This is a genomic window from Paraburkholderia sp. GAS448 (genome assembly GCF_050435685.1).
In the GTDB taxonomy this organism is placed as follows: domain Bacteria; phylum Pseudomonadota; class Gammaproteobacteria; order Burkholderiales; family Burkholderiaceae; genus Paraburkholderia.
Genome location: NZ_JBNDKT010000024.1, coordinates 1 through 56,116, shown reverse-complemented (window position 1 = coordinate 56,116; position 56,116 = coordinate 1). Strand labels below are relative to the sequence as shown.

The following is a 56,116-nucleotide window of genomic DNA, read 5'->3' as shown; positions in this document are numbered from 1 at the left end:
GCACTTCATGAACGTGCTGGACGTGGCCCGACTCTTCCCCTTTGAACCACAGGCGCTGGCGCGAGCGCGAGAAGTACACGGCGCGGCCCAGTTCGATGGTTTTGGCAAGCGCTTCGCGGTTCATCCACGCGAACATCAGCACGTCGTTGGTGGCGGCTTCCTGGGCGATCACCGGCACAAGGCCATTCGCGTCCCATTTCACCTGGTCGAGCCAGTTTTCTGCGGCGGAATTCACGTCAACCTCACCGAAATGCCCTGCTCCGCCATGAAGCGCTTCGCTTCGCCCACCGTGTGTTCACCGTAGTGGAAGATGCTGGCGGCGAGTACCGCGTCGGCATGGCCGTCCTTGATGCCGTCCGCGAGATGCTGCAGCGAGCCGACACCACCCGAGGCGATGACCGGCACCGGCACCGCATCGGACACCGCGCGCGTCAGCGCCAGGTCGAAGCCGCTCTTGGTGCCGTCACGATCCATGCTGGTGAGCAGGATTTCGCCCGCGCCGAGTTCCGCCATCCTGCACGCCCATTCGACGGCATCGAGGCCCGTGGCCTTGCGCCCGCCATGCGTGAACACTTCCCAGCGCGGCGTTTGGCCGTCGGCAGACACGCGCTTCGCGTCGATCGCGACGACGATGCATTGCGAGCCGTATTTATCGGTAGCGTCGCGCACGAGTTGCGGATTCGCTACCGCCGACGAATTCATGCTGATCTTGTCCGCGCCCGCGTTCAGGAGACGCCGTACGTCTTCGACGGCGCGCACGCCGCCGCCAACGGTCAGCGGAATGAATACCTGTGACGCCACCGCCTCGATGATCGGCAGGATCAGATCGCGCTGGTCGGACGTGGCGGTGATGTCGAGAAAGGTGAGCTCGTCGGCGCCCTGGTCGTCGTAGCGGCGCGCGATTTCGACCGGGTCGCCCGCGTCGCGCAGTTCGACGAAGTTGACGCCTTTGACTACGCGTCCTGCCGTGACGTCGAGACAGGGGATGATGCGTTTAGCTAGAGCCATGATCTTGCAAATTCTTGCCAATGCCGCTGGTGAAGCCGCTCCCAGGGAACGGCTGGATGCCCGGGAGCCGGACGGGTGGCGGCGCCTGTTACAGACGCTCTGGTTTTTGCACAGGCCTGAACTTCGGGCCGCCTCAGTCCATTTCGGCCCGGCTCAAACCGCCGATGCCTGAGAAGGCTGTGGTTCACGCCAGACCCGGCGCGACGCTCAGGCGTCGTCCGATTCGCGCAGCCGGTCCGCGAGGGTCTGGGCCGCCGCGAAATCGAGATCACCGGAGTAGATCGCGCGACCACAGATCACGCCCTCGATGCCCTCATCCTCGACTTCGCACAGCGATTCGATGTCGGCGAGGTTCGACAGCCCGCCGCTCGCGATCACCGGGATCTTCACCGCACGCGCAAGGCGCACGGTGGCGTCGATGTTGATCCCCTGAAGCATGCCGTCGCGGCCGATATCGGTATAAATGATCGCTTCGCAGCCGTAATCCTCGAACTTGCGCGCGAGATCCGCCACTTCGTGGCCGGTCAGCTTGCTCCAGCCGTCCGTGGCGACCTTGCCGTCTTTCGCGTCGAGCCCGACGATGATGTGGCCGCCGAACGCCGTGCAGGCGTCCTGCAGGAAGCCGGGGTTCTTCACCGCCGCCGTCCCGATGATCACGTAGGACAGGCCGTCGTCCAGATAGCGTTCGATCGTGTTCAGGTCGCGGATACCCCCGCCCAGCTGGACGGGAATCTCGCCGCCGACCTCGTCGATGATGGCGCGGATTGCGTCTTCATTCCGGGGTTTGCCGGCGAACGCGCCGTTCAGGTCGACGAGATGCAGGCGCCGCGCGCCGCGCTCGACCCAATGTCGGGCCATTGCCGCCGGCTCCTCGGAAAAAATCGTCGCCTGGTCCATATCGCCTTGTTTGAGGCGTACACACTGACCGTCTTTCAGGTCGATGGCCGGAATCAGCAGCATAGCAATCGGGTGGTGTCTGGGAAGAAAATGGAAAGACGGCATCGGGACGAGGCAGGAAGCCTCGACCGGCGCCGTTTCGCTAGTTTAGTACAACTCTTTCGGCGCCCTTGCTGGCATCAACCGGGTTCGGATTCATGCCACGACCGTCCATGCCCGATCGGACATGTTCGACAGAAGGGAAGCGAGTGGCGCTCACGGGTTCCAGTGCACGAAGTTACGATACACGCGCAATCCTGTGTCGGCGCTCTTTTCCGGGTGGAACTGGGTCGCAAAGATGTTATCCCGCGCCACCGCCGAGGTAAAGGGTACGCCATAAACGGTTTCACCCGACGTATGGGCCACATTCTCCGGCACGACGTAGTAGCTGTGTACGAAGTAGAAGAACGCGCCGTCCGGCACGCCGTCCCACAGCGGATGGGGCTGAGCCTGACGCACCCGGTTCCAGCCCATCTGCGGCACCTTGAAGCGCGAACCGTCGTCCTGCAACTGGCCGCCGAGTTCGAAGCGCACCACCTTGCCCGGCAACAGACCGAGCCCGCGGGTGTCGCCTTCGGCGCTCCAGTCGAACAGCATCTGCTCGCCGACGCACACACCCATCAGCGGCTTTGTGCGCGACGCTTCGATGACCGCTTCCTGCAACCCCGACTCGCCGAGGCAGCGCATGCAGTCGGGCATCGCACCCTGGCCGGGCAGCACGACGCGGTCCGCGGCACGGATCGCTTCCGGACGGTCGACGATCGCCACCTCCGCCTCCGGCGCGGCTTTCCTCAACGCCTGCGCCACCGAGCGCAGGTTGCCCATGCCGTAATCCACAATCGCAATTGAAGTTTTCATCTCAAGTTAGGCAGCAACGCCTTCAATCCGTCGACGATGAATTCCACCGCCAGCGCCGACAACATCAAACCCATAAGCCGCGTACCGATATTGATACCTGTGCGACCGATCCAGCGGGCAATCGGTTCGGCAAGCCGCAGCGAAAAAAAACAGATCACCGCGAGCAGCGCGCCGATTGCTACAAGACTAACCCGGTCGTACCAATGATGGAAATTAGCCGAATAGACGATGACGGTGCTGATCGAACCTGGCCCGGTCAAAAGCGGAATCGCCAGCGGCACGACCGCGATGTTGTCCTTCAGCTCCGCTTCGTGGCGCTCTTCCGGCGTCGAGCGGCTATTGCCGATCTGCGCATTCAGCATGCTGATCGCCATCAGCAGCATGATGATGCCCCCACCTACTTCGAGCGAGCCCACCGAAATGCCAAAGAAACCGATGATCTGCTGCCCGAGCAGCGTCGTCACGGCGATCACGCAGAACACCGAAATCGACGCGATGCGGATCGTCCTGCGCCGCTCGTCGTCGGACTGCTGCGACGTCAGGCTCATGAAGAACGGGATGGCGCCGATCGGATTGATCAGCGCCAGCAGCGAAATAAACGACTTGATGATATCCATCGCAAGCCGGCGCGCGGGCACGCGCAACCGGTCCGGTGTGTCTGCTTACAGACTTCCCTTGGTCGACGGAATCTGCCCCGCCGCGCGTTCGTCCAGTTCGACGGCCATCCGCAGCGCCCGGCCGAAGGCCTTGAACACCGTTTCCATCTGGTGATGGGCGTTCAGGCCGCGCAGGTTGTCGATATGGAGGGTCACGCCCGCGTGGTTCACGAAGCCGCGGAAGAATTCGATGGAAAGATCGACGTCGAACGTGCCGATTCGTGCGCGCGTGAACGGCACGTGGAATTCGAGCCCGGGACGGCCTGAAAAGTCGATTACGACGCGCGACAGCGCCTCGTCGAGCGGCACATACGAATGGCCGTAGCGGCGGATGCCCTTGCGGTCGCCGATCGCCTTCGCGACCGCCTGTCCCAGCGTGATGCCGGTGTCTTCGACGGTGTGATGGTCGTCGATATGCAGGTCGCCATGCGCTTCGACGTCGAGATCGATCAATCCATGCCGCGCGATCTGGTCGAGCATGTGGTCGAGGAACGGCACGCCGGTGGCCAGCTTCTGCTGACCGGTGCCGTCCAGATTGATCTTCACACGGATCTGCGTTTCGCTGGTGTTGCGAACGACTTCCGCCTGGCGCATGGGAATTCCTTGAATCGAGCTAGAAAATAGGGGGTGTCGGGGAACGCGGGCGGCTCAATGCAGCACGAGTTTCAGTGCGGCGAGCAACTGGGCGTTTTCTTCAGGAGATCCGACCGTCAGACGCACACAATTCGCCAGCAATGGGTGCATTTTACTCACGTTTTTGATCAAGATCCGCGCGGTGAGCAGCGTCTCGAACAGGATCGATGCGTCCGGCACGCGCACCAGCAGGAAATTGCCGGCGCTCGGGAACACTTCAGCGCCCGGCAATTCGCGAACCGCCTCGGCCAGTTTTGCTCTTTCTGCGCGCAACCCGGCGGCCTGATCGTCGAGCACATCGATGTGATCGAGCAGGAAGCTGGCGGCCGCCTGCGTGAGCACGTTCACGTTGTACGGCGGGCGCACCTTGTCGATCTCGGTGAGCCATGCGCTCCGGCCGGCCAGATAGCCAAGGCGGATACCCGCGAGACCGAGCTTCGACACCGTGCGCATCACGACGACGTTGTCGAACTGATCCGCGCGCGGCAGCCAGCTTTGCTGCGCGAACGGCTGATAGGCCTCGTCGATCACGACGAGGCTCCGGTTCGCCGCAGCGATGATGCGCTCCATGTCGGCTTCGTCGTATAGCGTGCCGGTCGGATTGTTCGGATAGGCCAGATAGACGATCGCCGGCTGGTGCTCCGCGATCGCCGCGAGCATCGCCTCCGTATCGAGCGTGAAGTCGGCTTTCAGCGGCACGCCGATGAACTCCTGATGCGCGAACTTCGCCGACATCTGGTACATAACGAAGCCCGGCACCGGCGCAAGCACCTTCGCGCCGGGAATCGCGCTGGCCACCGAGATCATGCTGATGATCTCGTCCGAGCCATTGCCAAGCAGGACATCGCACGCCGCCGGCACGTTCATTACACGCTTGATCTTCTCAATCAGCGCTTCCGGGCGGGGTGCCGGATAGCGGTTCAGCGCGACGCCGGCCAGGTGTTCGCCGAGATGCGCGGCCAGCACCGGGGGCAATGGAAATGGATTTTCCATCGCGTCCAGCTTGATAAAACCCGTCGCGTCCGGCACGGGATAGCTCGTCATCGCGAGCACGTCGCGGCGAATGATGTCTTGTGGCGTCGTCATGGTGTGGGGGGCCGGCGCGCGCGACGCGCCGGCTGACACGGGCGGCCCGCGGGCCGCCCTGGTTGGTCTAAGTATCTTGTTATTTGTGCGACGTGTCGTGCGCTCAGCCGGTCTGCTTCATCCGGTATTCGGCGCTGCGTGCGTGCGCCTGAAGGCCTTCGCCATACGCCAGTTCAGCCGCGATCTCACCCAGGGTCTGCGCGCCCTCCGCGCTGACCTCGATCACGCTGGAGCGCTTGAAGAAATCATAGACGCCGAGCGGCGACGAGAACCGTGCGGTACGAGACGTAGGCAGCACGTGATTTGGCCCCGCACAGTAGTCGCCGAGACTCTCGCTCGTGTAGCGGCCGAGGAAGATCGCCCCTGCATGGCGGATCAGGTTGCCCCAGTGATGCGGTTCCAGCGCCGAGATTTCGAGGTGCTCCGGCGCGATCTCGTTGGCGATCGCGCAGGCTTCCGCCATGTCGCGCACCTTGACGAGCGCGCCGCGCCCTTCGAGCGAGGCGCGGATCACGTCCTGGCGCGGCATGGTGGGCAGCAGTTCGTCGATGGCGTCCTTCACGCGAGCGATGAACGCGTCGTCCGGGCACAGCAGGATCGACTGCGCGAGTTCGTCGTGCTCGGCCTGCGAGAACAGGTCCATCGCGACCCAGCGCGGATCGGTGGTGCCGTCGCACAGCACGAGGATCTCCGACGGCCCGGCGATCATGTCGATGCCGACCGTGCCGAACACGCGGCGTTTCGCCGAGGCGACATACGCATTGCCCGGGCCACAGATCTTGTCGACCGCCGGCACGGTTTCCGTACCATACGCGAGCGCGGCCACGGCCTGCGCGCCGCCGATCGTATATACCCGGTCGACGCCGCCCAGCAGCGCCGCGGCCAGCACGAGCGGATTCTTCACGCCGTCCGGCGTCGGCACCACCATGACGATCTCGCGCACACCCGCGACGCGCGCCGGAATCGCGTTCATCAGCACCGACGACGGATACGCTGCCTTGCCGCCCGGCACATAGATGCCGGCGCGGTCGAGCGGCGTTACCTTCTGGCCGAGCACGGTGCCGTCGGCTTCCGTGTACTGCCAGCTATGGCTGCCGCATTCGATCTTCTGCTTCTCGTGATACCCGCGCACGCGCGCGGCGGCCGCTTCGAGCGCCGCCCGGCGTTTCGGTTCGAGGCTTTCGAGTGCCGCTTCCAGTTCCGACATCGGCAGTTCGAGCGCGGCGACGCTCGTCGCGTCGAGACGGTCGAAGCGGTTCGTGTAGTCGAGCACGGCCGCGTCGCCGCGTGCCTTCACGTCGGCCAGTATCTGCGCGACCGAGCGCTCGATCGCTTCATCCTCGCTCGCCTCGAACGCGAGCACCGCGTGCAGCGCGCGACGAAAATCAGCGGCGCTGGAATCGAGTTTGCGAATCTTGATAGACATACGGGTATCCGTTTCGGTATCGGTAAAACGCGCGGGTAAATCGTGAGGCAACCGCGCGTCAGGCGGCCGCGCTGTCGTGCCGCGACGCGCGTTCGAACGCGTCGAGAATCGGCCGGAGCGCGGCACGCTTCAACTTCAGCGCCGCCTGGTTCACGACGAGGCGCGACGAGATCTGCATGATCTCCTCGACCTCGACCAGATTGTTGGCGCGCAGCGTGCCGCCTGAGCTGACCAGATCGACGATCGCATCGGCCAGCCCGACGAGCGGCGCGAGTTCCATCGACCCATACAGCTTGATCAGGTCGACGTGCACGCCTTTTGCGGCAAAATGCTCGCGCGCGGTTTCCACATATTTCGTTGCAACGCGCAGGCGCGCGCCCTGGCGCACCGCGTTCGCGTAGTCGAAGCCCGACTTCACCGCCACCGACATCCGGCAACGCGCAATGTCGAGATCGGTCGGCTGGTACAGGCCGCTGCCGCCGTGTTCAAGCAGAACGTCCTTGCCCGCCACACCGAAATCGGCCGCGCCGTATTCGACGTAGGTCGGCACATCGGTCGCGCGGACGATGATCACGCGGACGTTCGGATCGTTGGTCGGCAGGATCAGCTTGCGCGACGTCTCCGGATCTTCAGTCACCTCGATGCCGGCCGCCGCGAGCAGCGGCAGGGTTTCCTCGAAGATACGCCCTTTGGACAACGCAAGCGTCAACGGCGCATTCACCGCCGGCGACGACGTCTGCGGCACCGAACTCATGCCTCGCTCCCGGAGATGCGACGCACCTGCGCACCGATGCCGGTCAGCTTCTTTTCCATCCTGTCGTAGCCGCGATCCAGATGATAGATACGGTCGATCAGCGTCTCACCTTCGGCGCGCAGGCCGGCGATCACGAGACTTGCCGAGGCGCGCAGGTCGGTCGCCATCACCTTCGCGCCGGACAGTTCGTCGACCCCGTTCACGAGCGCCGTGTTGCCGTCGATCGTGATGTTCGCGCCGAGGCGGTTCAGTTCCTGCACGTGCATGAAGCGGTTTTCGAAGATTGTTTCGACGACCTGCGAGGTGCCGTTCGCAATCGTGTTGAGCGCCATGAACTGCGCCTGCATGTCGGTCGGGAACGCCGGGTATTCAGACGTGCGCACGCTCACCGCATGCGGACGCTGATTCATGCGCACGCGCATCCAGTCATCGCCTTCCTCGATGATCACGCCGGCTTCGCGCAGCTTTTCGGTCACCGCTTCGAGGATCAACGGACGCACATGGCGCAGCACGACGTCGCCGCCGGCCGCCGCAACCGCGCACAGGAAAGTGCCCGCTTCGATACGATCCGGGATGACCGTATGCTTCGCGCCATGCAGCCTGTCAACGCCCTGAATGACGAGGCGATCCGTGCCGATGCCTTCGATCTGCGCACCCATCTTCACCAGCAGATGAGCGAGATCGCCGACTTCCGGCTCGCGCGCGGCGTTCTCGATCACCGTTTCGCCTTCAGCCAGAACCGCGGCCATCAGCAGGTTTTCCGTGCCGGTCACCGTGATCATGTCGGTCACGATGCGTGCGCCCTTCAGACGCTTGGCGCGCGCTTCGATAAAGCCGTGCTCGATGTTGATCTCGGCGCCCATCGCCTGCAGGCCCTTGATGTGCTGGTCGACCGGACGCGCGCCGATCGCGCAGCCGCCCGGCAGCGACACCTTCGCCTCGCCGAAACGCGCCACGAGCGGGCCGAGCACGAGTATCGATGCGCGCATCGTCTTCACGAGTTCGTATGGGGCGACCAGATTGTCGACCTTCGACGCGTCGAGCGAGACGCGCCCGTCGCCGTCTTCAGTGCGCACGCCCATCTGGCGCAGCAGTTTGAGCGTCGTGCGCACGTCCTGCAGGTCAGGCACGTTGTCGAGATGCACGGGATCCGCCGTCAGCAGACCCGCACACAGAATCGGCAACGCCGCGTTCTTTGCACCCGACACAACGATCTCACCCGCGAGCCGCTGGCCCCCAACGATAACGAGTTTGTCCATGCCTGTCTGTTCCTGATCTGCCCGGGGTTCGGCCGGGGCTGCTTTCGAGGTTGCCTGAGCTTCATTTGCGGCGCTGCTTCCGGCGCCGCGTGTGTCTTGAGTAATTCGCACTAACGTTCCAGATTACGCGTTTTGCCATTCGGCGGGCGTCAGCGTTTTCATGCTGAGCGCGTGGATTTCCTGTTTCATGCGGTCGCCGAGCGCCGCATAAACGAGTTGATGGCGCTGGATCAGACGCTTGCCTTCAAAGCTCGGGGAAACGATCGTCGCAAAGAAATGCTGACCGTCACCTTCGACTTCGAGATGCTGGCAGGCGAGGCCCGCTGCGATGTAGTCCTTGACCTGTTCGGGAGTCGGCAACATGGAATGCTCCTCGTCAGTGGCGCAGCTTGTAGCCGGACGCGAGCATACGCATCGCCAGCACGGCCAGCACCACAAAGAAACCGCCGACTATCGCGAGGCTCACGAGCGGATCGATATCCGACATCCCGAAGAAGCCGTAGCGAAAGCCGTCGATCATGTAGAAAAAAGGATTCAGCCGCGACACTTCGCGCCACACCGGCGGCAAGCTATGCGTCGAGTAGAACACGCCCGAAAGGAACGTGAGCGGCATGATAAGGAAGTTCTGGAACGCGGCGAGCTGGTCGAACTTCTCGGCCCAGATGCCGGCGATCAAGCCCAGCGTACCGAGGATCGCCGAGCCCAGCACGGCGAACGCGACGATGAAGAACGGCGCGGTGAAGCTGACCGGGATGAACCAGATCGTCACGATGAACACGCCGAAGCCGACCGCGAGCCCGCGCACGACCGAAGCCAGCACGTACGCACCGTACATCTCCCAGTGCGACAGCGGCGGCAGCAGCACGAACACCAGATTGCCGGTGATCTTCGACTGGATCAGCGACGACGAACTGTTCGCGAACGCGTTCTGCAACACGCTCATCATGACGAGCCCCGGAATCAGGAAGCTCGTGTACCCGACGCCCGGATAGACCTGCACATGATCGCGCAACGCGTGGCCGAAGATGGTCAGATACAGCAACGCGGTGATCACCGGTGCAAGAACGGTCTGGAACGACACCTTCCAGAACCGCAGGATTTCCTTGTAAAACAGCGTGCGAAATCCGCTCATGCAAGCCCCTCGATCACTTCCGGACTGTTCATCACCTGGACAAACACATCTTCGAGGTCGGCCTTGCGGACCTCGATTTCTTCGAATGTACAGCCCGCCGCGCGGCACTGCGCGAGAATCCGTTCGATCTCGTCATAACTCGCTAGACGCAGCAGATGCTGACGGCTCTGGATGTTGTGAGGATCGACTTCGAGCGAGCGCAACTCGGACGGCAACGCTCCCCCGGCAAAACGCACGAACAGTTGCAGGCCCGCAAAGCGCTGCAACAACGCGCTGGTGCGTTCGAGCGCGACGACTTCACCACGGCGCAACATCGCGATGCGGTCGCACAGCGACTCGGCTTCTTCCAGATAGTGGGTCGTCAGCACGATCGTGTGGCCTTCGCGGTTCAGACGCGAAATGAATTTCCACAGCGTCTGACGCAACTCGACATCGACGCCCGCGGTCGGCTCGTCGAGCACGATCACTGGCGGCCTGTGAACCAGCGCCTGCGCGACCAGCACGCGACGCTTCATCCCGCCCGACAGCGCGCGCATGTTGGCGTCGGCTTTCTCGGTGAGGTCGAGATTGGCCATGACCTCGTCGATCCACGAATCGTTGTTGCGCAGGCCGTAATAGCCGGACTGGATGCGCAGGGTCTCCCGAACGGTGAAGAACGGATCGAACACGAGTTCCTGCGGAACGACGCCGAGCGCGCGACGCGCGTCGCGGAAATCGTCGACCACGTCGTGGCCGCGCACGGCGATCGAGCCTTCGTCGGCGCGCGCGAGACCGGCAAGGATGCTGATGAGCGTCGTCTTGCCTGCGCCGTTTGGACCGAGCAGTCCGAAAAACTCGCCTTCTTCGACTGAGAGGCTGACGCCCTTGAGCGCCTGCAGATCCTTGTAGCGCTTCTTGACGTTACGGATTTCTATGGCTGGCATGACTGTGCGCCGCTTTGGATCGCGGTGCCGGATAGGTGCGCAAAGTGCGGAGAAAAACGAAATTGGGGCCGGTTGAAAACCCCAAAAAACGTTTGATTATAGGGCAAAGTCGGACGGACCGACCTGGCCCTACAGAGGGGAAAGGAAAGACGCGTGGAGCGTCAATGTCGCGCCGACAGGAGGATATCGACGCCGTAGGCAAGCGCGAGGCTGGCGAGACCAGCGGGCAGGTTGACGATTTCGAGCGGGGCGCCGCGTTTGTGCGCGGCGCGCTGCCACGCGAGCAGCACGGCCAGCGCCGACGAATCGAACTGCGTGAGCGGCGCGCAGTCGACGCCGGTCGCGCCGCCGGCGATACGCTCGAGACCCGCCGCGAGCGCTGCATTCGCGCTCGCGTGGGTCAACGTGGCGCCGGTTTCGAACCGGCTCACGACGCCCGTGACGTCATGATTTGCGACGCTATTCACGACGATTTGCCCGCAGCGAGCTGCTGGTTACGTTGCGTGAGGAACTGAACGAGGCCGTCGATGCCGTGCTGCTGGATCTGCTCATTGAACTGCTGCTGATACGCCTGGATCAGCCATGCGCCGAGCACGTTGATGTCGTACACGCGCCAGCCTTGCGGCGTTTTGTAGAGGCGGTAATCCAGTTCGATCGGCTGGCCGTTGTTCATCACGATCGAACGCACGACGACATCGGTGTCGTCCGGGTTCGCGCGGAACGGCTTGTACTGGATCTGCTGGTCCCGCACCTGGGCGAGCGCCCCCGAATACGTGCGGATCAGCAGCGTCTTGAACTGCTCGACAATCTGCGTCTGCTGGTCAGGCGTGGCGGCACGCCAGTTGCGGCCCATCGCCAGCTGCGTAGTGCGGCGGAAGTCCGTGTACGGCAGGATCTTCTCGTTGACGAGCCTGGTGATCTGGCTGATGTCGCCGGACTGGATCGATTTGTCGGCGCGTATCGCATCGATCACCTGGCCGGTCACGGTTTTGACCATGCCGTCGGGCGAGTTGGTATCGACAGTTTGCGCAAATGCCGCGCTACCGAACGAAAAAAGCGCGGCGAACAGCGGAAAGAGAAAGAATTTTTTCATATCGAGCCCTGCGTTAATAATTACGGCAACCTTTTGAGGCGACGATATCACGCGAGTTCATCTGCGATCCATGCGGAAACTGCGAGAGTCGTTTCGAGGTGTTACCGAAGTTGACCGAAATTGCCTAGCGCAGCTTGAGCGCAGGGAAATTGAGCTTGGGCGGCACGATCTGACCGGCTGGGACCTGCGTCTCCTGGCCGCCCTGCGTCTGATCCTGCCCTTGCGTACCTTCTTTACCTTCTGTCCCTTCCGTGCCCGATGCCGGCGTAGCCGCGCCGGCGGCAGACGCCGCCCCGGGCGCCGACGCGCCTGCCGCCGCCTTGCCGCCCGCAGGGGCAGCAGCGCCCTCGTCGACGTCCTCGTACTTTGGCAGCGGCGCGCCGCCGTCATCCTGCAAGCCCGCCGACGAAGAACCCTCCGACAGCAGATACCGGCGGCGTTGCAGATACGCGTTGCGGACGAACGAGTACCTGTCGAGCGCGGCGTTTTCCAGCACGTCGGTTGCGCCGAGCAGGTTCGCCCGCGTGCTCACGATATTCAGCCCATACAGCGCCCAGCTCAGGCCGTCCGGATGAATATACGACAGCGGGTTGATATAGTAATTGCCGACCGAGCCGACCGCATCGCGCACCGTGCTTGGCCCGAACAGCGGCAGCACCAGGTACGGACCCGGCGGCACGCCGTAGTGGCCAAGCGTGAGGCCAAGGTCGGCGGTGTGCTTCGGCAGTTTTGCGAGCGTCGCGACATCGAACAGGCCGCCAACACCGAAAACCGTGTTGATCACGATCCGCATGATGTCCTCTACGCCATCAGTGATCTTCAGCTGCAGCAGGTTGTTCGCCGCAATGTAGACGTCACCGATGTTCGAGAAGAAGTTGGTCACGCTGTCGCGCACCGGCTGCGGCGTAACAAAGACGTAGCCCTTCGCCACCGGCTTCAGCGCGTACTGGTCGACCTTGTCGTTAAAGACGAAGACTGTGCGATTGAAGCCTTCGAAGGGGTCTTCCTTCGCCGGAGTCTGGACAGTCGCACAGCCGGCGAGCGTTGCCGCCGTCAGCGCGAGCGCCGCTGTACGGACGCGCATGGTCTTCATTCTTGTTCTCCTTATTGACCTGCCGCGCCGGAGGCGGGCGATGCCGGTGCCGCTATGGCCGGGGCGGCCGGAACCGCCGCTGCCGGCGCCGACGCGCCCGACCTGGCGGCACCCGAATCCGCCGCCTTGCTGTACAGAAACTGCCCGATCAGGTTTTCGAGGACGATCGCCGACTGCGTCATCGAGATCGTGTCGCCCGCTTTCAGCATCTCGCTATCGCCGCCGGGTTCAAGTCCAATGTACTGCTCGCCGAGCAGACCCGATGTCAGGATCTTCGCGGAGGTGTCTTTCGGAAACTGGTATTGCCTGTCGAGATCGAGTGTGACAACGGCCTGATACGTGTTGGTGTCAAAGCCGATCGACGCCACGCGGCCCACCGTCACGCCTGCGCTCTTCACGGGCGCGCGCGGCTTCAATCCGCCGATATTGTCGAATTTGAGCTTGACCGGGTAGGTGGCCTGAAACGACAGCGAACTCATGTTGCCGGCCTTCAATGCAAGAAACAGCAACGCCACGAAGCCCAGCACCACGAACAGGCCGACCCAGAAGTCGAGAACAGTCTTTTTCATCGTTATCCCAAGAGAATCCGCTGCGGCGGCAACCCACCCGCGCGACGCGGCAGCACGCGCGCCGTCTCGCGGATGCAACCCCGCGCAGTCTTAGCTGAACATCAGTGCGGTCAGCAGGAAATCGAGGCCGAGCACAGCAAGCGACGCGTACACAACCGTTTTCGTCGTCGCGCGCGAAACGCCTTCCGGTGTGGGCCGTGCTTCATAGCCCTGAAAGAGCGCGATGAACGTCACCGCGAAACCGAACACGATACTTTTGATTACGCCATTGCCGACGTCGCGCCACACATCGACGCCGCCCTGCATCTGCGACCAGAACGCACCGGAATCGACGCCGATCATCAGCACGCCCACCACATACCCGCCAATCACGCCGACCGCGCTGAAAATCGCCGCAAGGATCGGCATCGCGATAATGCCGGCCCACATGCGCGGCGCGACCACGACCTTGACCGGATCGACGGCCATCATTTCCATTGCCGTCAGTTGCTCGCCCGCCTTCATCAGACCGATTTCGGCGGTCAGCGACGTGCCCGCGCGGCCGGCGAACAGCAGCGCCGTCACCACAGGCCCGAGTTCGCGCACGAGCGACAGCGCGACCAGCAGACCCAGCGCCTGTTCGGAGCCGTAGCGGTTCAGCGTGTAATAGCCCTGCAGCCCCAGCACGAAGCCGACGAAGAGGCCCGACACCGCAATGATGACCAGCGAATAATTACCCACGAAGTGGATCTGCTTCGTGACAAGCCGTGGCCGGCGCAGCAGCGGAAAGAACTCGAGCACGAGCCGCAGGAACATCCGCGAGGCATAACCGGCCTGCTCAAGGAGGTCGATGACGGAGCGTCCGATCGTACTGATCATGGCTGACCTCCGCCGATGCCGAAGTCTGCCGCCAGTGGCGTTTTGCTCGGATAGTGGAACTTGAAGGGGCCATCGGGGGCACCGTCGATGAACTGACGGACGGTCGGATCCGTAGAAGAGCGCAACTGAGCCGGCGTGCCTTCGGCATGGACGCCGCCGTTGGCGAGGAAGTACACGTAGTCGGCGATGGCGAACGATTCGGGCACGTCGTGCGTCACCAGAATCGACGTGGCGCCGAGCGCGCTGTTCAGCGCGCGGATCAGGTTAGCCGTGATGCCAAGCGAAATCGGGTCGAGGCCGGCGAACGGCTCGTCGTACATCATGAGTTCGGGATCGAGCGCAATCGCGCGGGCAAGCGCCACGCGGCGCGCCATACCGCCCGAAATCTCGGACGGCGCGAGATCGCGTGCCCCGCGCAAACCGACGGCGTTGAGCTTCATCAACACCAGATCGCGGATCAGCTCTTCGGGGAGGTCGGTGTGTTCGCGCAACGCGAAGGCAACATTTTCGAACACCGACATATCGGTGAACAAGGCGCCGAACTGGAACAGCATGCCCATCTTGCGGCGTAGCGCGTACAGGCCATCGCGCGTCTGCGCGCCGATGTCCTGTCCGTGGAACACCACCTGGCCGCGGTTCGCGCGCACAAGGCCGCCGATCAGGCGCAGCACCGTGGTCTTGCCACATCCCGAGCCGCCCATGACCGCCACCACCTGACCGCGCGGAAAGCGCAGGTTCAGGCCAGACAGGACAAGCCCGTCGCCGTAACCGAAGTCGACGTCGCGTAGCTCGAGGAAATTCTCGGAAGAGGAAGGCACGAAGCTGACAGTCCTTTTACACAGAACACGAAGGCCGGATTATAGGGCCATCGTGAAAAAGCTGCCGTGACGTGCCCTGTCCCTGTTAAGGGTATCCCCCGATTATTGCAGAAACGCGTGTTGCAATGCAGAAACTGCAGCTGCAGGGTCCGCAGCCTCGGTAACGGCGCGCACGACGGCCGCACAGCCGACGCCGGTTGCCAGCACCTGCGGCAACACCTGGCCGTCGATACCGCCGATCGCCACCAGCGGCACGACGCCGTCGAGCAGTTTCACATAGCGGGCGAGCCGGGCGAGACCCTGCGGCGCGGTCGGCATGGCCTTGGTCGTGGTCGGGAAGACGGCGCCAAGCGCAATATAACTCGGCCGGAAATGCAGTGCGGTCAGCATCTCGTAGTAGCCGTGCGTCGACAGGCCAAGGCGTATGCCGGCTGCGGCGAGCCGGTGCAGGTCGGCGGTGTGCACGTCTTCCTGTCCGAGGTGGACGCCGTATGCGCCCGCGTCGAGCGCGGCCTGCCAGTGATCGTTGATGAACACCTGCGCATCGTGCTTGCGGCCTGCGACGACGCATCGCCCGATTTCGCCCGCCAGGCCCGCATCCGCTACCTTGTGGCGCAACTGGACCGTCTTCACGCCGAAGTCCAGCACGCGCTCGACCCAGTCGGCCGTCGGCAGCACGGGATACAGGCCGAGCCGGTCCGGGCAACGCGCAAACGGCTGCGACGGCGCTTCCGGCAAACCGGTGACGCGCGGAAAGCGCGTCAGATCAGTCGGCCACGCGTCGGAGTGGGCGGTTTCGTCGCCGTCGCGCCAGGCCAATGCGAGCGTCAGTGCGTCGTGGGGATCGAATCCGCAGTCGAGGAACGCGGCCAGCGCCGCGATCCAGTCTTCGGCGAGATGCCCTGCCAGGGCGTAGCGCTCGCCGCCCAGATGCAAGGTGGCGCTGTCGTCCGATGCCTCGATGACGCCCGCGCCCTTCACGAGCCATTTCGCGACGTGGTCGCCATGATGCTGCAGATCGGCGACGATGATGAGGTCGCCGCCGTTCGGTTCGTCAGGCGCGGTGAGGCAGATGCGCCACGGCGCGTGCGTGGGCGGCCAGTCGCCGAGGCGCGAGCGAATCCGCTCAGCAGCTTCGGTGAGTTCGTCGGCGGGCGGCCAGAAAAGATCGCGCCGCGTCGGCGGCAAGGTTTGCGTCATGCGGCGCTCCCATCCTGGTGCCAGAACGGCATGCCGACAACCGGCGTGCTCGCGTGGGCAGTTTCACGTTCGGCCATCGGGCCGGCAAGATAAGCGCTGCGCCCGGCCTCGACGCCCAGCGCGAACGCACGGGCCATTGTCTCCGGATGAGTCGCCTGCGACACCGCCGTGTTCAGCAGCACGCCGTCGAAGCCCCACTCCATCACCTGGCATGCGTGAGACGGCACGCCAAGCCCTGCGTCGACGATCAGCGGCACGTCCGGCAGGCGCTCGCGCAGCACGCGCAGACCGTACGGGTTGATGACGCCCTTGCCGGTGCCGATCGGCGCGCCCCACGGCATCAGCGCTTCGCAACCTGCATCCAGCAGACGCCGGCCGATCACGAGATCTTCCGTACAGTAAGGCAGCACCTTGAAGCCGTCCTTCACGAGCCGGGAGGCAGCCTCGATCAGGCCGACCGGGTCGGGCTGCAGCGTGTAGTCGTCCCCGATCAGTTCGAGCTTGATCCAGTCGGTTTCGAACACTTCGCGCGCCATGTGCGCGGTAGTGACAGCTTCGCCGACGGTCAGGCAGCCCGCTGTATTCGGCAGCAACGGCACGCCGCGGCGTTTGAGCAGATCGAAGAAGCCGGCTTCGGCGCCGCCTTCGTTCATCTGACGGCGCAGCGCGACGGTAATCATGCCGGGACGTGCTGCGTCGATCGAATCGGACAGCGATTGCAGCGACGGATAGCGCGACGTGCCAAGCAGCACCCGGCTCGCGAAAGTTTCGCCGTATAGCGTGAGCGCGTCGGCTGGCGCCGCAGCGGTGGCGGTGGCGGTGGCGGCAGTGGCGGAAGAAGTCATTTCAGGATCCTTGCGTCTGGCAGCGCGCGGCGGAATGGCAGGCCAATCAGGACTGTCAAATCAGCCGCCGGCGACGGGTTGCACGACGTCGAGCCGGTCACCCGGCTGTAAAGCGCGGGCCGCATGCTGCGTCCGCGCGACGAAATCGCCATTCAACGCGACGGCAAACGGCGGACGTGCGCCGAAAGCGGCGAGTGCGTCAGCGACCGTGGCCCCTTCGGGCAGCGACAACGGCTTCTGGTTGATGTGAATATCCATGGTGTTCGTATGCAGCTAGATCAATGGCAGCGCCGGTCCGCTCAGGCCAGCGCCGGCCGGGTGTCCTGATGAAAAAGGTCGGTCCAGCGCGCGTCGCGCCGCCAGTCCCCGAAGGCGTCGGCGTCCACGATACGTCCTTCCAGCAAGGCGTCTGCGAAACGCACGGCTTCGTCGGCGACTTCCGGCGCGATCATGTAGCCGTGCCGGTACAGGCCATTCACGCGCAACATGTTCGCGCCATCCCAGACGAGCGCGGGACGGTGATCCGGCAGCGTCGGCCGGCACTGCGAATTCAGTTCAAGAATCCGCGCTTCGCCGAAACCCGGATGGACCGAAAACGCCGCGCTCAGCAACTCGAGCGCCGAGCGCACGCTGACGGGCGACATATCCTCACCTTCGATTTCCGTCGCACCGATCACATACAGATCGTTCTGCTTCGGCGCGATGTACAGCGGGTAACGCGGATGCAGCAGGCGCACGGGCCGCGTCAGCCCGATACCCGGCGCGTGTACCCGCGCAACCTCACCGCGAATGCCGCGCAGCGTCGGCCAGACCGGCTTTGCGCCCAGGCCCCGACAATCGATCGTCACGTGTGCAGCAGGCAGTGCCTGATCGTCGACCGGCGTATTCCAGTGCGTTTCGACGCCGCGCTCGGCAAGGCCGGCCGCGAGCGCGGCGAGCACCTGTCGGTTATCGAGCTGGCCCTCGTGCGGCAGCAGCCAGCCTTGCGGGAAGCGGCCGGTCAGCGCAGGCTCGGCTGCGCCGAGCTGCGCGCCCGAAAGATGCACGAAACCGCCGTCCAGCAGCGCCGCCGGTGCATTCGCGCGCACACGGCGCTCGAACAGCGGCGCTTCGGTACGATCCTGGTGATGCCAGACGACGAGCGTCCCGTTGCGCTGGAAGAACACCGGCTCCGGCAGTTCCGCAAGCATCTGCGGCCACTTCTCGAGCGAAGCGGCGCCGAGTTCGGTAATCAGCAGTTCGGCGCTGGCTGCTTCGGCCAGCGGCGCCAGCATCGCGGCGGCCACCCATGCGGCCGCCTGCGTGCCCGCCGCGTCACCGCGCTCGTACAGCGCGACGCGACGTCCCGCGCCGGCCAGCCGCCACGCGACAAGACGCCCGCAGAGGCCGCCGCCGAGCACGGCGAAATCCGGTTGTCGAGCAGAAGCGTTCATCGCGACCCGCCCGGCACGCTCAAGGCGGCGCCAGAAAAGGTGACGCAAACGACGCAAAAAACTGAAGAATGAGCGGTCATCGAATCCTTTCCGTACGGCAAAAAGCGCACGTACCCAAGGACGAAACCGGCGGGCGAGGCCGGCCGGGCGTAACACGCATCCAGTGACGGATGCCGCCCGGCGGGGAAATGGAAGAAGTGGAAACTTCCGGAAACTTCCCGCGCCGGTATTACCCGGATCGGGTGCGAAGGGTCTCTCTCAGCCTCGCCGCAGCCACGTCGACAAACCGCATCGACACCATATGGCCCGCTTGCGAAGCACCCCTGTTTCGTCAAAAGTCATTAGACCATAAAAGGCGCGACAGCCGCAAACCGGCCAGCTCGAGATCGATTCAATATGGCTGGCGACGGCGTCTGGCACAATGGCACGCGTTGACGGGCATACGCCAGCCATTGCCGCGCCATTCCGGGCGGGATTGCCGGCGGCCCCCCATTACACGATTTAAGTTCAGGTTAAGCCAGGGCCACGACAATCCCGGCCCTGAGCGCACCGCGCGCCGCCCCATCCATGCGTTACAGGCCACGGCCGCGCATAGCGCACTCTGCACTAAAGGACGCTTATGACTGAAAAGCCGACAGGTTCCGTGAATACGGATATCACCGCATGGGGCCTCATCAAGCCATACTGGGTGTCCGAAGACCGATGGCGCGCGCGCGGCCTGCTCGCGCTCGTGGTCGCGATGAACATGACGATGGTCGCGGCGAACGTCTGGTTCAACAACTGGCAACGCATCTTCTTCGACGCGATCCAGCAATACAACTTTCCCGTCTTCAAGTATTCGCTGCTGCAGTTCACCGTCATCGCCATGGCGCTGATTCTGCTCGGTTCGTACCGCACGTACTTCCGGCAGATGCTTGAATTCCGCTGGCGGCAGTGGCTGACAAGCCAATACCTGCACGACTGGCTCGGCGACCGCGCGTACTACCGCATCGAGCGCGACAGCCTCGCGGACAACCCCGACCAGCGGGTATCGGTCGATCTGCAGGCGCTTGCGAGTTCGACGCTCAACCTGGCGCTCGGCCTGCTGTCGACCACCGTCACACTGTTCTCGTTCATCGTCATCCTGTGGAATCTGTCCGGCGCATTGGCGTTCCATCTGTTTGGCACGGCGTTCTCCATTCCGGGCTACATGGTGTGGGCCGCGCTTATTTACGCGGCCGCCGGCTCGTATGTGACCCACAAGGTCAACCATCCGCTCGTGTCGATCAACTATCAGCAGCAGAAAGTCGAGGCAGACTTCCGTTTTTCGCTGATCCGCATCCGCGAGAACGCCGACCAGATCGCGCTCTATCAGGGCGAGCCGGCAGAAGAGCGGGCGCTCAAAGGCGTGTTCGGACACATCCGCGACAACTGGCGTCTGGTCATGCGCTTTACGCGGCGCTTCAACATCGTCGTGATCAGCTATTCGCAGTTGGCGATCGTGTTTCCGTATATCGCGGCGGCCCCCAAATACTTTTCGAAGAGCATTTCCCTCGGCGTCTATCAGCAGGTGACGGGCGCGTTCGGCACGGTCAGCGATTCGTTTTCCTGGTTCATCAACAATTACGATTCGCTCGCCGAATGGCGCGCTACGGTCAACCGTCTGCGGGAATTCCACCGCGTGATGGGCGATCAGCATCTGCGCGAGTCGGTCTCGGGCGGCACCTTCCATGGCGGCATCAATATCCGCATGACGGACACGCAGTCGCTCGTCGTCGAAGATCTGCGGCTGCAGCATCCCAACGGCATGCCGATGTCGAACGTCGGTTCGTTCAGCATTGCGCCGAAATCGCGCTGGCTCGTGCGCGGGCCGTCCGGCGCCGGCAAGAGCACGTTGATGCGTACCCTTGCCGGTCTGTGGCCGTTTGGCGAAGGCTCGATCGATTCGCCCGTCGGCGCGAAGCTGATGTTCGTGCCACAACGCAGCTATCTGCCGATCGGCACGCTCAAGGCCGCACTGACTTACCCGTCGGACGAAAGCGCGTTCACCGACGAAGCCTGTCGCGAAGTGCTGGTGGTCTGCAATCTGTCCGACTTCGCGGATCGCCTGCGCGAGTCGGCGCACTGGGAGCGCATGCTGTCGCCGGGCGAACAGCAGCGTCTGGCCGCCGCGCGCGTGCTGCTGCAAAAGCCCGACTTCCTGTTCCTCGACGAAGCAACCAGCGCACTCGATCCCGACAACGAAACGGTCATCTACCGGGTGCTCAACGAACGTCTGCCGAATGCGGCGATCGTCAGCGTCGCACACCGGAAGTCGCTCGAAGCGTTCCATGATCAGACGCTCTTCGTCGAACGCGCAATGGAGCGCGCGGCCGCATGAACACGGCGTCGTTCGATCGCGTCGTGCTGATCACCGGTGCGGGCTCCGGCATCGGCGCCGCGCTCGCGCGACGCCTCGCGGCCCCGCGCGTCGCGCTGATGCTGCATGCGCGCGGTGCGGATGCAGCCTCGCGCCAGCGACTCGACGCGGTGGCGGCCGACTGCGCATTGAACGGCGCGTCCTGCGCCACGGTGTACGGCGATCTCGCTGAACGCGGCGCTTCGGAACATGCGGTTCACCAAACGCTCGCCACATTCGGCGCGCTCGATCAGCTCGTCGCCAATGCAGGGCAGGCGCAGCGCCAAACGCTGGGCGCGCTCGACGCCGACGCGCTCGCCGAATCGTTCGCCGCGATGCCCTGCGCGTTTGCGGCGCTCGTGAAACGCTCGACGGCCGCCCTCGAAACATCGAAGCGAGGGCGTGTGGTCGCAGTGAGTTCGTTCGTCGCGCATCGTTACCACGCGGACGCGCCGTTCGCCGCAACGGCGGCAGCCAAGGCCGCGGTCGAATCGCTTGCGAAAACAGCCGCCGCCGAACTGGCGCCGCACGGCGTGACGGTAAACTGCGTCGCGCCTGGCTACACACGCAAGGATCGCGGCCCAAGCGCCGACAATGCGGCCGCATGGGCGCGCGCCGCCGAAGCGACTCCGCTCGGCCATGTCGCTGAACCTGACGACATCGCGGCCCTCGTGGCGTTCCTGCTGTCGGACGAAGCGCGGCACATCACCGGCCAGGTGATTCACGTCGATGGCGGCCTCACGCTCGGCTGATACTTCGGCTCGAAGCAACCGCCCCATCTGCCCAGCCGGGGCAACACCGAGGCAGCGTCGCACAGCAACACCTGAGCAACTTCGGGAAACATCCGGAAAGCAACAAGAAGAGTTTGAAAGCACTTACGAAGCGCGCGGGCTGTTCGCCGCTTTGAAAAAGTCGCGGTGCAGCGAGTATTAGCGTGCGCGCAGGCCATTCGCCCGCCACGCGCTGCCACATCACTCGTTACCGGATTCCGCACATGTCACTCGACCGCCGCTCCAATCTGCTGCCCCACCGTTTCGAACGCGCGGGCCGCTTCACCTTCGCACGTCAAGCCGCTGTGCTGGGTGCAGCGGCGTTGCTGCTGTCGGCGGCGCAAGGCGCGCTCGCCACCGAACCGGCTGATGTCTGCCCGGCGCTCAAACAGATCGTCGCCGCCTCCGATTTCAAACAGTTGCAAACCGAGCCCACCGCCCGGTTGCCAGGGGTTGCCGCGGCGGAAGATTGCCGCACGACCACCAACACGTTCGACTGCCACTGGCGCGCGCACTGGCAGGCCGATGGCGTCATCAACGATCCGCTCGAAGAAATGGGCGCGGACATCGCCGCGTGCCTGCCGAACGTGATCCACGACGTCAACACGCCGACGCGCCAGCACTTCGTCGTGACGGGCATGGACCGCCGCGTCTTCGTCACCGCGAGCGTCGTTGCGCCGAACGAACTGCGTCTCTACGTCACGCGCTGACTCGCGGCCCCTCGCGTGCTCCCAGCCGGCTCCGACCATATTGCATCCATGCCCGCCGTCGTCATCCGCGCCCGCCTCGCGGCTGCACGTGCCCCGCTTGCACGCGCAGCCCTGCGCCGGCGCGGCGCGAGCTTCGCGCTCGCCGCATCGCTGGCGCTAGGGCTGAACGGCTGCGCGTGGACACTGATCACCGCCGCCGACGCCACCGGCTCGGTGATCCAGGCGGGTTACGCGATCGCGGGAAACTATTCGTCGCCGACCTTCATCAACGGACGCCCTGCTTCGCTGCGTTCGGTCTGCATCGAATTGAACTCGACCGTTTCGGTCAGCGATTTCGTGCCTGCCCTGCAACTGGCGCTCCAGCGGCGCGGCGTGGAGTCCAACGTCTATTACCCGGGCACCTCGCCGTCGAGTTGCGAGGCGCAGCTCGTCTACAACGCAGTCATCGATTACGGGCGTCGATCGTTCTCTGACGAACCGAAGGCCTATCTTTCGATGATCGATCTCACGCTGCTTCAGCGTGGCCGCATTCTCGTCACGGCCCGTTACGAAACCGGCGGCCTCGGTCTTGACCGTTTCTCGAACGCAAAGACCAAGCTGGCCGGATTGATCGACCGGATGGTGGTCGATCGACACGACCTCGCGCCCGAGACGGTCCAGACTTCGCAGGCCAACTGACCTTTCCTGCCCGGGTCTAAAACTTTCCGCGCCGCTCACGCTGGAAAGATTTGGAAAGCACTGCGCGCTTTCCTGCGCTGCGATCAATCCTTAATATCGGCCGCATGAGCAAACATATTCTGATTGTCGACGACGACCCGGTGGTCCGCGACCTCGTGCGCGAGTATCTGCAATCGCGTGGCTATACGGTGTCGGTGCTGCATCACGGCATGGGTCTGCAGCGCCGCCTGCAGGTCGAGCGGCCGGACCTCGTGGTGCTCGACATCATGATGCCGGAGCTGGACGGCATCAGCGCGCTGCGCACACTGCGCATCGCCGGCGACGAGATTCCCGTGATCCTGCTGACTGCGCGCGCCGATGTGATCGATCGCGTCATCGGCCTCGAACTCGGCGCCGACGACTATCTCGGCAAGCCGTTCGATCCGAGCGAACTGGTTGCGCGCATCCGCACAGTGCTGCGACGTCGCGGCATCGCGCCGCTGTCGGGCGCGGCGCCTGAGCAGCGGGCGCCGTATCGCTTTGGACGTTTCGAGATCAACTTCCCGGCGCGCGAGTTGCGTCACGACGGCGAACGCATCCCGCTGCGCTCCAGCGAATTCGCGATGCTAAAGATATTCGTCACTCACGCGATGACCGTGCTGACCCGCGCGCAATTGCTGGAGAAGCTTCACGGCAGCAGTTCCGAGCATCGGAACCGGAGCCTCGATGTGTCGATCTGGCGTCTGCGGCGGCTGATCGAAATCGACCCGTCGGAGCCGCGCTACGTGCAGACCGTGTGGGGACAGGGCTACGTCTTCGTGCCGGATGGCGAGATCGGCGCGGCCGAGCGCTGCATGCCGGCGTCTCCGAGCATCCAGGCTACCCCCTGAAGCGGGCGCCCGTACGGGCGCCTCTCGCGTACGGCACACGCAAAGTGCATCAGAACGTCAGCACGCTCATGAAGAGACGCTGCAGCCATCCCATCGTCGTCGAATCGGCCAGCATGCCCACCCCTGCCTGTTCGATGCGCGCATTGGCGACCTTGCTCGACGCGACATAGTTGCCGGCTTCGATGTCCTTCGGATTGACGATGCCCGACAGCCTCAGCCGATCGTTGTTGCCACTCATCGCGATCAGCTTTTCTCCCGACACGACGAGATTGCCGGTCGGCATCGTGCCGATCACCGTGACGGCCAGCGTGCCGGTCATGCCGTTCGTATCGGATATCGCGCCCTTCCCGTTGAACGTCGTGGCCGCCGAGCCGATGTTGAAAAGCCTGGCGAGCCGGGCGGCGGTGCCTGTCGATTTTTCGGCGGCCTCGGCCGTGATGTCACTCGCGCGGCTCGCGGATGCGTTCGCGCTGTTGTTTCCGGTGTAGGCCTCCGACAGACGGATCGTCAGCACGTCGCCGATGTGTTGCGCGCGCGGCGTTTCGTAGAACAGCAGCGAATTGCCCGCCTGATAGATCGCGCCCTGTGAGTTGACGTTAAGCGGCGCGGACGCGAGCGGCGGCATCATCGGCGTATCGACGATCGATTGGGGCGGACTGATGCACGCGGCGAAGGACATCGTCGCGAGGATGGCCGCAATGAGACGGAGTGGAATCATGGGTAGTCCCGATCCATGGTGAACATCGGAGCCGGAAGAATGCAAACCAGGCGTCAACCCGCATCCGGGCTGCTGGCCTGCCATTGCCGCGCAACCGACTTCACCCACGCGGCCGGGTCTTTCAGCAGGTAAGTGAGCGTGCCGTTGCGCGTCCCTGGCAGAAAACACAATGTGATCGAACTCACCGCGTTCTCCCACACGTAGACGGGCATCGCTGCGCCTGCCGAAGCCGCTTCTGCAGACGCAGCACGCGCTGGCATCCGCGGCGCGCCGTAGCGGTCTGCGAGCGCCGCGCGCAGGTCGTTCGCCGTGAGTTCGTCGACGACGAACGAGATCTCGTAGAGGCGGAACAACGTGTCTCCGGCCGCCCGTGCGAAGCGCAGCACGTGATCCTGCGCCGGCGCGCCGTCGACGACCGCGCGCGACAGCTGCCAGCCCTCGTCCGTCCGGTGCGCCCAGCGGCAGGCGACGGTGAGACTGTTGTCCGTCTTCAAGCCCATGCCGAGCGCGCCCGCCATCACGTCGGTCTCGCAGACCGGCACGCTGCCGAGCGGGGTCGCGCGGACCGGCTGGTTCGCGCGAAACGAATCGAGCGTGATGCCAAGCGGAATCCCGCGAAATGCGAAGGGCTCGTCCTTGATGCGCTTACGCGCGTCCAGCGTCGCGGATTTCGCCCTGCTTTGATGGGACTTCGCCGGAGGCTCCGGCTCATGAGCGCTCGAGCGGGTCGCGACGCACAACATCCCCGCGAGCAGCAGAGCAATACGGACGGACAGTCGGCTGTTCATCGTTCAGTCGATCGCTGCTGCGCACGCATCGAACGGCACCGCTGCGGCGTGGCCCACCACGGGCACGATTTTCAGCGTCGCCGCGCTCAGGCGGCACGGCAACGCGGCAACGGCGCAGCCGCCTAACGGCAGCAGCGTCGCGCCAAGCGCCAGCCATGCGGCCATACATGCGCATCGGTTGAGGGATTTTGCAATTCGCACGTCGCGCACCGGTAATTTCAAGCCGTCGTATCGACGTGATTGCCGACAAGACCTGTCGGCAAGGTCGGCGCCGGCGTGCTGGATTCGGCGGTAGTGGGTCGGGTAGCGGTCTTGCTTTCGCCCGACGGCTTCCCGGTTGGGCGTGTGGCCGGCTTCAGCGATGGAATGCTGGGCGCCTTGAAATTGCCTTGAATGGTCATGGTAAGCCTCGCGTGTCACGTGTCGTTCAGAGGGAGCGCCGCGTACCGGGCATCCGCAGGTTCGCGGAAGCCCATGTGGCAGCAGGAACGTACTGCGTGACGAATCATCCCGCCGTGAGTGCGGGCGCGAAGCAGGAAGGAACGCGTGCTTTTCGCCGGTGCTTACGAGCCGTTTCGGGTACCTCCAAAATCTTTCTCAGGAAGGATTTCGTACGACGATTAATGGAGCGCAGTAAGTGTTGGTAAGGAAAACTGTTACCTCGAAATTCGCTCGCCGGTCTAGAATTTCGCGATGAATCCACAGGTCCTAATCGTCGACGACGACCCGGTCGTACGCGATCTGCTTTGCCGCTTCCTGCAATCGAACGGGCTTGATGCATCCGTGCTGCACGACGGCACCCATCTGCAGCGGCGGCTCGAACGCGAACGCCCGTCGGTCGTCGTGCTCGACATCATGATGCCGGACACCGACGGCCTGCGCGCGCTCACCGCGCTGCGCGCCGCTGGCGACGACATCCCGGTCATTTTCGTCACCGCGCGCGGCACGGTCGCGGATCGCATCGTCGGTCTGTCGCTCGGCGCCGACGACTATCTGACGAAGCCCTTCGACCCCCGCGAACTGCTGGCGCGCATCCATACCGTGCTGCGCCGGCGCGGGCCGGCCACGACGAGCGCACCGGAGGCCCGCAAGCGTTTCAGCTTCGGTCCGTTCGAACTCGACTTCACGACGCGCACCCTGTTGCGCGACGGCAACCGGCTCGCCTTGCGCGACAGCGAATTCGCGCTCCTGAAGATCTTCGTCAACAATCCGTACAAGGTGCTCTCGCGTGTACTGATCCACGATCTCGTGCATCGCGACGACCTCGCCTTTCGCGATCGCAGTCTCGACGTGCCCATCTGGCGGCTGCGCCGCGTGATCGAGGACGACCCGTCGAATCCGTGTTACGTGCAGACCGTGCGCGGCAAGGGCTACGTGTTCGTGCCCGACGCTGAAGGCACCTCGTTCTCCGAGGCCGCAACCGGCACATGAGGAATCCGCTGAACACGCTGTTCGGCAGGATGGCTTTACTGTCGGCAGCGGTGCTGCTCGCCATCCAGGCGGGCTGGTTCGTGCTGATCGTGATGCAGCCGCCGCACCACGAGGTCGACGGTTTCGCGCGCGGCATCCTGCTCGTCCTGCAGGCCGCGAACGGCGAAGCGGTGAGCGGCGCCGATCTCGCGCCCGCAATGCGGGTGCATACGGTGCCGACGTGGAACATGCCTTCGACCGTGCATCTGCGCGAGCCCACCGATCCGCCATTGATCGACCTGAGCCGCCACCTGCGCGCCAAACTGCCGCCCGGCAGCGAAATCGCCGTCGATGACGCCCGGCCGCCGCGTCTGTGGGTGCGCTATCCGGGCAAATCGATGTGGATCGTCGTGCCCGTGGATATTCCGCCCCGGCCGCGCTTTCTGATCGAAACCGTCTCGATGTTGCTGGCGGCGCTGATTCTCTCGCTGCTGGTGGCGTGGCAGATGCAGCGGCCGCTGTCGCGCGTCGCGCGAGCGGCCCGTGCGTTCGGCTCAGGCGGCCGCCCCGTGCCGGTCACCGAACAGGGACCTCGCGAACTGCGCGACCTGATCGGCGCGTTCAACGACATGATGCGGCGCCTGAACGAAGCCGACGACGACCAGGCCGTGATGCTGGCCGGCGTCGCCCACGACCTGAAAGCGCCGCTGACCCGCCTCAAGCTGCGCGCGAGCGTATCGATCGCCGAGCGCGAGCGGGCAGGCTTCATTCGCGACGTCGATTCGCTGTCGAACATCGTGCAGCAGTTCCTCGAGTTTGCCGGGCAATCCGTCGACGCGGGACCGCCCGTCGCCGTCGATGCGTTCCTGCGCGAGCAGTTCCCGACGACGGACAGCACCGACGCCCCGCTCTTCACGCTGAACCTGCATGCCGGGCCCGAGTTCACCTTGCCGCGCACGCTGTTCGACCGGCTCGTGACGAACCTCGTCGACAATGCACTCGAACACGGCGCACCGCCCGTCGAAATCGAAACGGCACGCGACGGCAACCACTGGATCGTCGCCGTGCGCGATCACGGCCCCGGGATTCCGGAAGACCGGATCGCCGCGGCGATGAAGCCGTTTGTGCGACTGGACGCCGCGCGCGGTGGCGAGGGACATTGCGGACTCGGACTCGCGATCGTCTCGCGTCTTGCGCACGACCGCGGCGGCCGCTGCGATGTAAGCAATCATCCGGGAGGTGGGTTGCGCGTGCAGATTGCGTTGCCGATCGAGCACGGGCAGCGGTAGGTGCGACGCCCGTGCGGACGGTGCATGCGCACCGCTTACGCCGCCTTACCGGAGGAACGAGTCAGGCAGGCGGACGGCTATAGTCGCCCCCGGCTCTCTCGAGGCCCCTTCGGCCCGCTCCTGCTTCCATGAGAGCGGGCCACTCTTTTTGGGCGCCGCGCATCTGTCACGCACCTGCCACGCATCTGCCACGCCCCTGCCTTACGAGCTCAGACCACGAGCTTGTCGTGCAACGCATCGATGGTCGCCTGCGACAGCCCTAGACCTTGTGTCAGATAGTTCGCCATCGTGCCGTAGCTCGCCTGCACCTGATCGAAGCCTGCCTGCAGAAAGCTCGCCTGTACGTTGAAAAGCGGTGCTGCGTTGGCAGCGACGGTATCGCCCAGCTGCGCGCGCACCGTATCGAGATTCGACCTGATCGACGCCGCCGCGACCGAGTTCGTCAAAAGATAGTCTTCCATGATCACGTCGAACGGCACGTTCGCGATGCTGAGCAGCACCGCCGCTACCCAGCCGGTGGCGTCGGCACCCGTCGCGTCGTGAAAGAGCTGCGCGCCGGGCGTATTCGCAAGATCCGTCAACAACATGCGAAAGCCTGCTCGCGGCGCGCCGCCGGTAACGTATGAGCGCTCCGTGCTTTCTTCCAGCGCGACCGCGTCGGCCGGCGTGGCGAACTGCGGGATTTGCACGTCATCCGTGCCGGCAATATTGATTGTCACGTACGCGGCGCGCAAAGGCAGCACGTCCGGCACGCTCGCAAGCTCTCCTGGCGTGCGCAGGTCGTACACGGCGACGATACCCAGGGCGTCCAGCGCGGCCTCGTCGGCGCCGCTCAACGCAAGTACATTCGAGCGGTAGAACACGCCACGTCGCACACGGTGGCCGTCGACGGTCGGATAGCCATCGCCGGTGCCTGCCACGTCGCGGAAATTGTCGACTGAGGCAAGATGCGGCGTCGCCACCATCTCGACCGGTCCGCCGCCACACGCGGTCAGCATCATGCTGCCGAACCCCGACATCAACAGGATGCCGGCCGTTCCCCGCAGGAAGCTGCGGCGCTTTTCGACCATGAGCTTCGGTCCTGAACCCGGGTAGCGCGATGCCACACGGGGCCGGGAAGGCAGGCGATCTTTCGCGGTGAAATCCATTGAACGTATCGGTAAGGGGCGGGGTGGCCGAAGGGATATCGAAGGGTGCGGATGGTCCACGTCGCGCCGGAGTGTAACGGGCGTCATAAACGACCGGGTTACAAGGTAGGAAACGGTAAGGATCAGAAAGCGCGTGCCGTCGCGCCGCCCATTGCAGCCGCAACCATCTTTTTATTCCGGCTGGTTCGCTATATTGTCTCGCCGTAACATACGCACCAGTTTGCGGCACGCGCCGCCCCCACGAACCGCGCCACCGAACAAACAGGAGACCCGATGCGGTCATTTCAATGGTTCACGGAGCTGACCACGCGCGAGCGGCGCACGCTATACGCCGGCTTCGGTGGCTATGCGGTCGATGCGTTCGACTTCATGATCTACTCGTTCCTGATCCCGACACTGATCGCCACGTGGGGCATGACGAAGAGCCAGGCGGGCATGATCGCGACCAGTTCGCTGATTTCGTCGGCGATAGGCGGCTGGCTGGCCGGCATTCTTGCGGACCGTTGCGGCCGTGTGCGCGTGCTGCAGTGGACCATCGCCACCTTTGCTGTCTTTACCTGCCTGTCCGGCTTTACGAACTCTTTCTGGCAACTGCTCACCACGCGGACGCTGCAGGGCATCGGCTTCGGTGGAGAGTGGTCGGTCGTGACGATCATGATGGCGGAGACGATCCGCTCGCCGCAGCATCGTGCGAAAGCGGTCGGCACCGTGCAGAGCAGCTGGTCGTTCGGCTGGGCGGCCGCGGCGATCATCTACTGGGCTTCCTTCGCGTTGCTGCCGGAACAGTACGCATGGCGTGCGTGCTTCTGGGTCGGCCTGCTGCCCGCGCTGTGGATCATCTACATTCGCCGCAACGTGAGCGACCCGGAAATCTACGTCGCGACCCGCCGCGCCCGTGAAAGCGGCTTCGACACGTCGCACTTCCTCGAGATCTTCGCGTCCCCGCACCTGAAAACCACGTTGCTCGGCAGCATCCTGTGCACGGGCATGCTCGGAGGCTATTACGCGATCACCACATGGCTGCCGACCTATCTGAAAACGGTGCGCCATCTTTCAGTGTTCAACACGAGCGGCTATCTGATCGTGCTGATCGTCGGCTCGTTCACCGGCTACATCGTCGGTGCGATTCTGTCGGACAGGATCGGGCGGCGCGCGTCGTTCATCCTGTTCGCGGTCGGCTCGTTCGTGCTCGGCATGGTCTACACGATGCTGCCCGTCACCGACGCCATGATGCTTGCGCTCGGCTTTCCGCTCGGCATCGTGGTGCAGGGGATTTTTGCGGGCGTCGGCGCGTATCTGTCGGAGCTGTATCCGAACGCGATTCGCGGCTCCGGCCAGGGCTTCTGCTATAACCTGGGGCGTGGCCTCGGCTCGTTCTTCCCGATTCTGGTCGGCACAATGTCGCAAACGATGACCCTTGTGAAAGCGATGGGCATCGTCGCCGGCTCGGGCTATCTGCTCGTGATCGTCGCCGCACTGTTGCTGCCGGAGACAAAGGGCAAGTCGCTTGCCGTGGCGTCGCCGACCTCGGCCGCCTCCTGAAACCAGCATCACCGAGATGAATACGATCGTTCTTGGCGCAGGCGTAATCGGCGTCGCTACCGCCTTCTATCTGCGCGAGCAGGGGTGCGACGTCACCGTCATCGAACGCGAGCCCGATGTTGCGCTGGCAACCAGTTTCGGCAACGCAGGTGTGATCGCGCCTGGGTACGTCACGCCGTGGGCCGCGCCGGGCATGCCCACGAAAATCCTCAAGTACCTCTTCAAACCCGCGTCCCCGTTGATCTTCCGCCCCACGCTCGACCCGGCGCAGTGGCGGTGGATCGCGCGGTGGCTGCGCGAATGCGATCTCGCGCGGTTTCGCGTGAACAAGCAGCGGATGCAACGCATCGCGTACTACAGCCGTTCGTGTCTGCATCAATTCCGCGCGTGCTATCCGTTCGACTACGGGCGCAGCCAGGGTTATCTGCAACTGTTCCGCAGTGAGTACGACGTCGAACTCGCGCAACCGGCGCTCGCCATCCTGCGTGACGCGGGTGTCGCGCATCGCGAAGTCAGCGCACGGGAATGTGAGCAGATCGAGCCGGGGCTGCGCTGGGCGCGCAACGCGCCGCTCGCGGGGCTCTATCTGCCCGACGACGAAGCCGGCGACTGCGCGCGCTTCACCCGCGAACTGCGCGCGATCTGCGAACGCAACGGCGTGACGTTCCGCTTCGACACACGCGTGTCCGGTCTGGATGTGCAGGGTGGATCGGTGCGTGGCGTACGCATCCACAGCGAGCGCGGCAGCGAGACGCTCCCGGCGCGGGCGGTCGTCGTCGCGCTGGGTGTCGACAGTGCGGACCTGCTTGCGCCGCTTGGCGTGCGGGTGCCGCTCTACCCGGTGAAAGGCTATTCGGCCACGCTGCCTGTCACCGACGATGAGAAGGCCCCCCACGCCGCACTGATGGACGAATCGCTGAAAACCGCGATCACGCGCTTTGGCCCGAACCTGCGCGTAGCGGGGACGGCTGAACTCGGCAACCGTCAGGCGACACTACGCGAACAGGCGCTGCAGACGTTGATGAAGGTGCTCGACGACTGGTTTCCACATGCGACGCAACCCTCGTCGGCGCAGTTCTGGGTAGGCCGCCGGCCGATGACACCCGATGGTGCGCCACTGCTCGGTCCGAGCGGGATCGACGGGCTATGGGTGAATCTTGGACACGGCTCGACAGGATGGGCGATGTCGATGGGATCGGGGCGCGTAGTCGCCGATCTCGTCACGCAGCGCACGCCGGAGATCGATCTCGACGGCTTGACGCTCGAACGCTATCGCCGCCGGTAGAGTCGTCGATAAAGCCGCCGGTGCGTCGTGCGTGCCTCAGACGAGCGGCACGCTTGCCAACGCGCTGTAACGGGCCCCATGCCGGGCAAGCGTGCTCGAATACAACACCAGAGACTCGAATCGCGCGGCCAGATCCGCAGACATCTGCGGCGCACCGTCGATTGCATGGGCCTCGCGGCCGAATCGCGCGAGGGTGATATGCGGCCGGAACGCACGGGCATCGACGGGCAGATCGAGATCCAGCATCAGTGACCGGATGCGCCAGTCGAGCGCGACGAATTCATCCGACATCGCGAGCGTTGCCACGGTCAGTCGCGGATGCGTCGCGTTCGGCCAGTGCTCGATTCGCGTGATGGCGGTAGCGCTCAGCGAGGTGGCGCTGGCCGCCAGACCTTCCGCGAGCGCTTCGCCCCGTTCCACCGACAGCGCGCCGATAAACGTCACCGTCAGATGCAGCTGCTCGTAGGGCACGCGACGCGCCGCTGGCGCAAGCGGCACAGCGGCGAGCGCGTCGCGCGTCGTCGCGTCAGGCGCGAGCGCGATGAAGCAGCGTTGCCAGCCTTCGGTCATGGGCATCGTTCCCGTCGATGGAGCGGTGGATGGGGCGTGCCTTACTGTAACCCGAACCGCAGCCGCGCGAGCCACGACGTGACCGACGTAAAAAAGCCGGGTCGCCCTTACGGACGCCCGGCTTTTGGGTACCGCCTTGTCGTCTCCACCTCTTCCTGCAAACAGTCGCCAGCGCGTTTTATCGCGTATCGCAATCACGCGCCGCCGCGAGACTTAACGCGGCAGCTCCGAATGCCCCATCAGGTACGCATCGACCGAACGCGCGCATTGACGGCCTTCGCGAATCGCCCACACGACGAGCGACTGGCCGCGACGCATGTCGCCTGCCGTGAACACCTTGTCCACCGACGTGTGGTACGCCTTGTCGCCTTCCGTCGAGGCACGCACATTGCCGCGCGCATCCTTGTCGACGCCGAACGCTTCGAGCACCGGCGCCACCGGCTGCGTGAAGCCCATTGCGAGCAGCACGAGGTCAGCCTTCATCTCGAACTCGGAGCCCGGCACTTCCTGCATCTTGCCGTCCCTCCATTCGACACGCGCTGCGACCAGCTTCTCGACCTTGCCGTTCCTGCCTTCGAGCCGCTTGGTCGCCACCGCCCAATCGCGCTCGCAGCCTTCCTCATGCGACGACGACGTACGCAGCTTGACCGGCCAGTACGGCCAAACCAGTGGTTTATTCTCTTCTTCCGGCGGCTGCGGCAAAAGTTCGAACTGCGTGACGCTCTTCGCGCCATGACGGTTCGATGTGCCGACGCAGTCCGAGCCCGTGTCGCCACCGCCGATCACCACGACGTGCTTGCCCTTCGCAAGCAGCTGGTCCGCCACCTTGTCGCCGGCGTTGACCTTGTTTTGCTGCGGCAGGAATTCCATCGCATAGTGGATGCCCGCGAGTTCGCGGCCCGGCACCGGCAGATCGCGCGGCATTTCCGAACCGCCTGCGATCACGACCGCATCGAACTGTTCCTTCAGTTCGTCCGGCGTGATGGTTTCCTTTGCCGTGTTGCCGATATGCACGGGCAGCGAATCCTTCTTGCCGACGAACACGTTCGCGCGGAACGTCACGCCTTCGGCTTCCATCTGACGCATACGACGATCGATCAGCCATTTCTCCAGCTTGAAATCGGGGATGCCGTAACGCAGCAGGCCGCCGATACGATCGTTCTTCTCGAACACCGTGACATCGTGCCCCGCGCGCGCGAGTTGCTGCGCGACGGCGAGTCCGGCGGGGCCGGATCCGACGACCGCGACCTTCTTGCCGGTCTTGTGATTCGGCGGCTGCGGTGCGACCCAGCCTTCGGCCCACGCCTTGTCGATGATCGCGTGCTCGATCGACTTGATGCCGACCGGGTCGTCGTTGATGCCAAGCGTGCAGGCGGCTTCACACGGCGCCGGACAGATGCGGCCCGTGAACTCCGGGAAGTTGTTCGTCGAATGCAGCACTTCGATCGAGTTCTTCCAGTCCTGATGGAACACCAGGTCGTTGAAGTCCGGGATGATGTTGTTCACCGGGCAGCCGTTATTGCAAAACGGAATGCCGCAGTCCATGCAACGTGCGCCCTGGACCTTCGCTTCATCGTCGGACAGTGCCGCGACGAATTCCTTGTAATGCTTCACACGCGTGAGCGGAGCTTCGTACACCTCGTGGCGGCGTTCGAACTCGAGAAAACCGGTTGCCTTGCCCATATGGTTCTCTTCTCTATCTTTATCAGGTGGGGTAGTCCGCGCCCGCCGCCGCGAAGCGGCAGGCGCATGTTGTGTCGTCGGTGGCCGTGGGATGGCCGTGGGTCGAGCTCAGGCGGCCAGGCTTTCCTTGGCTGCCTTCTTCGCACCCATTTCGCCCAGCGCGCGCTTGTATTCCGTCGGGAACACCTTCACGAACTGGCGTCGAGACGCATCCCAGTTTTCGAGCAGCGCTTTTGCACGCGGCGAACCCGTGAACTGGAAGTGGCGTTCGATCAGCCCCTTGAGCAACGCTTCGTCGGTCGTACCGGCGTGCCACAGTGCGCGGTCGACGGTGCGTTCCTGTTCGGCCTGCTGCAGCACCGGATCGAGCGCGACCATCGACTTGTTGCACTTGCCGGCGAACGTGTTGTCCGGGTCGAACAGGTAAGCGATACCGCCCGACATGCCCGCCGCGAAGTTCCGGCCGGTTTCGCCGAGCACGATGACCGTGCCGCCCGTCATGTATTCGCAGCCGTGGTCGCCCGTGCCTTCGACAACCGCCGTCGCGCCGGAGTTACGCACGCAGAAGCGCTCGCCTGCCACGCCACGGAAGAACGATTCGCCTTCGATCGCGCCGTACATCACCGTGTTGCCACAGATGATGTTTTCTTCCGACTTGCCGCGGAAATCGTTGGTCGGACGGATGATGATGCGGCCGCCCGACAGACCTTTGCCAACGTAGTCGTTGCCGTCGCCGACGAGATCCAGCGTGACGCCCTTCGCGAGGAATGCGCCAAAGCTCTGACCCGCCGTGCCCTTCAACTGGATGTGAATCGTGTCGTCAGGCAGGCCGTCGTGGCCGTACTTCTTCGCGATCGTGCCGGACAGCATCGCGCCCACCGTGCGGTTCACGTTGCGCACCGGCTGGATGAACGAGACGTGCTCGCCCTTCTCGATTGCAGCCTTCGCCTTTTCGATCAGCGTGTGATCGAGCGCGCGGTCGAGACCGTGATCCTGCACTTCGACGTGCTTGCGTGCCACTTCCGCGGGGACCTGCGGCTGATAGAACACGCGCGAGAAATCGAGCCCCCTCGCCTTCCAGTGTTCGACGCCCTTCTTCATGTCGAGCAGTTCCGAATGGCCGATCAGGTCGTCGAACTTGCGGATGCCCAGTTGCGCCATGAGTTCGCGCGCTTCTTCCGCAACGAAGAAGAAGAAGTTGACGACGTGTTCCGGCTGCCCCTGGAACTTCGCACGCAGCACCGGATCCTGCGTCGCCACGCCGACCGGGCAGGTGTTCAGATGGCACTTGCGCATCATGATGCAGCCTTCGACGACGAGCGGCGCCGTCGCAAAGCCGAACTCATCCGCGCCGAGCAGCGCGCCGATCACGACGTCGCGGCCGGTCTTCATCTGGCCGTCGGCCTGCACGCGGATGCGGCCGCGCAGCCGGTTCAGCACCAGCGTCTGCTGCGTTTCGGCAAGGCCGAGTTCCCACGGCGTGCCGGCGTGCTTGATCGACGACAGCGGCGACGCGCCCGTGCCGCCATCATGGCCGGCGATCACGACGTGATCCGCCTTCGCCTTCGCGACACCGGCTGCGACCGTACCGACGCCCGATTCCGACACCAGTTTCACCGAGATGCTCGCGGCGGAGTTAGCGTTCTTCAGGTCGTGGATCAACTGCGCCAGATCTTCGATCGAATAGATGTCGTGGTGCGGCGGCGGCGAAATCAGGCCGACGCCCGGCACCGAGTAACGCAGCTTGCCGATGTACTCGGACACCTTGTGACCCGGCAGCTGGCCGCCTTCGCCCGGCTTCGCGCCCTGGGCCATCTTGATCTGGATCTGGTCGGCCGAAGCGAGGTACTCCGCCGTCACGCCGAAGCGGCCCGACGCCACCTGCTTGATCTTCGAGCGCAGCGAATCGCCGTCCTTCAGCGGAATGTCGACGATCACTTCATCACCGATCACCGACTTCATCGTGTCGCCGTTCTTGATCGGAATGCCGCGCAGTTCGTTGCGGTAACGGTTTTCGTCCTCGCCGCCTTCGCCCGTGTTCGACTTGCCGCCGATGCGGTTCATCGCCACCGCCAGCGTGGCGTGCGCTTCCGTGCTGATCGAGCCGAGCGACATGGCGCCCGTCGCAAAGCGCTTGACGATTTCCTTCGCCGGTTCCACTTCGTCGAGCGGGATAGCCTTTGACGGATCGAGCCTGAATTCGAACAGGCCGCGGAACGTCATGTGACGCTTCGTCTGATCGTTGATCAGATGCGCGTATTCCTTGTACGTCTGGTACGAGTTGCTGCGCGCCGAGTGTTGCAGCTTGGCGATCGCATCCGGCGTCCACATGTGCTCTTCGCCGCGCACGCGGTACGCGTACTCGCCGCCCGCGTCGAGCATGTTGGCCAGCACCGGGCTGTCGCCGAACGCTTCGCGATGCAGGCGGATCGCCTCTTCAGCAACATCGAAGAGACCAATGCCGCCGACCTTCGACGACGTGCCATGGAAGTACTTCAGCACCAGATCTTCAGCGAGGCCGACGGCCTCGAAGATCTGCGCGCCGGTGTACGACATGTACGTCGAGATGCCCATCTTCGACATGACCTTCTGCAGGCCCTTGCCGACTGCCTTCGTGAAGTTGTAGATCGCCTTGTCCGCCGACAGGTCGCCCTTCAGGCCCTGCGCGAGTTGCGCCAGCGTTTCCAACGCAAGGTACGGGTGCACGGCTTCGGCGCCATAGCCCGCGAGCAGCGCGAAGTGGTGCGTTTCACGCGCCGAACCGGTTTCGACGACGAGACCTGTGCTCGTGCGCAGACCATGCTGCACGAGGTGCGTGTGGATCGCCGCCGTAGCCAGCAGCGCCGGAATCGCGACGTTGTCGCGGTCCGTCTTGCGGTCGGACACGATCAGCATGTTGTAGCCGGACTTGACGGCATCGACCGCTTCCGCGCACAGCGACGCGAGACGCGCCTCGATGCCTTCCTTGCCCCAGGCCACCGGATAGCAGATGTTCAGTTCGTAGGAACTGAACTTGCCGCCCGTGTACTGATCGATCGCGCGGATCTTCGCGATGTCGCGGAAATCGAGCACCGGCTGCGACACTTCAAGACGCATCGGCGGGTTGATGTTAAGCGTGTCAAGCAGGTTCGGCTTCGGACCGATGAACGACACCAGCGACATCACCATGTTCTCGCGGATCGGATCGATCGGCGGGTTCGTCACCTGGGCGAACAGCTGCTTGAAGTAGTGATAGAGCGTCTTGTTCTTGCTCGACATCACCGCGAGCGGCGAGTCGTTGCCCATCGAACCGACGGCTTCTTCACCGGCCTGCGCCATCGGCGCCATCAGGAACTTGAGGTCTTCCTGCGTGTAGCCGAACGCCTGCTGGCGATCGAGCAGCGCAGCGGCTTCGCGGCGTTCCGTCACGACGTCCTCGGCCTTCGGCTCGATCTCGTCGAGCTTGATGCGAACCGCGTCGATCCAGCTCTTGTACGGTTTCGCGTTCGCGAGGTTGTCCTTCAGTTCCTTGTCGTCGATGATGCGGCCGTGCTCCATGTCGATCAGGAACATCTTGCCCGGCTGCAGACGCCACTTCTTGACGATCTTCGACTCAGGAATAGGCAGCACGCCGGCTTCCGACGCCATGATCACGAGATCGTCGTCGGTGATGAGGTAGCGCGCCGGACGCAGGCCGTTGCGGTCGAGCGTCGCGCCGATCTGACGGCCGTCGGTGAAGGCAATCGCGGCCGGGCCGTCCCACGGCTCCATCATCGCGGCGTGGTATTCGTAGAACGCGCGGCGGTTGTCGTCCATCAGCGTGTGCTGTTCCCACGCCTCGGGGATCATCATCATCATCGCGTGGACGAGCGGATAACCGGCCATCACGAGCAGTTCGAGGCAGTTGTCGAACGATGCGGTATCCGACTGGCCCGGATAGATCAGCGGCCAGAGTTTCGGCAGGTCGTCGCCGAGCACGTGGCTCGCGATCGCGCCGGTACGGGCGTTCAGCCAGTTGACGTTGCCCTTCACCGTGTTGATTTCGCCGTTGTGGGCGATCATGCGGTACGGGTGAGCCAGTTCCCACGCCGGGAACGTGTTGGTCGAGAAGCGCTGGTGCACGAGGGCGAGCGCCGACACGACGCGCTCGTCCTGCAGGTCGCGGTAGTACACGCCGACCTGGCCCGCCAGCAGCAGCCCCTTATAGACGACTGTGCGCGCCGACATCGACGGCACGAAGTATTCCTTGCCGTGCTTGAGCTTGAGCGCCTGGATGCGGTGGCTCGCGGTCTTGCGGATCACGTACAGCTTCCGTTCGAGCGCGTCGGTCACCATGATGTCCTTGCCGCGACCGATGAAGATCTGGCGGATCAGCGGCTCGCTGGCCTTCACGGTGGGCGAAATCGGCATTGCGTGGTCGACAGGCACATCACGCCAGCCGAGGACGACCTGGCCTTCCGCCTTCACCGTACGTTCGAGTTCCTGTTCGCACGCCAAGCGCGACGCATGTTCCTTCGGCAGGAAGATCATGCCGACGCCATATTCGCCGGCCGGCGGCAAGCTCACGCCCTGCTTTGCCATTTCCTCACGGTAAAAGCCGTCGGGGATCTGGATCAGGATGCCCGCGCCGTCACCCATGAGCGGATCGGCACCGACTGCGCCGCGGTGATCGAGGTTCTCGAGAATCTTCAGGCCTTGCTGAATGATCTCATGACTTTTTTTGCCCTTGATGTGGGCAACGAAGCCGACGCCGCAGGCGTCGTGCTCGTTTTGCGGGTCATACAGACCCTGCTCGGCGGGAACCGAAGACGTCGGTTGCAGGTGGTCGTTCATGGGGACACCGTCTGTGAGGGGCCGATCGGCCGTTAAACCATTTTTTGTTGCCCGCAGCTCGAACTTCAACCGCGTGGGCGGTCAAGCTTCCGAAGCGGCGCGCGCCCGGAGACCGCCGGAATTCGGAATATACGCGACGAATCAATGGAATAGCAAATAAATGTCAATGGTACGACCCCTATTATCAGATTGGTGCATTGAATCATTTTTTAATTGGTTCCACATCAAAAAGGTGCAAAAGAAAACGGCATGCGAAGATGCCGTTTCTTTGTAGCCCGTTGATCCGGAAGATTTTATTGCGTCTGCGGCGTTTCGCGGACCTTACGGGGCCGGCCGCGCGGCAAAGGCGACACGCGCCGGTTCGCCGCCCGCGCCGCCCACTCACGATAGGACTCGCTACCGAGCACCCAGCCCTTTAACGTAGCTTGCTGAAGCTGATTGGTCTCGCGTTCGTCCATCGGCTGCTCGCACAGCTCGCGGTACGCCCGTTGCCGTTCAAACGGCGTGTTGCCGAGCGACCAGTACAACGGGTGATCGGTGATGAGGCTGTCGAGCGTGAGTCCGATGTGATGGCGGTAACTCGACCATCGATAGTCTTCCGGTGCACTTACCAGCTGGGTGCGTACCGGGCACAACTCCACCACGCGACTGGCCAGCAGAAAGTATCGCTCGCCTTCGATCACGGTCGCCCGGTAGCGGCCCTCCCACAACGTGCCGCGGCGAGCGTAGCGCCGGTTGAAGTGTGCAACGTAGCGCCTGCCGACCGCCTGCATCGCCTTCGGCAGGCTCGCCTCGTCGGATGGCGTGACGAGCAGTTGTACAGCACCCGGCATCAGGACATAAGCGTGAATTGCCAGATGATGATCGCGCGAAGCCGCCTTGAGGCAGTCGACGAAGAGCTCGTAATCCTGGTCGTCAACGAATGCGGGCTGCTGATCGAGTCCGCGCAGGATCACGTGCTGCGGCTGGTCGGGAACATAAAGACGTGCAAGCCGTGCCATGCTGGATTATCCAATAGTCGCGTTGGTGATTACCCGAGGGTCTGAAAAGCCGCACGACCGTGCAGTTCGGCGTGGCGCGGCTCAGCGAGAAACCGTGCGGAGCCTAGGGAGAATGCTCTAGCCGGCGCGTATGGTTTGTTTCAAACGTTCTGGTCATAATGGGCGGGCCTTTTTTGGAGGAGCACATATGAAATTAAGACAGGCTGTAACGGGGCTCGCGGCTTTCGCGTGCATGACAGCAGCTCACGCGCAATCGGCCGGAAGTATTTACCTTTCAACAGGTTGGTTCCATTTCGCACCTCAGTCCAGTAGTGACCCGCTCACACTGACAAGTCCATTCGGTAGCCGCACGGTCCCTAACACCGGCGCAAGCATAAGCGACGCCGATACCATCGGCTTCTCGGTAGGCTACTTCGTCACCGACCACATCGCGACGCAATTCGATGTCGGCGTGCCTCCTTCATTCAATATTACGGGCAGTGGCCAGCTCGGGGCGTTCGGCAAACTCGGTGAGGCGAAACAGTGGAGCCCTGCGCTGCTGCTCAAATACTATTTCAATGCACCGCAATCGAAATTCCGTCCGTATCTTGGTATTGGCGTGAGCCGCGTCTGGTTCACCGACGCGAAGATCACGAACGGCGTATTCGAGCAGGCAGTGTTCAATGGAGGTCCGACCACCGTATCTACGGATAGTTCGTGGGCCCCGGTTTTCAATGGTGGTTTCTCTTACGCATTCACCGACCACTGGTTCGCCGGTCTCTCGATCTCGTATCTGCCGCTCAGCACCACTGCAAAGATAAGCAGCCCATTGGTTCAGGCGCAAACCAAGATCAAGATCAACCCGATCGTCACGTACGTCAATCTTGGCTACCGCTTCTAGGTTAAGCGTAGTCGAGATTTCGGGGCTTGAACAAGAAACGCCGTCACACTGGCTGTGACGGCGTTTTGATTTTAGGCCCTGAGCCACTCCAGGACTGGTTGCGACAATGGATTGTAATTTCGACCACGACGCGCCGCCTGCAGTGCAAATTCTCCAGCTGCCTGGCGGTTCAATGGTCGACAGGAACGCTGCCGAGAGTGTGGCATCGAAGTTGCGTGAGTTAGTGTTTCCCGCGCGAAGAAGCGGGTGCCTTTAAACCCACCATCGACGGAGCCATCATGACTGCACTACCGAATACGCGAGAAGCCATTGGAGAATCGTTGAACTCGACCGGCCGCCGCGCGCGCCGCATCGCGCGACACGGTCGCCATGCCGCCGAGGACATCGGCTCGGAACTGCGCTCACTGATGTCGGAACTCGAAGAAACGCTGGCCGACGGTACACAGGCTGATGCCGCGGCCCTTCGCTCGCAATTGCGCAAACGTCTGGATGCGGCTCGCGCGCGCCTCGACGACACGCGTGAAGCCGTGCGTGAACGCGCCGAAGTCGCGCTCGCCGACGCCGACGAATACGTACATGCAAATCCATGGAAGACGATTGCAATCGTCGGCGGCCTGGCGCTTGTTGCTGGGGCTTTGCTGGCGCGCAGCCCTCGTTGATACCAGTATTTGCGCGACATCATTTATGTCGCGCGCCGCGCGGCTGCTGATTGTCGATCGCCAGGCAGGTGCGTGGCGGCCGGCGAATGCGCTACACGATTTTCGGTGCGGCACACACACGCTTTTGCGTACTGCTCGCCGCGCTGCCGCGCCGCGTCAGTTGTCATCGATGACGAAAAGACGTCGGTACTCCTTCAAGGCATACCGATCCGTCATGCCCGCGATGTAATGGGCAATCAGTCGCGGCTGTTGCGCCGGCTCTTCAGTCTGATAGGCCGGCGGCAATAGCCGCGGATCGTCCGTGAACGCGTCGAATAGACCGACCACGACCCGTCTCGCCTTGTTTGCCATCCGCATCACGCGGTAATGGCGATACAGGTTCTTGAACAGGAAACGCTTGAGCGACGCCGCCTGCGCGGCGACGCGCTCACTATGCGCGACGAGTGGCGGGGCGATCCGCACCGCGTCGAGAGACGCGGGTGCGTATCGCGCCAGATTGTTCGTGGTGGTGTCGATCAGATCGACGATCAGCGTGTTAATGATCCGGCGCACTGTTTCATGCACGAGGCGGCGCCCCTCGATGCGCGGATATTCGCTGCGCGCCGCCTGATGATGGGTGTGCCACAACTCGACGTCCGCAAGTTGCTCGATAGTCAAAAGGCCCGACCGCAGGCCATCGTCGACATCGTGATTGTTGTACGCGATCTCATCGGCCACGTTCGCGATCTGCGCTTCCAGCGACGGCTGCTGCCCTTGCAGGAATCGCTCGCCAAGCGCGCCGAGCTTGCGGGCATTCTCGCGCGAACAGTGCTTCAGAATGCCCTCCCGCGTTTCAAAACACAGGTTCAGCCCGTCGAATCCGCCGTAGTGCTCTTCGAGATCGTCGACGACGGCGAGACTTTGCAGATTGTGTTCGAAGCCGCCATGCTCACGCATGCATTCGTTGAGCGCATCCTGCCCGGCATGGCCGAATGGCGTATGGCCGAGGTCGTGGGCAAGCGAAATGGCTTCCACCAGATCCTCGTTGACGCGCAGATTGCGCGCGACTGAGCGCGCAATCTGCGCAACCTCCAGGCTATGCGTCAGACGCGTGCGGAAAAGGTCCCCCTCGTGGTTCACGAATACCTGCGTCTTGTACTCGAGCCTACGAAATGCAGTGGAATGGACAATACGATCCCGGTCACGCTGAAATTCGGTGCGCGCGCTGGGTGGCGGCTCGGGATACCGGCGACCACGCGATTGCGCCGAGTGCGCCGCGTAGGGGGCGAGATGCCCTTCGAGCGCAGCCAGAGCAGGCGTCGCGGTCAAGCCGGGGGCCTGCTTGCTGTGTGGATGAGTCAGGATGTCGCTGCGCCTTTCAGTCACCGGGTTCTCCAATCATGGGCGGCGACTCTGCGAGTCCGGGTCGGCCGGTTGGTTCCAGCCGATCGCAGCCGTTAGATGGGCGCCGCAGTTGCCGCGAGCGTCGCGCGGACGGCATCGTCGGGTGCTTCCGTGATCAGCGTGTCACCAAACCGCTTCAGCAGAATGAACTTGATCGCACCCGCTTCGGCCTTCTTGTCTACCTTCATCAGTTCGATATAGCGCGAATCACCGAGTGCGGGGCCGCGAACCGGCAGATTGGCCGCGACAATCAAATCGACCAGACGCCGACGCGCCACGTCGTCGAGATGACCGAGGCGCACGGACAGATCCGCCGCCATCACCATCCCGCAACCGACCGCCTCGCCATGCAGCCACTCGCCATAGCCGAGGCCTGCTTCGATCGCGTGACCGAACGTGTGACCGAAATTGAGAATCGCCCGAAGGCCGCCCTCTCGCTCGTCCGCAGCCACGACTGAGGCCTTGATCCCGCATGAGCGCTTGACCGCTTCAGCGAGCGCCTGCGGTTCGCATCGGTTCAGCGCGTCGATGCTGGTTTCGATCCAGTCGAAAAAGCCCGCATCGGCGATCGCACCCGTCTTGATGACTTCAGCAACACCTGCAGCCAGTTCGCGCGCCGGCAGCGTGCGCAACGCGCTGATGTCGGCGATCACGGCCTGCGGCTGATAAAACGCGCCGATCATGTTCTTGCCAAGCGGGTGATTGATGCCCGTCTTGCCGCCAACCGACGAATCGACCTGCGACAGCAGGGTAGTCGGCACCTGGATGAACGGCACGCCCCGCATATAGCAGGCGGCGGCGAACCCCGTCATGTCGCCAATCACGCCGCCACCCAGCGCGATCAGCGTGGTCTTGCGGTCGGCACGCGCGTTGAGGAGCGCATCGAAGATCAGGTTGAGCGTTTCCCAGTTCTTGTGTGCCTCGCCGTCCGGCAGAACGACGGTCGAAACCTGCTTGCCGAGCGGTGCCAATGCGTGGCGCAGCGCGTCGCCGTACAGCGGATCGACAGTCGTATTCGTGACGATGGTGACGGTAGAGCCCGCGATATGTGGTGCGAAAAGGTCGGTTCGTCCGATCAGATCGGGGCCGATATGGATGGGATAGGCGCGCTCGCCCAGTTCGACGTTGACGGTAATCATGCTTGCATTATGACGCAGGATGTCGCGCGACGCCGGCCATCTCGAGCTGCATCAACACCATATTGACGAGCCCGTTGACTGATGGACGCCCGGTTTCGATGACGAAATCAGCGCATTCGCGATACAGCGGATCGCGTACTTCGTACAGCGCTTCGAGCCGCCCCTTCGGGTCATCGGTTTGCAGCAATGGCCGGTTCTTGTCGCGCCGCGTCCTGAGCCACAGGTCGTGTGGATTCGCGCGCAGATAGACGACGAGACCGCGGCTCTTCAGAACTTCCCGATTTTCCGGCCTCAGCACCGCGCCGCCGCCGGTGGCGAGCACGATGTTGTCGCGGCCGGACAGCTCGGCGATGGTCTGGGCCTCCCGGTCGCGAAAGCCTGCTTCGCCTTCGAGTTCGAAGATGGTTGAAATGCGCGCACCCGTGCGCGCCTCGATCTCGTGGTCGGAATCGAAGAACGGCCGATCCAGCCGGCGCGCCACCGCCCGGCCCACGGTGGTTTTACCCGCCCCCATGAGCCCTACAAAAAATACATTGGCGTTTGCGTCCCGCGGTTGCAACGGTGTCCTCTGGCTAATCCGGTATGGTTCGTGCCGCAGCTTAAAGGCAAAGCGCCCGCCTTGTCGAGCCTCCGGCCGGACGCTGCGGCAGACCCTCAATTTGTCTGCACAACGCGTGGTGTGATGAAAACGACCAGTTCGCTGCGCTGGTCGCGGTGCGCGTGATGGCGAAAAAGCGCGCCCAAAAGCGGTATTTTGCCCAGGAGCGGCACGCGCGTCACATCATTGCGGTCGTCGGCCGCGTAGATGCCCCCGATCGACACCGTTCCACCGTCCTCCACTTCGACGCGCGTCTGGACGTGTTTGGTGTTGATGGCGGGTCCCGCATCCGTCTGTTCGCCGACGCTATCTTTCGCCACGTCGAGGTCCAGAATCACCCTCCCATCGGGCGTAATCTGCGGCTCAACCTCCAGTTTGAGGGTTGCCCGCCTGAACTGGACGCCCGAGACGCCTTGCCCGACCTTCGCCTGGTACGGCAGCTCGGTGCCCTGCTCGACGACCGCCTTCATCCGGTCCGCCGTCACGACACGCGGGCTCGACACGATCTGCCCCCGACCTTCCTGCTCCAGCGCGCTCAGTTCAATGTTGAGCAGGCGTGTCGCACGTGCGGCGAACAGTGTCAGCCCGGCCGTCGCTGCATCGAAGCCCGAGATCGGGCGCGCGGACAGATCGTACACCGCGCCGTCGCTACCGCCGACCACGCCCCGGGAGGTACCGTCAGCGCTGGTACCGCTCATCGAGAGCCGTACCCCAAGGTTATGCGAGAAACCCTGATCGCCTTCGACGATGCGCGCCTCGATCAGCACCTGGCGCGCCGGGCGGTCGATGGAAGCAACCAGAGCGGCGATCTGCGCAAGCCGTGCGTCGAGGTCCGTCACGAACAGCAGATTGGTGCGCGAATCGGCCATCGCGGCGCCACGTTTCGACAGCACACGCTGTGCGCCCGATGCGGTGAGAAGCTTTCGGACATCTTCGGCGTGCGCGTAGTGAAGTTCGAATGTGCGGCTCGCCAGCGGCTCCAGGTCCGCCGCCCGCGCGTGCGCCTCGAAACGCTGCTTCTGCCGCGCGGCAAGTTCGGCAAGCGGCGCCACCCAGATCACGTTGCCGCGCCGCTCCATCGCGAGGCCGTTGACCTCCAGCAAGGTGTCGAAAGCGGTACGCCAGGGCACCTTGTCGAGTCGCAGCGATACGAAGCCGCGCGCCCGCTCACTTGCAACGATGTTCAAACCCGTGAGACGCGCAAACGCGTTCAGCACCGCGCCCAGTTCGGCATGCTGGAAACTGAGCGTAACAGGTTTGCTTGCATCGGGACCTTCACCTCGCCCGCTCTCCGGCGGGCCGCCCAATCGCTGCGCAGGTGGAAGCGGCACCGGTGGACCCTCGAGTGCCTGGCCCGCCACCCCGTCGGCACGCGGCAGCGGGTTCGCGGAGCCATCGCCGGCAGACGTGCTGGTACTCGCCGGTTCATCGCCTGGTGCTTCGCTGGAAACCGGTGCGGTAGAAGCGTCCGCGGACGCCTCCGCGTCCTCCGTCGCTTCCGGGCGAAAGGGATTGGGCACCTCGCTGCCCGCACCATGCGGCAGCGGTGGCACCCCTTGGGACTCCAGCACGTCATCGGGCGGCATTTGCTCCGGGAGCGGCGGCAATGATGCGTGCGCGGCTGTCGCCACAAGCGACATGCAGCAGATCGCGCGGCAGAGTGCTTTCGTGCGCCTCATGGCGACACCTCGGCAAGCGTCAGTGTGTGCGTGCCGTCGGGACTAGACAGGGTAACGCCGAAAGCGCCGATATCGGCCACTCGTTCTTCACCCAGGTCGTCGCCGCGCGCCACTGCCGCGAGGCCGTCGGGTGTTTCCAGCAGCGCAAGGCGGCGCAGATCGTCGCGCAGCAAACCCACAAGACGCAAAAACGCGCCGTCGGACGCAGTGTGCCGATCAGATGCAGAAAACGGATCGTAGAAGAGCACGTCGTCATCCGATTGCCTGTCGGCGTCCTCGCTGGTTTGCGTTGCAGCGGGACGCAGCGCATCGAACACATCGAGCGTAGCGCTAATCACCAGCGCCCCGGTGCCTCGCTTGATCGAGACGTCCCCTGGTGTGACGAGCATGGGCAAGTTCGGCAGCCCTCGCAGGAAGCCCAGCAATGCCGGAAAGCTGGCGCGAGCAGAAAGATGTATCGGCCGTATCGCGTTCATCCCGGCACCGGTTACCGGCTGCGGCTCCAGCGCCAGCAACTCGATGCCGTATTGAGTGGCGAGTTGCGATATGACGTGCAAGTCGTCCGCGGACGTCCGTTCAATCGTGTCGCGCGCCGCCGCGTCGTCATTCGCAGCGCGCCGCAAGGCTGGCAATTGCGCAATCGCCCGCCTCGCCTCGACAAGATGCCGATCGGCTTCGTCGAGCAGAACGCGCCTGGACTGCACGCCGCTCGCGTCAGCAGCGATCCAGCCGTTCGCGCCGGCCACGAATACCGCGATCGCTATCAATGAAGCCGTGGCGGCGCGCCGACGCATGCTCCACGCTTCAAGCGGCAAACGCATCCACTGGCGCCATGTGCTTGCTAGATCGCCTGAACTCAAACCGCTGTCGCGATAGGCAACTGCACCGTTCATTGGTCACCTCGATTGATATGTGGCGCGACGGGAGACGCCGTCGCGTTCAGACCCGGATGCTGTGGACCGGGTGGCGAGCCGGACCAGCGCAGCCGGGCAGCAAAATCGACCGCCGCACCATTCGACGACGGGTTGCGTTGAGAACCCGACGCAACGTTATGATGCAGCTCGTCGATCTCGACGCTTCTGGCGTCACGCAAGGCGGCTAGTTGCTTGAGCCACGCAGCAGATGCGCCAGGGTCGTGGGCTGTTGCACGCAACTCGGTCTCTTGCGCCCGATGCCTCAATTCCCGGACGACCACGCCGCCCCCCGACTCATCGCCCAGCACATCCAGCAGATCGACAAGATGCGTCAGCGGCGCAGACACGGCGGCTGTAAGTGCTGAGCGTGTACGGCGCTCTTCTGCGTCGCGAACAAGGCGGGCATGTTCGGCTAACGGGACGTCAAGCTCCGCGAGCGAATGTGCTAGCGACGCACGCCGAGCGTCGAGCCGTGCACCTTCGAACGCCTGCCAGCCCGCAAGACCCAGCACCGCGACACCACCAGCGAGCGCGGCACCCAGCCACTCCCTGACGCAGCGCCGCCGGGCAAGACGCGCGTTGCGCTGCCGATATGGCAACAGATTGAAGCCGCCGGGTCGCACACGCTGCGCTCGCGAACGAGGTTCCAGGAACGCACTCAAGAAACCCATGCGCCTCACTCCATAAGCCCGCGCAAGGCGAGCCCGAATGCAACCGCCAGCGACGGCTCACGAGGCAACGCAACCGGAAGCGCGCGCGCGCCGCTGTCCAGCAGCGCGCACTCAAACGGCAGCACAGTGCAGCCCAACGCGTCGCCGATGTCGGCTACGGAGAATCCCACGTCATCGAGCAGTCCGATCTGACCGCCCACAATGGCACAGCTAACGCCTCCTTCTCCAAGTTCGCGCAGGGCATCGACGAGATCCGCATGCTCCGGCGCGGGGTAGCGCATCTCGCTCGCGATCGACTCGTCGACGATGCGCCAGCCGTGCACGCCGTCATCCCCGATCCAGATCGCCGCGTACGACTCATGTGCCTCCAGTTCCAACGACGCGGTGTGGCGCATTGCCCGCAAAGCGGCGTGTGGCTCGCCGTCGACCGCGGTCAGCGTGATGCCCGCAGCGGCAGCGCATTCGACACGCGCCTCGAGGTGCGCTCTCGCAGTCGCAGCGATCGTCACGCAGCCGGCACGATGCGGCGATTCGTCGATGAACCAGTCGACGGCAAGCGCATGACGTTCGATTCCGGCAACCCGCTCCGCTTCTGCCATCACCGCCGGTTCCAGTGCCGTGAGCGCGTGACTCCCGATTGCTGATTGCCGCGCGACGTGACCTGACGAGGCAAACCGGCTCAACGGCACCGAAGTCGTGAGTGTGGCCGACGCAGGCATCGCCATCGCGCATCGCAGCACATGAGCCGAGCAATCTCCCGGCAACTGCGCAAAGACGTCCCGTAACGCGGCACCGACAGCGGAACGATTGACGATCTCGGCTCCCGCCATCGCGCCCGGAAACAGCGGCGCGGCCGCGAGGCATTCGACCCGCACGGGACCACCTTCGCGAAGCCGCCGGCTCAGTACGACAAGCCGGACTTCCCGCTGGGCAAGGTCGATTCCGGCTGCGAAACGACGCACCGCCAGCAATGAATTTTTAAACGCCATGACACCCCCTTCAGACTTGCGCGCCGAACCGTTCGGACGCGACAACAGTGGGGATTCTGCTGACCGGCGCGAGTGCGCGATATTCGGCCTGATGGCTAACGCGGCCTGCCACACCACCCGCGCCGGGGCAAAAGGGCTACAGTTAAGTCATCTCTGCACGGCGCGCCGTCCCGGCGTAAGCACGCCGAAAGCAGAAAATCCGCGCGGCTATAATCGCGGGACTGTTTTTTGGTATTCATATGCATTCTTCGTCCCCTACGTCACCGCCGCCCGCCCCGCAAAAGCGCAAGAGCCCCCTTTGGCTCAAGCTCATACTCGGTTTTGTGGGGCTCATCGTGGCAGGCATCGTGTCCGGCGCGCTGGTGCTGGGCTACGCGCTGGTGGTCGCTACGCCGAACCTGCCATCGCTGGAAGCGCTCACCGACTATCGGCCGAAAGTCCCGCTGCGCATTTACACAGCCGACCACGTACTGATCGGTGAATTTGGCGAGGAGCGTCGGGATATCGTTCGCATCAAGGACGTGCCCGACAGCCTCAAATATGCGGTGCTCGCGATCGAAGATGCGCGCTTCTACGAGCACGGCGGTGTCGATCTGGCAGGGATCGCACGGGCCGGCTTCGTCGCGCTATCGAACGGTCGCGCCACGCAGGGCGCGAGCACGATCACGATGCAGGTCGCGCGCAACTTCTTTCTGTCGAGCGAAAAGACGTACACGCGCAAGATCTACGAGATGCTGCTCGCGTACAAGATCGAGTCGAAGCTGTCGAAGGATCAGATTCTCGAGGTCTACATGAATCAGATCTATCTCGGCCAGCGCGCATACGGTTTTGCCAGTGCGGCGCGCGTGTATTTCGGCAAGGATATGAAGGACCTTACGCTCGCCGAATCGGCCATGCTGGCGGGCCTGCCGAAAGCGCCATCGGCCTACAACCCGGTGGTGAACCCGAAGCGCGCGAAGATCCGTCAGGAATACATCCTGCAACGCATGCTCGAACTGCACTACATCACGCAGGAACAGTACGACGAGGCAGCGAAGCAGCCGCTCGTGGTCAAGGGCGCGGGCAAGGAATTCAGCGTGCACGCGGAATACGTTGCTGAAATGGTGCGCCAGATGATGTACGCGCAATATCGCGAAGAAGCTTACACGCGGGGCTTCAACGTGGTGACGACGATCGATTCGGCTGATCAGGACGTCGCATATCGTGCGCTTCGCAGGGGTTTGATGGACTACGAGCGGCGCCACGGTTATCGCGGCCCGGAAGCGTTCATCGATCTGCCGTCGGATCCGGACGACCGCGAACAGGCGATCGACGACGCGTTGCTCGAACATCCCGACAACGGCGAGATCATCGCCGCTGTAGTGACGTCGGCGAGCCCGAAGCAGGTGCAGGCGACGTTGATGGACGGCAACACCATCACCCTTCAGGGCGATGGTTTGCGCTTTGCGTCCTTCGCACTCGGCCCGCGTGCGCAACCTAACCAGCGCGTGCGGCCCGGAGCGATCATTCGCGTTGTCAGAAACGATGACGACGGCTGGGCCATCACGCAGCTGCCGCAGGTGGAAGGCGCGTTCGTATCGGTCATTCCGCAGGACGGCGCGATCCGCGCGCTCGTCGGCGGCTTCGACTTCAACAAGAACAAGTTCAACCACGTCACGCAAGCCTGGCGTCAACCGGGTTCGAGCTTCAAGCCGTTCATCTATTCCGCGTCTCTCGAGAAAGGACTTGGACCCGCGACGGTCATCAACGATGCCCCGCTCTTTTTCAGTGCTGCAGAAACTGGTGGCCAGGCTTGGGAGCCAAAGAACTACGGAGGCGGCTTCGACGGTCCGATGACGATGCGCACTGCGTTGCAAAAGTCGAAGAACATGGTGTCGATCCGCATCCTGAGCCACATTGGCACGAAGTACGCGCAGCAGTACATCACGCGTTTCGGTTTCGACGCGGACCGTCATCCGGCGTATCTGCCAATGGCGCTAGGCGCCGGGCTTGTTACGCCACTGCAGATGGCGGGGGCGTTTTCGGTGTTTGCGAACGGCGGCTACCGGATCAACCCGTACCTGATTGCGGAAGTGACCGACCAGCGAGGTATCCTCGTCGCGCATGCGCAGCCGCTCGTCGCTGGTCAGAGCGCGCCGCACGCAATCGAACCGCGCAACGCCTACGTGATGAACAGCCTCCTGCTGAGCGTCGCGCAACGTGGCACGGGCGCCAAGAGCAATGTCCTGAAGCGCACCGACCTCGCGGGCAAAACGGGCACGACCAACGATTCACGCGACGCGTGGTTCGCCGGCTACCAGCACACGCTGACCGCGATCGCCTGGATCGGCTACGACAACCCGCGCAGTCTCGGCGACAAGGAAACGGGCGGCGGCCTCGCGCTACCGGTGTGGATTGAGTACATGGGCAACGCGATGAAAGGCGTGCCCGAGTACAGGATGCCGATGCCGGAAGATGTCGTGACGATCGGCGATGAGCTGTATTTCGACGACCTCACGCCGGGTCACGGGTTCATTTCAACCGTCGGCGTCAGCCAGGCAACGCTTGACGAGGCAAGCGGCGGCCCGTCGGGGGCCGCGCCGGAGCAGGTGGGCGAGGAGGAAAAGCAGAACATCATGAACCTGTTCCGCGGTCACTAGACCCGACAGTCGCCTGGCTGCTTCCAGGCCGCCGCGCACTTCTGCGCCGCGGCCTGCTTTATTTTCGGGGGCATGGCGGACGCCAGGATAATCGCGCGCCGCCTGTTGCTCTCAGGGCTCGAACGTCACCGGTTCGCCGGCCTGTTGCGTCGCGTAGTCCGACAACGCAGCAAAAAACTCGGTGCCGCTGCGCGTGTCACGCCAGGCACCGTCGGCGAACCGGAAATGGAAGCCGCCGGCTTTTGCCGCGATCCAGATCTCTTTCATCGGCGGTTGAAGATTCACGATGATCTTCGTCCGGTTCGCGAATTCGAGCGTCAGAACATTGCCGCTTCGTTCCAATTCGATATCGGCATCCGTATCGTCGATTGCGCGCTCCACGGCGGCCAGAACGGCCTCGGCGCGGGTCAGGTATTCACTGTCGGACATGGTAAACTCCAGCGATTAATTATTCAGGGACGGTCATGCGAGTCGTATTCAGGATGAGCGCGATTGTAGCGGCTTTGGCAATTCTCGCTGGCGCTGCACTCGGTGGTTGCGGACAACGCGGCGCGCTCTACTTGCCTACTGTTCCGCCGCTGCCACCCAAACCCAGCGCACAGACGCAGCCGGCTTCGCCCAACGAAGTACCCGGAACCGCTTCAGAGGCAGCGCCTGCATCTGCTGCTGTCGTCGGTACTGTGCCTGATACGTCAGGTAACGCGCTTTCGTTGTCGCCGGATACCGAGCTTCGCACGACACCAGGTTCAGGCGAATCGCCTTCGACCGCACGCCCGGCTTCCGGTGCATCAACCGATCAATAAGACTTTCGCATGACTTCATCCGCATTTGCTTACGTCGACGGCGTCCTGCACGCCGAAGGCGTGTCCGTCGTCTCGCTCGCCGAACGGTTCGGCACGCCGCTCTACGTCTATTCGCGCGCGGCGCTCACCGCTGCGTGGCAAGCCTATGCGGGCGCCTGCGCAGGACGTCGCGCAGCCATTCACGTTGCCGTGAAAGCGAACAGCAACCTCGCTGTCCTCAACGTGTTCGCGCGTCTCGGCGCAGGTTTTGACATCGTATCCGGCGGCGAACTTGCACGCGTGCTGGCAGCCGGCGGCAAAGCGGAGAATGTGGTGTTTTCCGGCGTCGGCAAAAGCGCCGACGAAATGCGTGAAGCGCTTGCGGCTGGAGTGAAGTGCTTCAACGTTGAATCGATTCCCGAGCTCGACCGCCTGAACGAAGTGGCCGGTTCGATGAGCAGGAAGGCGCCCGTGTCCCTGCGCGTGAATCCTGACGTCGACGCGAAAACGCACCCCTACATTTCCACCGGCCTCAAGTCGAACAAGTTTGGCGTCGCGTTCGACGACGCGCGCGCAACCTATCGCGCCGCCGCTGCCATGCCTAATCTCGAAGTCGTCGGGATCGACTGCCACATCGGTTCGCAGATTACTGAAGTCGAGCCCTATCTGGACGCGATCGACAAACTGCTCGAACTCGTCGAACAGATCGAATCGGATGGGGTGAGGATTCGCCACATTGATGTGGGCGGCGGCCTTGGCATCACGTACGACGACGAAACGCCGCCGGACATCGGAGTATTCGTGCGTACGCTGCTCGACCGGATCGAAGAACGCGGTCACGGTCATCGTGAAGTGTATTTCGAGCCAGGCCGGTCGCTGGTCGGCAATGCGGGCGTGCTGCTCACGAGCGTGGAATTCCTGAAGCCGGGCGCGGAGAAGAACTTCGCGATCGTCGACGCGGCGATGAACGACCTCGCACGGCCGGCAATGTACGAAGCGTTCCACAAGATCGAACCGGCCGTGAAGCGCGATACCGAGGCGCACGTGTATGACGTCGTCGGGCCGGTCTGCGAAAGCGGCGACTGGCTCGGCCGCGAGCGGCGACTCGCTGTCGAAGCGGGTGACCTTCTGGTGATCCGCTCGGCGGGCGCCTATGGCTTCGTGATGAGCTCGAACTACAACACGCGCCCGCGTGCCGCGGAAGTCATGGTCGACGGCGACAAGGTACACGTCGCACGGGTGCGCGAAGAAGTCGCGCAACTATTTGCTGGCGAGTCGGTTCTGCCGGGCTGATGGAAACTGCTGCATTGAAAAAGGCGATGCGTTCAATGCATCGCTTTTTTTTTGATTCAGCGCCGTCGCTTGATCTCGTCATTGACACCGCGCATCGCCATCCGGCCCCGCAGCCACACGACCAGTCGCCAGCCCAGCAACGCAATGACAATCGCACCGTAAATCCTGGGCAGCAGCAGGTCGTGCTTGCCCGCCTTCATCCACCAGAAGTGCAGGATTGCCAGCGCGCCGATTAGATAGATCGCCCGGTGCAACGTCTGCCAACGACGCCCGAGCTTGCGCACCATTACCTTCGGCGACGTCGCAGCCAGCGGGATCAGCAGCACGAACGCGGCAAAGCCTACGGTGATGAACGGACGCTTGCCGATGTCTTTCAGCATCGCCGCGACGTCGAACCACTTGTCGAACCAGATATAAGTCGTGAAATGCAGCGTCGCGTAGAAGAATGCGTAGAGGCCGAGCATGCGGCGAAAGCGCGCCAGCGCATTCACGCCCGTCAGCCGTCGCAGTGGCGTGACAGCGAGCGTGATGCAAAGGAAAACGAGCGTCCAGAGGCCGGTCGAACGCGTGATGAATTCGATCGGATTCGCGCCGAGACGGTCCGTCAGACCGAAGAACACAATGCGTGCGAGCGGATACCACGCCGCCACAAACACTGCGACTTTTGCCGGCACAATCCAGCGGCTGCCGCCGGCTGCTGGACGCCGCGCAGCCGCAGGTCCGGCACGGCGGGCGCCTGAATCGGCGACAGATTGCGTATCGATAGCCATAGCCGTGCCAGTCAGAAGTTCTTCTTCAGGTCCATGCCCTGATAAAGCGACGCCACCTGGTCGCCGTAACCGTTGAACATCAACGTCTTGCGCTTCGGCGTGAAGAAACCATCTTCGCCGATACGCCGCTCGGTCGCCTGGCTCCAGCGCGGGTGGTCGACGTTCGGGTTCACGTTCGAATAGAAGCCGTACTCCTGCGAAGCGTACGTGTTCCAGCTGGTCGGCGGTTGTTTGTCGACGAAGCGGATTTTCACCAGCGATTTCGCGCTCTTGAAGCCGTACTTCCACGGCACGACGACCCGCACCGGCGCACCGTTCTGGTTCGGCAGCGCCTGACCGTAGACACCCATCGTCAGGAGCGTCAGCGGATTCATCGCTTCGTCCATCCGCAGGCCTTCTGAATACGGCCAGTCGAGTATCGGCTGCGACAGACCCGGCATTTGCGACGGGTCCGCCAGCGTGATGAACTGCACGTATTTCGCGTTGCCCGTCGGCTGTGCGCGCTTGATCAGTTCCGACAGCGACACGCCAACCCACGGAATCACCATCGACCAGCCTTCGACACACCGATGCCGATACACGCGTTCCTCAAGCGGCGCGAGCTTGAGCAGGTCGTCGATATCGTAGACTTTGGCGTTCTTCACCTCGCCTTCCACGCTTACGCGCCACGGCCGCGGTCGCAGCGTCCCAGCGTTCTGCGCGGGGTCCCCCTTGTCGGTGCCGAATTCGTAGAAGTTGTTGTACGTCGTGATGTCCTTGAAGGGCGTGACCTTGTCCGGTACGACGAATTTCGGGTTTGTTTTGGCCGGGAGCTTCTGCGCCTTTCCGTCCGGCGTCGTGTAAGCAGCCAGCGCCTCACCATTGACACCGATCAGTCCCCCCATTGCTGCTGCACCGGTGGCCTGCAGGATGCGCCGACGGTTCTCGAATATCGGCCGCGGCGTGATTTCGCTGCGTGGAATGTCATCCCCGCTGAGTCGAATCCGCTCGTTTCGTTTGATCCACATGGTGCTGCTCCTCAATGGCGCTCGGGGCCACGTTGATGATCGTTCGACCCTGCATGCACAGGTACTACCCCGACAAACAATCTGGATGCACGAAAATTCCGTCCCGCAATAAAAAAACCGCCGGCGCGAAGGGCCCGGCGGTTTTAAGTCGGCGGAAACCGGCAAATCTTACAGTTTTCCGTAGCTATGCAGCCCCGACAGGAACATGTTCACGCCGAGGAAGGCGAACGTGGTGACCAGCAGCCCCGTCAGCGCCCACCAGGCGGCGACGTGACCGCGCAGGCCCTTCATCAGCCGCATATGCAGCCAGGCCGCGTAGTTCAGCCAGACGATCAGCGCCCACGTTTCCTTCGGGTCCCAGCTCCAGTAGCCGCCCCAGGCTTCGGCCGCCCACAGTGCGCCGAGAATCGTCGCAATCGTGAAGAAGGCGAAACCGACCGCGATCGACTTGTACATGACGTCATCGAGCACTTCCAGCGCCGG

The 56,116-nt window shown here is 63.6% G+C and carries 57 protein-coding genes and 1 riboswitch (1 of these 58 cut by a window edge); of the genes, 14 read left to right on the top strand and 43 right to left on the bottom strand.

Annotated elements, in window-relative coordinates; translation table 11 throughout:
- The 23 genes from hisI to P3T23_RS32500 form a co-directional block, all read right to left on the bottom strand.
- A protein-coding gene (gene hisI / locus P3T23_RS32610) for a phosphoribosyl-AMP cyclohydrolase (protein ID WP_429320193.1) crosses the window boundary here: on the bottom strand, positions 1-235 show its 5' portion. It extends 173 nt beyond the left edge of the window; 235 of the gene's 408 nt are visible here — the first part of the coding sequence; its start codon is at positions 233-235; the stop codon falls past the left edge of the window.
- Positions 232-1,008 carry an imidazole glycerol phosphate synthase subunit HisF gene (gene hisF, locus P3T23_RS32605; protein ID WP_429320192.1) on the bottom strand — a complete coding sequence of 259 codons (777 nt, stop codon included), beginning with the start codon at positions 1,006-1,008 and terminating at the stop codon, positions 232-234. Before hisF ends, hisI begins: the two co-directional genes overlap by 4 nt.
- Positions 1,009-1,215: 207 nt before the next feature.
- Positions 1,216-1,968: a 1-(5-phosphoribosyl)-5-[(5-phosphoribosylamino)methylideneamino]imidazole-4-carboxamide isomerase gene (gene hisA, locus P3T23_RS32600; protein ID WP_429320191.1), complete on the bottom strand. Its 753-nt coding sequence runs from the start codon at positions 1,966-1,968 to the stop codon at positions 1,216-1,218.
- Between the two features lie 192 nt (positions 1,969-2,160).
- Positions 2,161-2,802 (bottom strand): imidazole glycerol phosphate synthase subunit HisH, encoded by a 642-nt coding sequence (gene hisH, locus P3T23_RS32595; protein WP_429320190.1) that lies wholly within the window; start codon positions 2,800-2,802, stop codon positions 2,161-2,163.
- Positions 2,799-3,419 carry a YchE family NAAT transporter gene (locus tag P3T23_RS32590; RefSeq protein WP_429320189.1) on the bottom strand — a complete coding sequence of 207 codons (621 nt, stop codon included), beginning with the start codon at positions 3,417-3,419 and terminating at the stop codon, positions 2,799-2,801. The genes hisH and P3T23_RS32590 overlap by 4 nt, the downstream gene beginning before the upstream one ends.
- A gap of 45 nt (positions 3,420-3,464) precedes the next feature.
- Complete coding sequence (gene hisB / locus P3T23_RS32585) at positions 3,465-4,052, bottom strand: imidazoleglycerol-phosphate dehydratase HisB (protein WP_429320188.1); 588 nt, start codon at positions 4,050-4,052, stop codon at positions 3,465-3,467.
- A gap of 54 nt (positions 4,053-4,106) precedes the next feature.
- On the bottom strand, positions 4,107-5,177 hold the full coding sequence (hisC, locus tag P3T23_RS32580) for a histidinol-phosphate transaminase (protein ID WP_429320187.1): 1,071 nt from the start codon (positions 5,175-5,177) through the stop codon (positions 4,107-4,109).
- A 103-nt stretch (positions 5,178-5,280) separates the two neighbouring features.
- On the bottom strand, positions 5,281-6,603 hold the full coding sequence (gene hisD, locus P3T23_RS32575) for a histidinol dehydrogenase (RefSeq protein ID WP_429320186.1): 1,323 nt from the start codon (positions 6,601-6,603) through the stop codon (positions 5,281-5,283).
- Between the two features lie 58 nt (positions 6,604-6,661).
- Entirely contained in the window at positions 6,662-7,357 is a 696-nt protein-coding gene (hisG, locus tag P3T23_RS32570) for an ATP phosphoribosyltransferase (RefSeq protein WP_429320185.1), read from the bottom strand.
- Positions 7,354-8,616, bottom strand: coding sequence for a UDP-N-acetylglucosamine 1-carboxyvinyltransferase (gene murA / locus P3T23_RS32565; protein WP_429320184.1), 1,263 nt, complete (start codon positions 8,614-8,616; stop codon positions 7,354-7,356). Before murA ends, hisG begins: the two co-directional genes overlap by 4 nt.
- Before the next feature lie 123 nt (positions 8,617-8,739).
- Positions 8,740-8,979 (bottom strand): BolA family protein, encoded by a 240-nt coding sequence (locus P3T23_RS32560; protein WP_133661153.1) that lies wholly within the window; start codon positions 8,977-8,979, stop codon positions 8,740-8,742.
- A gap of 13 nt (positions 8,980-8,992) precedes the next feature.
- Positions 8,993-9,748 carry an ABC transporter permease gene (locus P3T23_RS32555; protein WP_429320183.1) on the bottom strand — a complete coding sequence of 252 codons (756 nt, stop codon included), beginning with the start codon at positions 9,746-9,748 and terminating at the stop codon, positions 8,993-8,995.
- Positions 9,745-10,671 (bottom strand): ABC transporter ATP-binding protein, encoded by a 927-nt coding sequence (locus tag P3T23_RS32550; protein ID WP_429320182.1) that lies wholly within the window; start codon positions 10,669-10,671, stop codon positions 9,745-9,747. Before P3T23_RS32550 ends, P3T23_RS32555 begins: the two co-directional genes overlap by 4 nt.
- Positions 10,672-10,832: 161 nt before the next feature.
- Positions 10,833-11,138, bottom strand: a complete 306-nt coding sequence (locus tag P3T23_RS32545; RefSeq protein WP_429320181.1) for an STAS domain-containing protein — start codon at positions 11,136-11,138, stop codon at positions 10,833-10,835.
- Positions 11,135-11,764, bottom strand: a complete 630-nt coding sequence (locus tag P3T23_RS32540) for an MlaC/ttg2D family ABC transporter substrate-binding protein (RefSeq protein ID WP_429320180.1) — start codon at positions 11,762-11,764, stop codon at positions 11,135-11,137. The genes P3T23_RS32545 and P3T23_RS32540 overlap by 4 nt, the downstream gene beginning before the upstream one ends.
- 124 nt (positions 11,765-11,888) lie before the next feature.
- A complete protein-coding gene (locus tag P3T23_RS32535; RefSeq protein WP_429320179.1) occupies positions 11,889-12,857 on the bottom strand; it encodes an MlaA family lipoprotein in 969 nt (322 codons plus the stop codon).
- Between the two features lie 11 nt (positions 12,858-12,868).
- Positions 12,869-13,426 carry an outer membrane lipid asymmetry maintenance protein MlaD gene (gene mlaD / locus P3T23_RS32530; protein ID WP_429320178.1) on the bottom strand — a complete coding sequence of 186 codons (558 nt, stop codon included), beginning with the start codon at positions 13,424-13,426 and terminating at the stop codon, positions 12,869-12,871.
- A gap of 90 nt (positions 13,427-13,516) precedes the next feature.
- Entirely contained in the window at positions 13,517-14,284 is a 768-nt protein-coding gene (gene mlaE / locus P3T23_RS32525; protein WP_429320177.1) for a lipid asymmetry maintenance ABC transporter permease subunit MlaE, read from the bottom strand.
- Positions 14,281-15,102, bottom strand: a complete 822-nt coding sequence (locus P3T23_RS32520) for an ABC transporter ATP-binding protein (protein ID WP_429320176.1) — start codon at positions 15,100-15,102, stop codon at positions 14,281-14,283. Before P3T23_RS32520 ends, mlaE begins: the two co-directional genes overlap by 4 nt.
- Before the next feature lie 102 nt (positions 15,103-15,204).
- Entirely contained in the window at positions 15,205-16,302 is a 1,098-nt protein-coding gene (thiE, locus tag P3T23_RS32515) for a thiamine phosphate synthase (RefSeq protein WP_429320175.1), read from the bottom strand.
- Positions 16,299-17,147, bottom strand: a complete 849-nt coding sequence (locus P3T23_RS32510) for a thiazole synthase (RefSeq protein WP_429320174.1) — start codon at positions 17,145-17,147, stop codon at positions 16,299-16,301. Before P3T23_RS32510 ends, thiE begins: the two co-directional genes overlap by 4 nt.
- A 60-nt stretch (positions 17,148-17,207) precedes the next feature.
- On the bottom strand, positions 17,208-17,405 hold the full coding sequence (gene thiS / locus P3T23_RS32505; RefSeq protein ID WP_074766076.1) for a sulfur carrier protein ThiS: 198 nt from the start codon (positions 17,403-17,405) through the stop codon (positions 17,208-17,210).
- Positions 17,406-17,446: 41 nt separating this feature from the next.
- Complete coding sequence (locus P3T23_RS32500) at positions 17,447-18,580, bottom strand: FAD-dependent oxidoreductase (RefSeq protein ID WP_429320173.1); 1,134 nt, start codon at positions 18,578-18,580, stop codon at positions 17,447-17,449.
- Between the two features lie 198 nt (positions 18,581-18,778).
- A riboswitch (TPP riboswitch) is annotated at positions 18,779-18,915 on the bottom strand.
- Between the two features lie 284 nt (positions 18,916-19,199).
- On the opposite strand from P3T23_RS32500, the gene P3T23_RS32495 reads away from it, so the two are divergent.
- The 5 genes from P3T23_RS32495 to P3T23_RS32475 all read left to right on the top strand — a co-directional run bounded on the left by P3T23_RS32495 (position 19,200) and on the right by P3T23_RS32475 (position 23,984).
- A complete protein-coding gene (locus P3T23_RS32495; RefSeq protein ID WP_429320172.1) occupies positions 19,200-20,939 on the top strand; it encodes an ABC transporter ATP-binding protein/permease in 1,740 nt (579 codons plus the stop codon).
- Positions 20,936-21,709, top strand: coding sequence for an SDR family NAD(P)-dependent oxidoreductase (locus P3T23_RS32490; RefSeq protein WP_429320171.1), 774 nt, complete (start codon positions 20,936-20,938; stop codon positions 21,707-21,709). Before P3T23_RS32495 ends, P3T23_RS32490 begins: the two co-directional genes overlap by 4 nt.
- A 242-nt stretch (positions 21,710-21,951) precedes the next feature.
- A complete protein-coding gene (locus P3T23_RS32485) occupies positions 21,952-22,437 on the top strand; it encodes a hypothetical protein (RefSeq protein ID WP_429320170.1) in 486 nt (161 codons plus the stop codon).
- A 48-nt stretch (positions 22,438-22,485) separates the two neighbouring features.
- On the top strand, positions 22,486-23,115 hold the full coding sequence (locus tag P3T23_RS32480; protein WP_429320169.1) for a hypothetical protein: 630 nt from the start codon (positions 22,486-22,488) through the stop codon (positions 23,113-23,115).
- 104 nt (positions 23,116-23,219) lie between these two features.
- Positions 23,220-23,984, top strand: a complete 765-nt coding sequence (locus P3T23_RS32475; protein WP_429320168.1) for a response regulator — start codon at positions 23,220-23,222, stop codon at positions 23,982-23,984.
- Positions 23,985-24,033: 49 nt separating this feature from the next.
- On the opposite strand, the gene P3T23_RS32470 is transcribed toward P3T23_RS32475, so the two are convergent.
- Genes P3T23_RS32470 through P3T23_RS32455 form a run of 4 tightly spaced genes read right to left on the bottom strand, consistent with a single transcriptional unit; the run spans position 24,034 to position 25,891 of the window.
- On the bottom strand, positions 24,034-24,702 hold the full coding sequence (locus P3T23_RS32470) for a flagellar basal body L-ring protein FlgH (RefSeq protein WP_429320167.1): 669 nt from the start codon (positions 24,700-24,702) through the stop codon (positions 24,034-24,036).
- Between the two features lie 53 nt (positions 24,703-24,755).
- Positions 24,756-25,490: a hypothetical protein gene (locus tag P3T23_RS32465; RefSeq protein WP_429320166.1), complete on the bottom strand. Its 735-nt coding sequence runs from the start codon at positions 25,488-25,490 to the stop codon at positions 24,756-24,758.
- A 3-nt stretch (positions 25,491-25,493) separates the two neighbouring features.
- Entirely contained in the window at positions 25,494-25,655 is a 162-nt protein-coding gene (locus P3T23_RS32460; RefSeq protein WP_166656118.1) for a DUF6726 family protein, read from the bottom strand.
- 53 nt (positions 25,656-25,708) lie between these two features.
- Positions 25,709-25,891: a hypothetical protein gene (locus tag P3T23_RS32455; RefSeq protein ID WP_429320165.1), complete on the bottom strand. Its 183-nt coding sequence runs from the start codon at positions 25,889-25,891 to the stop codon at positions 25,709-25,711.
- A 292-nt stretch (positions 25,892-26,183) separates the two neighbouring features.
- Between P3T23_RS32455 and P3T23_RS32450 the strand changes: the two genes are divergently transcribed.
- A complete protein-coding gene (locus P3T23_RS32450) occupies positions 26,184-26,921 on the top strand; it encodes a response regulator (RefSeq protein WP_429320164.1) in 738 nt (245 codons plus the stop codon).
- Entirely contained in the window at positions 26,918-28,189 is a 1,272-nt protein-coding gene (locus tag P3T23_RS32445; RefSeq protein WP_429320163.1) for an ATP-binding protein, read from the top strand. Before P3T23_RS32450 ends, P3T23_RS32445 begins: the two co-directional genes overlap by 4 nt.
- Positions 28,190-28,398: 209 nt before the next feature.
- Here the strand turns inward: P3T23_RS32445 and P3T23_RS32440 are convergent, their stop codons facing one another.
- Entirely contained in the window at positions 28,399-29,337 is a 939-nt protein-coding gene (locus P3T23_RS32440; RefSeq protein ID WP_429320162.1) for a tyrosine-protein phosphatase, read from the bottom strand.
- A 273-nt stretch (positions 29,338-29,610) separates the two neighbouring features.
- Here P3T23_RS32440 and P3T23_RS32435 point away from each other — a divergent pair, with 273 nt between their 5' ends.
- The gene (locus P3T23_RS32435) at positions 29,611-30,879 is read left to right on the top strand and encodes an MFS transporter (RefSeq protein ID WP_429320161.1); all 1,269 of its coding nucleotides are present in this window, start codon (positions 29,611-29,613) and stop codon (positions 30,877-30,879) included.
- A gap of 16 nt (positions 30,880-30,895) precedes the next feature.
- Positions 30,896-32,164: a D-amino acid dehydrogenase gene (locus tag P3T23_RS32430; protein WP_429320160.1), complete on the top strand. Its 1,269-nt coding sequence runs from the start codon at positions 30,896-30,898 to the stop codon at positions 32,162-32,164.
- 36 nt (positions 32,165-32,200) lie between these two features.
- Here the strand turns inward: P3T23_RS32430 and thpR are convergent, their stop codons facing one another.
- From thpR to P3T23_RS32410, 4 genes are all read right to left on the bottom strand, one after another.
- Positions 32,201-32,734 carry an RNA 2',3'-cyclic phosphodiesterase gene (gene thpR, locus P3T23_RS32425; protein WP_429320159.1) on the bottom strand — a complete coding sequence of 178 codons (534 nt, stop codon included), beginning with the start codon at positions 32,732-32,734 and terminating at the stop codon, positions 32,201-32,203.
- A 213-nt stretch (positions 32,735-32,947) separates the two neighbouring features.
- On the bottom strand, positions 32,948-34,417 hold the full coding sequence (locus P3T23_RS32420; protein ID WP_429320158.1) for a glutamate synthase subunit beta: 1,470 nt from the start codon (positions 34,415-34,417) through the stop codon (positions 32,948-32,950).
- Positions 34,418-34,525: 108 nt separating this feature from the next.
- On the bottom strand, positions 34,526-39,229 hold the full coding sequence (locus P3T23_RS32415) for a glutamate synthase-related protein (protein ID WP_429320157.1): 4,704 nt from the start codon (positions 39,227-39,229) through the stop codon (positions 34,526-34,528).
- A gap of 293 nt (positions 39,230-39,522) precedes the next feature.
- On the bottom strand, positions 39,523-40,230 hold the full coding sequence (locus P3T23_RS32410) for a transposase (protein WP_133661180.1): 708 nt from the start codon (positions 40,228-40,230) through the stop codon (positions 39,523-39,525).
- 187 nt (positions 40,231-40,417) lie between these two features.
- On the opposite strand from P3T23_RS32410, the gene P3T23_RS32405 reads away from it, so the two are divergent.
- A complete protein-coding gene (locus P3T23_RS32405; RefSeq protein ID WP_429320156.1) occupies positions 40,418-41,110 on the top strand; it encodes an OmpW/AlkL family protein in 693 nt (230 codons plus the stop codon).
- A 278-nt stretch (positions 41,111-41,388) separates the two neighbouring features.
- Positions 41,389-41,769 (top strand): DUF883 family protein, encoded by a 381-nt coding sequence (locus P3T23_RS32400; protein WP_429320155.1) that lies wholly within the window; start codon positions 41,389-41,391, stop codon positions 41,767-41,769.
- Positions 41,770-41,925: 156 nt separating this feature from the next.
- Here P3T23_RS32400 and P3T23_RS32395 read toward each other — a convergent pair whose 3' ends face one another.
- From P3T23_RS32395 to pilM, 7 genes are all read right to left on the bottom strand, one after another.
- Positions 41,926-43,113 (bottom strand): deoxyguanosinetriphosphate triphosphohydrolase, encoded by a 1,188-nt coding sequence (locus P3T23_RS32395; protein WP_429320265.1) that lies wholly within the window; start codon positions 43,111-43,113, stop codon positions 41,926-41,928.
- A 92-nt stretch (positions 43,114-43,205) separates the two neighbouring features.
- Positions 43,206-44,291, bottom strand: coding sequence for a 3-dehydroquinate synthase (gene aroB / locus P3T23_RS32390; protein ID WP_429320154.1), 1,086 nt, complete (start codon positions 44,289-44,291; stop codon positions 43,206-43,208).
- A gap of 7 nt (positions 44,292-44,298) precedes the next feature.
- Complete coding sequence (locus tag P3T23_RS32385) at positions 44,299-44,850, bottom strand: shikimate kinase (protein WP_133661185.1); 552 nt, start codon at positions 44,848-44,850, stop codon at positions 44,299-44,301.
- Between the two features lie 95 nt (positions 44,851-44,945).
- The gene (gene pilQ, locus P3T23_RS32380) at positions 44,946-46,568 is read right to left on the bottom strand and encodes a type IV pilus secretin PilQ (RefSeq protein WP_429320153.1); all 1,623 of its coding nucleotides are present in this window, start codon (positions 46,566-46,568) and stop codon (positions 44,946-44,948) included.
- Positions 46,565-47,461 carry a hypothetical protein gene (locus tag P3T23_RS32375; protein WP_429320152.1) on the bottom strand — a complete coding sequence of 299 codons (897 nt, stop codon included), beginning with the start codon at positions 47,459-47,461 and terminating at the stop codon, positions 46,565-46,567. The genes pilQ and P3T23_RS32375 overlap by 4 nt, the downstream gene beginning before the upstream one ends.
- Entirely contained in the window at positions 47,458-48,153 is a 696-nt protein-coding gene (locus tag P3T23_RS32370; protein ID WP_429320151.1) for a fimbrial assembly protein, read from the bottom strand. Before P3T23_RS32370 ends, P3T23_RS32375 begins: the two co-directional genes overlap by 4 nt.
- Before the next feature lie 5 nt (positions 48,154-48,158).
- Positions 48,159-49,142, bottom strand: a complete 984-nt coding sequence (gene pilM, locus P3T23_RS32365; protein ID WP_429320150.1) for a type IV pilus biogenesis protein PilM — start codon at positions 49,140-49,142, stop codon at positions 48,159-48,161.
- Positions 49,143-49,381: 239 nt separating this feature from the next.
- Here pilM and P3T23_RS32360 point away from each other — a divergent pair, with 239 nt between their 5' ends.
- A complete protein-coding gene (locus P3T23_RS32360; protein WP_429320149.1) occupies positions 49,382-51,781 on the top strand; it encodes a penicillin-binding protein 1A in 2,400 nt (799 codons plus the stop codon).
- A 111-nt stretch (positions 51,782-51,892) separates the two neighbouring features.
- Here P3T23_RS32360 and cyaY read toward each other — a convergent pair whose 3' ends face one another.
- Positions 51,893-52,210, bottom strand: a complete 318-nt coding sequence (gene cyaY, locus P3T23_RS32355) for an iron donor protein CyaY (RefSeq protein WP_429320148.1) — start codon at positions 52,208-52,210, stop codon at positions 51,893-51,895.
- A 35-nt stretch (positions 52,211-52,245) separates the two neighbouring features.
- On the opposite strand from cyaY, the gene lptM reads away from it, so the two are divergent.
- On the top strand, positions 52,246-52,584 hold the full coding sequence (lptM, locus tag P3T23_RS32350) for an LPS translocon maturation chaperone LptM (protein WP_429320147.1): 339 nt from the start codon (positions 52,246-52,248) through the stop codon (positions 52,582-52,584).
- A gap of 9 nt (positions 52,585-52,593) precedes the next feature.
- Positions 52,594-53,856, top strand: a complete 1,263-nt coding sequence (lysA, locus tag P3T23_RS32345; RefSeq protein ID WP_429320146.1) for a diaminopimelate decarboxylase — start codon at positions 52,594-52,596, stop codon at positions 53,854-53,856.
- 56 nt (positions 53,857-53,912) lie between these two features.
- Here the strand turns inward: lysA and msrQ are convergent, their stop codons facing one another.
- The 3 genes from msrQ to ccsA all read right to left on the bottom strand — a co-directional run.
- Positions 53,913-54,626: a protein-methionine-sulfoxide reductase heme-binding subunit MsrQ gene (gene msrQ, locus P3T23_RS32340; RefSeq protein ID WP_429320145.1), complete on the bottom strand. Its 714-nt coding sequence runs from the start codon at positions 54,624-54,626 to the stop codon at positions 53,913-53,915.
- 11 nt (positions 54,627-54,637) lie between these two features.
- Positions 54,638-55,633, bottom strand: coding sequence for a protein-methionine-sulfoxide reductase catalytic subunit MsrP (gene msrP, locus P3T23_RS32335; RefSeq protein WP_429320144.1), 996 nt, complete (start codon positions 55,631-55,633; stop codon positions 54,638-54,640).
- Between the two features lie 168 nt (positions 55,634-55,801).
- Positions 55,802-56,116 (bottom strand): cytochrome c biogenesis protein CcsA (gene ccsA / locus P3T23_RS32330; protein WP_429320143.1); only part of this gene is annotated, 315 nt, incomplete at its 5' end.

Coding starts and splice junctions, on each gene's coding strand:
- hisF (WP_429320192.1), bottom strand. CDS start 1,008: ATGGCTCTAGCTAAACGCATCATCCCCTGTCTCGACGTCACGGCAGGA.
- hisA (WP_429320191.1), bottom strand. CDS start 1,968: ATGCTGCTGATTCCGGCCATCGACCTGAAAGACGGTCAGTGTGTACGC.
- hisH (WP_429320190.1), bottom strand. CDS start 2,802: ATGAAAACTTCAATTGCGATTGTGGATTACGGCATGGGCAACCTGCGC.
- P3T23_RS32590 (WP_429320189.1), bottom strand. CDS start 3,419: ATGGATATCATCAAGTCGTTTATTTCGCTGCTGGCGCTGATCAATCCG.
- hisB (WP_429320188.1), bottom strand. CDS start 4,052: ATGCGCCAGGCGGAAGTCGTTCGCAACACCAGCGAAACGCAGATCCGT.
- hisC (WP_429320187.1), bottom strand. CDS start 5,177: ATGACGACGCCACAAGACATCATTCGCCGCGACGTGCTCGCGATGACG.
- hisD (WP_429320186.1), bottom strand. CDS start 6,603: ATGTCTATCAAGATTCGCAAACTCGATTCCAGCGCCGCTGATTTTCGT.
- hisG (WP_429320185.1), bottom strand. CDS start 7,357: ATGAGTTCGGTGCCGCAGACGTCGTCGCCGGCGGTGAATGCGCCGTTG.
- murA (WP_429320184.1), bottom strand. CDS start 8,616: ATGGACAAACTCGTTATCGTTGGGGGCCAGCGGCTCGCGGGTGAGATC.
- P3T23_RS32560 (WP_133661153.1), bottom strand. CDS start 8,979: ATGTTGCCGACTCCCGAACAGGTCAAGGACTACATCGCAGCGGGCCTC.
- P3T23_RS32555 (WP_429320183.1), bottom strand. CDS start 9,748: ATGAGCGGATTTCGCACGCTGTTTTACAAGGAAATCCTGCGGTTCTGG.
- P3T23_RS32550 (WP_429320182.1), bottom strand. CDS start 10,671: ATGCCAGCCATAGAAATCCGTAACGTCAAGAAGCGCTACAAGGATCTG.
- P3T23_RS32540 (WP_429320180.1), bottom strand. CDS start 11,764: ATGAAAAAATTCTTTCTCTTTCCGCTGTTCGCCGCGCTTTTTTCGTTC.
- P3T23_RS32535 (WP_429320179.1), bottom strand. CDS start 12,857: ATGAAGACCATGCGCGTCCGTACAGCGGCGCTCGCGCTGACGGCGGCA.
- mlaD (WP_429320178.1), bottom strand. CDS start 13,426: ATGAAAAAGACTGTTCTCGACTTCTGGGTCGGCCTGTTCGTGGTGCTG.
- mlaE (WP_429320177.1), bottom strand. CDS start 14,284: ATGATCAGTACGATCGGACGCTCCGTCATCGACCTCCTTGAGCAGGCC.
- thiE (WP_429320175.1), bottom strand. CDS start 16,302: ATGACGCAAACCTTGCCGCCGACGCGGCGCGATCTTTTCTGGCCGCCC.
- P3T23_RS32510 (WP_429320174.1), bottom strand. CDS start 17,147: ATGACTTCTTCCGCCACTGCCGCCACCGCCACCGCCACCGCTGCGGCG.
- thiS (WP_074766076.1), bottom strand. CDS start 17,405: ATGGATATTCACATCAACCAGAAGCCGTTGTCGCTGCCCGAAGGGGCC.
- P3T23_RS32500 (WP_429320173.1), bottom strand. CDS start 18,580: ATGAACGCTTCTGCTCGACAACCGGATTTCGCCGTGCTCGGCGGCGGC.
- P3T23_RS32495 (WP_429320172.1), top strand. CDS start 19,200: ATGACTGAAAAGCCGACAGGTTCCGTGAATACGGATATCACCGCATGG.
- P3T23_RS32490 (WP_429320171.1), top strand. CDS start 20,936: ATGAACACGGCGTCGTTCGATCGCGTCGTGCTGATCACCGGTGCGGGC.
- P3T23_RS32485 (WP_429320170.1), top strand. CDS start 21,952: ATGTCACTCGACCGCCGCTCCAATCTGCTGCCCCACCGTTTCGAACGC.
- P3T23_RS32480 (WP_429320169.1), top strand. CDS start 22,486: ATGCCCGCCGTCGTCATCCGCGCCCGCCTCGCGGCTGCACGTGCCCCG.
- P3T23_RS32475 (WP_429320168.1), top strand. CDS start 23,220: ATGAGCAAACATATTCTGATTGTCGACGACGACCCGGTGGTCCGCGAC.
- P3T23_RS32470 (WP_429320167.1), bottom strand. CDS start 24,702: ATGATTCCACTCCGTCTCATTGCGGCCATCCTCGCGACGATGTCCTTC.
- P3T23_RS32465 (WP_429320166.1), bottom strand. CDS start 25,490: ATGAACAGCCGACTGTCCGTCCGTATTGCTCTGCTGCTCGCGGGGATG.
- P3T23_RS32460 (WP_166656118.1), bottom strand. CDS start 25,655: ATGGCCGCATGGCTGGCGCTTGGCGCGACGCTGCTGCCGTTAGGCGGC.
- P3T23_RS32455 (WP_429320165.1), bottom strand. CDS start 25,891: ATGACCATTCAAGGCAATTTCAAGGCGCCCAGCATTCCATCGCTGAAG.
- P3T23_RS32450 (WP_429320164.1), top strand. CDS start 26,184: ATGAATCCACAGGTCCTAATCGTCGACGACGACCCGGTCGTACGCGAT.
- P3T23_RS32445 (WP_429320163.1), top strand. CDS start 26,918: ATGAGGAATCCGCTGAACACGCTGTTCGGCAGGATGGCTTTACTGTCG.
- P3T23_RS32440 (WP_429320162.1), bottom strand. CDS start 29,337: ATGGATTTCACCGCGAAAGATCGCCTGCCTTCCCGGCCCCGTGTGGCA.
- P3T23_RS32435 (WP_429320161.1), top strand. CDS start 29,611: ATGCGGTCATTTCAATGGTTCACGGAGCTGACCACGCGCGAGCGGCGC.
- P3T23_RS32430 (WP_429320160.1), top strand. CDS start 30,896: ATGAATACGATCGTTCTTGGCGCAGGCGTAATCGGCGTCGCTACCGCC.
- thpR (WP_429320159.1), bottom strand. CDS start 32,734: ATGACCGAAGGCTGGCAACGCTGCTTCATCGCGCTCGCGCCTGACGCG.
- P3T23_RS32420 (WP_429320158.1), bottom strand. CDS start 34,417: ATGGGCAAGGCAACCGGTTTTCTCGAGTTCGAACGCCGCCACGAGGTG.
- P3T23_RS32415 (WP_429320157.1), bottom strand. CDS start 39,229: ATGAACGACCACCTGCAACCGACGTCTTCGGTTCCCGCCGAGCAGGGT.
- P3T23_RS32410 (WP_133661180.1), bottom strand. CDS start 40,230: ATGGCACGGCTTGCACGTCTTTATGTTCCCGACCAGCCGCAGCACGTG.
- P3T23_RS32405 (WP_429320156.1), top strand. CDS start 40,418: ATGAAATTAAGACAGGCTGTAACGGGGCTCGCGGCTTTCGCGTGCATG.
- P3T23_RS32400 (WP_429320155.1), top strand. CDS start 41,389: ATGACTGCACTACCGAATACGCGAGAAGCCATTGGAGAATCGTTGAAC.
- aroB (WP_429320154.1), bottom strand. CDS start 44,291: ATGATTACCGTCAACGTCGAACTGGGCGAGCGCGCCTATCCCATCCAT.
- pilQ (WP_429320153.1), bottom strand. CDS start 46,568: ATGAGGCGCACGAAAGCACTCTGCCGCGCGATCTGCTGCATGTCGCTT.
- P3T23_RS32375 (WP_429320152.1), bottom strand. CDS start 47,461: ATGAACGGTGCAGTTGCCTATCGCGACAGCGGTTTGAGTTCAGGCGAT.
- P3T23_RS32370 (WP_429320151.1), bottom strand. CDS start 48,153: ATGGGTTTCTTGAGTGCGTTCCTGGAACCTCGTTCGCGAGCGCAGCGT.
- pilM (WP_429320150.1), bottom strand. CDS start 49,142: ATGGCGTTTAAAAATTCATTGCTGGCGGTGCGTCGTTTCGCAGCCGGA.
- P3T23_RS32360 (WP_429320149.1), top strand. CDS start 49,382: ATGCATTCTTCGTCCCCTACGTCACCGCCGCCCGCCCCGCAAAAGCGC.
- cyaY (WP_429320148.1), bottom strand. CDS start 52,210: ATGTCCGACAGTGAATACCTGACCCGCGCCGAGGCCGTTCTGGCCGCC.
- lptM (WP_429320147.1), top strand. CDS start 52,246: ATGCGAGTCGTATTCAGGATGAGCGCGATTGTAGCGGCTTTGGCAATT.
- lysA (WP_429320146.1), top strand. CDS start 52,594: ATGACTTCATCCGCATTTGCTTACGTCGACGGCGTCCTGCACGCCGAA.
- msrQ (WP_429320145.1), bottom strand. CDS start 54,626: ATGGCTATCGATACGCAATCTGTCGCCGATTCAGGCGCCCGCCGTGCC.
- msrP (WP_429320144.1), bottom strand. CDS start 55,633: ATGTGGATCAAACGAAACGAGCGGATTCGACTCAGCGGGGATGACATT.